Here is a 57547-nt window from a genome sequence, read left to right on the forward strand (position 1 = left end):
TTTTGCCCAGGCGATTATAGGGCCGCGGCATGGCAGCCTTACGGTTGTGGCGGTGCTGGTGTGCCTGATTATGGGTGGCATGAGCGGTTCAGGGCCTGCAGATGCGGCGGCAGTGGCCATGGTTATGTTGCCCAGTATGCGCAAAGCAGGTTATCCACAGCCGTTTTCAGCAGCGCTTATTGCTGCCTCGTCATCTACAGCGATACTGATTCCGCCATCCATAGCCTTGATTCTGTATTCCATTGTAGTGCCAGGCGTGGATCTGCGTGCCTTGTTTGCAGCCGGGCTGTTCCCGGGCATTCTGGCGGGTTTGTCGCTACTGGTACCCGCACTCTACCTTGCCCGAAAATACGGTTGGGAGAACCCGGAGGAATCTGAGCGCCCGCCTTTTTGGCCCAGCTTCAAAGCGGCACTGCCGGCTCTTTTTGCCCCGGTTATCATTCTGGGCGGTTTGCGCTCAGGCTTGTTCACACCCACCGAAGCCGCTGTGGTGGCAGTAACCTATGGCGTGCTGGTAGGCACCCTTATTTACCGGAACCTGAGCTTACGTAGCTTGTTTGATTTAATGACCGATGCTGCGGTGACATCCGGTGTGGTTATGCTGATCATTGCGCTGGCGGGTATTTTTGCCTGGGCAGGGACAACCCTGGGTACCTTCCAGCATCTGGCCGATGCGCTTTTGTCGCTGTCTGAAAATGGCTGGGTATTGTTGGGGCTGGTTATGGTGCTGGTGCTAATTGCCGGTATGTTGCTGGATGCCATATCGATTTATCTGATTCTTATTCCCATCGTACTGCCTTTGATGAATCACTTTGGCTGGAACCCGGTCTGGTTTGGCATTCTGCTGGCCATGAACATTGCCATCGGCCAGTTTACGCCGCCAGTGGCGGTTAACCTGATGGTTACAACACGTATTGCTAATATTCGCCTGGAACATACCATTGGGTGGGCGTTGGTGTTTATCGCCGCCATGAGCGTTAGCCTTTTGCTGGTTATGCTCATGCCAGGCATAGCACTCTGGCTTCCTGAGCAGCTTGGCTATGTCGTGGGGCCTTGGTAATAGGCAGCAACACCAAGAAATCGATAGATATAGGTAAATGCTATCGATGGGTTGAATTTAATCAATTTCACTTAAGCTTCCACGTTGGTTAGTATTAATACCGTAGATTCATCAACATACAAACGAACCAAAGGAGAGAATTCCATGGGCGTGATTAACAGCGAAATTAAACCGTTTAACGCAACCGCCTTTAAACAGGGCGAGTTTGTTGAAATTTCTGAAGCAGATGTGAAAGGCAAGTGGGCGATCTTTTTCTTCTACCCAGCCGACTTCACCTTCGTTTGCCCAACTGAACTGGGCGACGTGGCAGACCACTACGAAGAACTGCAGAAGATGGGCGTTGAAGTATTCTCCGTGTCCACCGACACGCACTTCACCCACAAAGCATGGCACGACAGCTCCGAGACCATTGGCAAGATCAATTACTTCATGGTTGGCGACCAGAACGGCAGCATCACCAACAACTTTGGTGTGATGCGTGAAGGTCAGGGCCTTGCAGACCGCGCTACCTTCCTGATCGATCCTGATGGAATCATTCAGGCGATGGAAATCACTGCAGAAGGTATTGGCCGTGATGCAGACGACCTGATGCGCAAAGTGAAAGCGGCTCAGTACGTTCGCAACAACCCAGGCGAAGTTTGCCCGGCCAAGTGGAAGGAAGGCGAAGCTACTCTGTCTCCTTCACTGGATCTGGTTGGTAAGATCTAAGCAGCCCTTTAACCGGGAAGCGATCAGTTCAGGCTCTATAAGGGCCTGTAACTAAAAGAAAACCCCGGATCTACCGGGGTTTTCTTTATCTGCAGCTGACGAAATTGATTCAGCTTTCTGCAGTAATAACGCCGTATTGCGATCCGCGGGCTTTCAGCCGATAGAATTCTTCAATAACACCCGCCATGGCGTCCGGGCAGTAGGGCCTGAGCCCGCCCAATAAAAGGCGCTTGGACACTTCACCCACAGGTTTGCCATTGGAGTTCAGCCGGTATTCCAGGGTGACATTCCCGCGCTTGCCATTCGCCACCAGGTCGGCATTGTGTAGTTCGAGATCGGGTGATGAAGCGTCGAGGCTTTCCAGGGTCAAGCTCATGCTCTCATACATGACCATGGGGCGGTCGGGGTTGAACATCACACCCTCTGATTCCATCAAAGGTTTGAGCGTATGCGGGAAGTTTTTACCTGAGGCTGACACGTAGCCACGGATGAACTCCTCAACAAATTGTTCATCATGGGTAATCTCGCCACTGCGAGTTATCTCTATGTACACCTTACCGGCCTGATCGCATACCAGGATGGTGTCATCTCCATCCTCCCGAAATTCCAGTGGTATACCGTCGCCCAGCAGGGCGCGGAAATGGAACGTCATATGCCGGGAAAGCCCGAAGCGTGAAACCACGACGGCAAAAAGCAGATCTCCGGGGACACAGAACCGGCGAGCATCGGGATCATGGATCGGGTTGAAATCTCCGGCTATCTCTTTAGCAAACTGGCTGGCCTGAGATGCGGAGATATGTACACGTCCGTCCTGAATTGAATGAAAACGGTCTGGAAACATGTGCTGTTTGTCCTGAGTGCAATGGGTAACGCCAAATCTATCTGACCATGGTACCGAGGTACGGCGTTCATGGGTATGCGCTATTTGTCCATTCGCATTGGCAGAAAGGTTTTCAGGCGCCTTTTAATACCCTGGCAGGTGCCTACTAATAGTATTCGGCTATCAATCAGTTTGTATCTATTGATTTGAGCATTCGATTGCCAAGCCGTATTGTTTATACATACCCCAAACAAAGATCACTTTGAATGCCGCATTCAAAGGATCAGCTTAAAGATTTCAAAAGGAGAACTCCTATTATGTTGGATGCAAACATCAAGCAGCAACTGAATGCCTACCTGGAAAAGCTGCAGCAGCCGATTGAGCTGGTGGCCGCTTACGATGATGGCCCCAAATCCCAGGAATTGCGGGAACTTCTGGAAGAAATCACGTCCATGTCTGAGAAAATCAGCCTGCGCACAGAAGAGTCAAACGACGTGCGACGTCCGTCTTTTGCCATCAACCGGGTGGGCACCGACGTGGGAGTTCGCTTTGCGGGCATTCCCATGGGCCATGAGTTTACCTCGCTGGTACTGGCTTTGTTACAGGTTGGTGGCCACCCATCCAAGGCTTCTCAGGATGTGATTGAGCAGGTTCAGCAGCTGGATGGCGAGTTTGAGTTTGAAACCTACTTCTCGCTGTCGTGCCAGAACTGTCCTGATGTGGTTCAGGCTCTGAACCTGATGAGCGTTCTCAACCCGAATATTCGCCACACGTCTATTGACGGCGCCCTGTTTCAGGACGAAGTGGAAAAGCGTGAGGTTATGTCGGTACCCAGCGTTTACCTGAACGGTGAGCCATGGGGCCAGGGGCGTATGACCCTGGAAGAGATTGTCGCAAAGCTGGATACCAAATCGGACGAGCGTGAAGCTGAGAAGATCAACGAGAAAGACACCTTTGAAGTACTGGTGATTGGTGGTGGCCCCGCTGGTTCAGCCGCTGCTATTTACGCCGCTCGTAAGGGTATCTCCACTGGCATCGCGGCGGAGCGCTTTGGTGGCCAGGTGGCAGACACCATGAGCATCGAAAACCTGATTTCTGTGCCTTACACCGAAGGCCCGAAGCTGGTTGCGGCCATGGAGCAGCACGTGAAAGAGTACGACGTGGATATCATGAACATGCAGGTGGCTGAGAAGCTGATTCCGGCAGCCAAGCGTGGTGAGCCCCACGAGGTTCGTCTGGCCAATGGCGCATCACTCAAGGCCCGCACAGTGGTGCTCTCTACCGGCGCTCGCTGGCGTCAGCTGGGCGTTCCCGGTGAGGACGAATACCGCAACAAGGGTGTGGCCTACTGCCCACACTGTGATGGCCCGCTGTTTAAGGGCAAGCATGTTGCAGTAATTGGCGGCGGTAACTCCGGCGTAGAAGCCGCTATCGACCTGGCAGGGCTTGTTGGCCATGTAACACTGATCGAGTTTGGCGATGAAATGCGCGCAGACGAAGTGTTGCAGAAGAAGCTGCGCAGCCTGAAGAACGTGGACATCATTACCTCTGGCCAGACTACTGAAGTGGTTGGTGAAAATGGCAGGGTAAGCGGCTTGAACTACACAGACCGCAAAACAGGTGAAAATCACCATGTAGCACTTGAAGGTGTGTTCGTTCAGATCGGCTTGGTACCCAACACCGAATGGTTGAAGGGCGACATTGAGCTGAGCCAGCACGGTGAGATCATCATCAACGACCGCAACGAAACCTCAATTCCGGGTGTGTTTGCGGCAGGTGATGCCACCACAGTGCCCTACAAGCAGATTGTGATATCCATGGGCGAAGGCTCAAAAGCAGCACTGAGTGCTTTTGATTTCCTGATCCGCAACTCTGTGGAATAAGAGGGGAGCTATAGCCGGGGTCTATGCCCTGGCTATAGGCTGAACAGCTTGGAAAACGGCATTCGCCTTGGTGGGCGAGTGCCGTTTTGCGTTTCAGTTGCCGGAAATATCCTGCACCAGGCTGCCTTCGATGGCGTCTGGCGCTTTTCCATCGGGAAACAGGTGCCCGTAAGCGGCTTTTATTCCAGACAGAACGAACTCGTGGGGAACATCGTCGAAAACGCCATGATCGTTCACGTATTCCATGTGGGCTTCGCCGGCTTCAGTGTATTCCTGGAAAATCGAGTCGTTAACACCATCAAATTCCAGAGGCTCAACCTTCATCAGCTCGCACAGGCGTTTATCGAAAGCCGGGGTGGCCTTTATCCATTTGCCGTTGAGGTACAGCTCGATAAATCCGTGCATGCGGAAAATATCCGAGCGCAGCCATTCAATGAGTTTTGGGCTTGATAGGTGATTACGCACATCGGCAAGGCCCAGGCGGCTTGGTATACCAACGGATCGCGCAGCGGCGCCTAGCAATACTGCTTTGGGAATGCAGTAGCTTTCAGCTGTTTTCAAAGCATGGCTGGCACTGAAGGTTTCGGGTTCCGGGCGAAAAACGTAAGGGTTGTAGCTTACGCTGTCCCGAACGGCGAGATACAGGGCTTTCGCCTGCTCTACCTTGCCGTCAGGTACGCCTTCCAATTGGGTGGCAATCCAGGCCTTCAGTTCGGGCTGGTTGTAATCGAAATACTCTGTGGGCTGGAGGTAGCGTTCCATTGTTGTTGTCTATCCATTTAGGGGAACAGGTCTCCGATCATCTCTGATTAGCTTGCTACACGCAATAACGATATCCATCACCCTGAGTGCCCAAATGGATCATTCGCTAGCCTTCGATGATTCACTCCTTTCTTGGCTTATTGGCCTCGCCTGAGTTCATAGACACACATGTTGACCGCAGAGGCCAGGTTCAGGGATTCGATCTCGCCATTGCCCGCAATGGTGTAGGGTTTTGCGGCCATCTGTGCCAGGGCTTCCTGCGGCACCCCCCGGGCTTCGTTGCCGAACAGGTAGCAGTCGTGCTGGCGGAATGATTCTGCCGTGAGCCCGTCACCGTTCAGGTCGAGGCAGGCGATAGAGCTATAGCGGCTGGACAGGCTTGCCAGCGGTACCTCGGTTTCCAGAGCTGTGTGGAAGATCGCACCCATGCTGGCGCGCACCACTTTCGGGTTGTAGGGGTCGACACTGCCGGGGCTGAGCAGGCAGCGAAACCCGCCAAACCAGGCCAGGGTGCGTAAGATTGTGCCCAGATTGCCGGGGTCCTGAACTTCGTGCAGGTATATGGCTTGTTCGCCAGGCTCCGGAGCGGGCTCAGCTGCGTTAGCCGGCATGGGCACGACCGCCAAAATCCCCTGGGGCGTGCGGGTGTCGGCAAGTTGGGCCATCTGGCGGTCGTTGATTAGATGGGTTTTAAACGGGCCAGACCAATGCTCATACGCGTCGGTCACATACAGCTCTGATGCCCTCAGCGCGGGCTGACTGGCGGCAGCCTTCTGCAGTTCCAGCACCAGATGTTCGCCTTCCACCAGATAATGACCCAGCGCCTGACGGTACTTTTTTTGGTGCAGTTTTTTAATGTCGTCCAGCTTCACGATGGGGTTCCCGATATGGCTCCGCCGTTGCTTTCCAGATCGTCCAGCATGGCCAGTGCCACCGCTTCGGCAACCTTGATGCCGTCCACTCCGGCCGAAAGAATGCCGCCGGCATAGCCTGCTCCTTCGCCAGCCGGGTACAGGCCACGAGTGTTCAGGCTCTGCAGGCTGGTGCGATCCCGGGTGATGCGTACCGGTGAGGAAGTGCGGGTTTCTATGCCAGTGAGAACGGCATCTTTTCGGTCAAAGCCCCGGATCTGCCTGCCAAAATTTGGCAGAGCCTCGCGGATGGCTTCGATGGCGTAGGGGGGCAGGGAAGGCGCCAGATCGCCCAGTTTGATGCCAGGTTTGTAGGAGGGCTCAACCTCGCCCAGCTCGGTAGAGGGTGTACGTTTGATGAAGTCCCCCACCAGCTGGGCGGGGGCGCAGTAATCACTGCCGCCGAGCGTATAGGCCTTGGATTCAAGGTTCTCCTGAAATTCCACGCCGGCCAGCGGGCCGCCGGGGAAGTCTTCTTCCGGGTGCACGGCCACTACTATACCGGCATTGGCGTTACGTTCGTTACGGGAATACTGGCTCATGCCATTGGTGACGACCCGCCCGGGTTCCGAGGTTGCCGCGACCACCGTGCCGCCCGGGCACATACAGAAGCTGTACACGGCGCGGCCGTTGCTGGCGTGGTACACCAGTTTGTAGTCTGCTGCGCCCAAGGCCGGATGACCGGCGTATTTGCCCAGGCGGGCATTATCAATAAGCGATTGTGGATGCTCGATGCGAAAGCCAATGGCAAAGGGTTTGGCTTCAAGAAACACATCGTTCTGCTGGAGCATGCGGAAGGTGTCTCGGGCGCTGTGACCAAGGGCCATAATCACGTATCGGCTGTTCAGCCGTTCACCGCTGGCCAGTTCCACACCTTCAACGCGGCCATTCTGTATGAGCAGGTCGGAGACTTTGCTTTCAAAGCGTATTTCGCCGCCAAGGCGGATGATTTCCTCACGCATTTTGGCCACTACGCCGGTCAGCCGGAAGGTGCCGATATGGGGCTTGCTCACATAGAGTATTTCTTCCGGTGCACCGGCCCGGATAAACTCATGCATTACCTTGCGGCCGTAGAACTTGGGATCTTTGATCTGGCTGTAGAGCTTGCCATCCGAGAACAACCCTGCGCCGCCTTCGCCAAACTGCACGTTGGATTCTGGCGACAGGGTTTTATTCCGCCAGAGGGCCCAGGTGTCCTTGGTGCGGCGGCGAACGTCTGGCCCGCGCTCTAGCACAATGGGGCGGAAGCCCATCTGCGCCAGAACCAGGGCGGCAAACAGGCCGCATGGGCCCAAGCCTATCACGATTGGGCGCTCGGTCAGGTCGGAGGGCGCCTGAGCGACTGGATAATAGGCGGTGTCGGGTGCTTGCCGCACGTGCTGGTCTTTGTCGAAGCTGGCCAGAATGGCGTCTTCGTTACGCGCGCTCAGATCAATAATGTAAACGAATTTGATCTCGGTATTCTTCTTGCGTGCGTCGTAGCTGCGCTTGAATACAGTGAAGTCCACCAAATCGGCGTCGCCGATGCCCAGCCGTTCAAGGATGGCGGCCCGCAAGGCACTTTCGGGATGGTCCAATGGCAGTGCCAGTTCGGTAAGGCGGATCATAGTCTGTCCTGCCCGGGTAGGCCGCGGTGGGCGGATCATTTGCCGGGTATAAAGGGATCGGAACGTGTTGCGGTAATTGTACGTGCGCCGGGCCCGGATGTCAGGGTTTTGCCGCCAGCGGGCCAGCCACGTAGAATGGGCGGTCGACTTCCTTTTTTTGATGAGTTCTTATGGCACGTTCCAAAAGCAGTGGCCGCTGGCTTGATGAGCACGTAAACGATCCCTTCGTGAAGCAGGCGCAGGTAGACGGCTATCGCTCACGGGCAAGCTACAAGCTTCTTGAAATCAACAAGAAGGACAAGCTGATTCACCCCAACATGGTGGTGATGGATCTGGGCTCTGCGCCGGGCGGCTGGTCACAAGTGGCGGCCAACCTGGTGGGCCACAAGGGCAGAGTTTTAGCTTCGGATATTCTGCCGATGGATAACATTGCCGGTGTGGAGTTTGTTCAGGGAGATTTCACCGAAGACTCGGTCTTTGAGGCCATTATGGAAGCGCTCGGCGACAGCCGGGTCGATGTGGTGATTTCCGATATGGCTCCGAACATTAGTGGCGTGACTGTGTCTGATCAGGCCTCTTCCATGTACCTGGTGGAGCTGGCACTGGATATGGCCAGCCAGGTGTTGAAACCCAAAGGCAGCTTTGTGGCCAAGGTGTTTCAGGGCGAAGGCTACGATGAGTATCTGAAAGCGGCCCGAGAGGTCTTTGACAAGGTGGTGGTGCGTAAGCCGGATTCTTCCCGCGCCCGTTCCCGGGAAGTGTACGTTGTGGGCAAGGGTTTCAAGGGCTGAGTCTGCCGACCTTATGATCAAAAAAAAGGGCACCTGAAGTTCAGGGCCCCGCAAAAGGAAACGGTCTTAGCTTACAGGCTTGCGTGAAGCACCCGGCGGCACACGTCGGGCGTGACATCACCGTGCTCACCAAGCGCCGTCATACCATGGCTTTCCAGGCTCTTGATCAGCGGTTCAATGTGCTCTTCGCCAAGGTCGTAGTCGCCAAGGCGGGTTTTAACGCCCAGTGATTCAAAGAAGTCCTGGGTTTTGGCAATCGCGGCTTCGGCTTTCTCTTCAGCGCTTCCCTCACGAATACCCCAAACCCGTTCGCCGTATTGAACCAGCTTGTCGAGCTTGGATGCCTTGCGTTCACGCAGCATGGACGGCAATACAATGGCCAGGGTCTGGGCGTGATCAAGGTTGTGCAGCGCAGTCAGTTCATGGCCCAACATGTGTGTGGCCCAATCCTGGGGTACGCCACTGCCAATCAGACCATTCAGGGCCAGTGTTGCGGTCCACATCAGGCTGGCTCTAACCTGATAGTTCTCGGGCTCAGCCAGAGCTTGCTCGCCGATTTCGGTCAATGTCAGTAACAAGCCTTCGGCAAAACGATCCTGTACCGGCGCCTGGGCCGGGTAGGTTAGATACTGCTCCACCACGTGAACGAAGGCATCGACCACGCCATTGCCCACCTGACGCAGAGGCAGGGTGAAGGTTTTCGTGGGATCAAGGATTGAAAACTGCGGGAACACAAGGTCGCTCTGGAACGGTAGTTTTGCTTTCAGGGAGCGGCGGGTGACAACACCGCCCTTGTTCATCTCGGAGCCAGTGGCAGGAAGAGTCAGTACCGAACCAAAGGGCAGGGCGCGCTTAATATTGCGGCCACCTTTGAGCAGGATATCCCACTCGTCACCTTCGAAAACAGCGGCTGCCGCGACAAACTTGGTGCCATCGATGACCGACCCACCGCCTACGGCGAGCAGAAAATCTATGTTCTGTTCGCGTACCTGTACAACCGCGTTCATCAAGGTTTCGAAGCTCGGGTTTGGCTCAATGCCGCCAAACTCTGTTACCGTCCGGTCGCCGAGTGCCTTGGTAACTTCATCCAGCGTACCTGTGCGGCGTGCACTTTCGCCACCAAACAGAACGAGTACCTTGGCGTCTTTGGGTACCAGTTTGTCGAGCTCGGCAATTTTACCTTCGCCAAAGGCGATACGGGTTGGGTTGTAAAAGTTGAAGTTATTCACATGGAATCCTTAATGTTGTATCTGTAAATTTTAAAAAAAAGCTCGGTGGGCTTGTGTTAAATGGCTCGCCCTTCGAAGCCCTGCATCACGTTCACCACGTTCACGCCAATGGCATCCACGTCGTAACCACCTTCCATAGTGAACACGGTGGGCAGTTTGAGTTGTTCTATACGTTGGCCAAGAGAAAAGTAGTCATTTGATTTCAATTTAAAGAACGAAATCGGATCTTCCTCGAAGGTATCCACACCCAACGCAATAATCAGAGCGCTTGGCTGGAAATCTGCAATGCGCTTGCAGGCGGTTTCCAGCCCCTTGCTCCACTCGCTGTAGGGCGTTCCGGGAGGATAAATAATGTTGAGGTTGTAGCCTTCTCCTTCAGCCTCTCCGGTTTCATCCTCAAAGCCCAGAAAGTGTGGGAACACCAGGTCTGGATCGCCATGCAGGCTGACGGTCAGTACGTCGCTGCGGTCATAAAAAATGGCCTGGGTGCCGTTGCCGTGGTGAAAATCAACATCGAGAATGGCAACACGCTCGTAGCCTTGATCGCGAAATGCCTGTGCTGCAATGGCGGCGTTATTGAAAAAGCAGTAGCCACCGAATAGATCTGCGTGGGCATGGTGGCCTGGGGGGCGGCACAGGGCAAAGGCGGCACGTTCGCCGTTTGCTACCAGCTTCTGGGCTGTTAATGCGACATTGGCAGAGGCGCAGGCTGCTTGCCAGGTGCCGTTCGAAATGGAGGTCTCGGCGGCAAAGCTGAAGTAACCCAGGCGCCCGTCTATGTCTTTGGGCATGCGGGGGCGCATACCGCGGCCACACCACACAGCAGGAATGGCTTCCCCTGGTTTGCCCTCAGCCACCCAGTCGGCCCAGCAGCGCTCAAGAAAAGCCACGTAATCTGCTGTGTGCACGCGCTTTACGGGTTCGAGGCCGAAATCCTCAGGCTCGATCACCTCGCCCAGGGTTTGTGATTTCACTCTGGCCAGAATGGTCTCTGCCCGTGATGGCTTTTCGTGGGGCGTAATCAGAATGCCACCGTCCAACTCGGTTTTGACAGAGCGGAGGCTGTGCAGGGGTGAGAAAACAGTCTTCATGGCGCACTACCCAGATTGGTTTATCACTCGACTGTGCCACAGGCGTTGCGGTGGCTCAAACGAACCCCGAGTGTTTGGATTGCATATTTTAGTCTATTGTCAAAGCGTGCCAACATGTAAAAAAGCACCTCACTGACAATCAGATAAAGGACTTTCTATATGGCGAACGACAGTTATCATGAACCGGTTGGCGAACTGACCGATGAAACCCGCGAAATGCATCGCGCAGTCAGCTCCTTGATGGAGGAGTTTGAAGCGGTAGATTGGTACAACCAGCGAGTGGATGCCTGCAAGGACCCTGAGCTGAAAGCGATTCTTGAGCATAACCGCGACGAGGAAAAGGAGCACGCAGCCATGGTGCTTGAGTGGATTCGCAGGAAAGATCCGGTGATGGACAAGCACCTGCGGGAATTCCTGTTTACGGAAGGCCCGATTGGCCACCATGACTGACCGAGCGTAAGCACTTATGTTGTACCCCTTATCTACGCTTGCACTGGCTCCGGTTCTTATCGGGCAGGGAAGCTATGTGCGCAAGGTTACCCCGCGCTTGCCGGAACCCGAGGGTGAGCGTTGCGGTACCCTGGGCTCCGGGCCGGAGCTGCGGCTGCTGATTCTTGGTGACTCTGCCGCCGCCGGCGTAGGTGTGAGCCATCAACAGAATGCACTGGCGGGCCAGTTGGTCAGGGAACTCGCCAGGGATCACTGCGTGAGCTGGAAGTTATTGGCAGAAACCGGACGCACGGTAGCCGGTGTTCTCGAGGCACTCAAAGCAGCACCGAAAGCCCAGTACGATGTTGTCCTCGTGTCTGTTGGCGTAAACGATGTGACGGGCCGCACCCGCAACGGGCAGTGGGTGTCGGCATTGAATGAGTTGTCGGACCGGTTGATCAACGACACGGGGGCAACACTCGTACTGTTCACCGCCATCCCGCCCATGCATCTCTTTCCCGCCTTGCCACAGCCTTTGCGCTGGTACCTGGGCCTGCGGGCCAAACAGTTGAACACATTGATGAAAGGCCTGTGCGATACCGGCTCTTTCGAGAAAGGGCGCCTTGAATATCTGTGTGTGTCCTTTCCTCTGGAGCATGGCTATATGGCCTCGGATGGCTTTCATCCCGGCTTGGACGCATACAGCGTTTGGGCTGAGCATTCCGCGGCCAGTATTCGCAAACTGGCCCAAAATCAGTAGTTTTAGACCCCGCTGGCTAACCACCCCGCATACCCGGCTGCGCTATCGTAACTCTCATAGATACCAGAAGAACGACAATGACTTTGAGAGGTCGGATATGAGCGAGCAGCATTTTGATGTGTTGATCATCGGTGCCGGGGTGTCGGGGATCGGTATGGCCTGCCATCTCCAGCGTGAGTGTCCGGGCAAGTCGTTCGCTATTCTGGAGCGGCGTCAATCACTCGGTGGCACCTGGGATCTGTTCCGCTACCCGGGCATTCGTTCCGATTCTGACATGTTTACCTTTGGTTATAATTTCCGCCCCTGGACTGGCGGAAAAGTGCTGGCAGACGGCGCTTCCATCAAGAACTATGTCAGCGAAACCGCAAAAGAACACAACGTTGAGCCGCATATTCGCTACGGTCTTGCTGTAAAAACCGCAGATTGGTCCAGTGCAGAAAAATGCTGGAAGCTGACTGCGGCGAATGAGGCTACGGGTAAAAGCGAAACCTATACGGCCAGTTTTCTGATTGGTTGCACTGGCTACTACAACTACGATCAGGGCTATAAGCCTGATTTCCCCGGCGAAGCGGATTTCAAAGGCCAGGTTGTCCATCCGCAGCACTGGCCAGAAGGCTTTGATTACACCGGCAAGAAAATTGTGGTGATCGGCAGTGGTGCCACGGCGGTCACACTGGTTCCCACGCTGGCGGAGAAAGCCGGGCATGTAATCATGCTGCAGCGCTCGCCCACGTACCTGATGCCCCTGCCGTCGACGGATAAGGTGACTATGGGCATTCAGAAAGTGCTACCTGCCAAGGCCGCATACCGGCTGACCCGGGCGCGCAATATTACGGTGTCCCGGTTTCTGTACCAGCGTTCCCGCAAGAACCCCAAGCTCATGCGCCGCCTGTTTCTGGGCATTATCAAGCATCAGGTGGGCGACCAAACCGACATGCGCCACTTTACCCCGAGCTACAACCCCTGGGATCAGCGCCTGTGTGTGGTGAAAGACGGTGACCTTTTCCGCGCCTTGAAGGCGGGCAAGGCATCCATGGCAACCGATCATATTGAGCGCTTCACAGAAACCGGTATTCGCCTGAAATCCGGTGAACATCTGGATGCAGACATTATTGTTCCCGCCACTGGCCTGGATATTCAGATGCTTGGGGGTATCAAGCCGAAGGTAGACGGCCAGGAAGTGGCTCTGAAAAACAAGGTGGTTTACAAGAATGTGATGGTTGAAGGCGTACCCAATGCGGGCATGATCTTTGGTTACACCAATATCTCCTGGACCCTGAAGGCCGATATTGCCAGTGAATATCTGTGCCGCCTGATCAATCACATGGATCAACGGAGGTTGCGCGTGGCGGTCGCCAGAGATAATGAAAACAGTCTGGGCGAGGATACCGTAATGGGCGCCCTGGATTCCGGTTACGTCAAGCGTGCTGCGGACCGCCTCCCGCGGCAAGGCACGCATGGCCCATGGCGAGCCTCACAGGATTATCAGGCGGATGTAAAAGTGCTGCGGTTTGACCCCATCGAGGATGGCTACATAGAGTTCGATGGCAAGAAAACCCATGCCAGTGAACGAAATCTCCGTGGTTTTTTGCAGCCTTTGCGCTCTGCGCTGTTTGGGGCCTGATTAAAATCGACGGTAATACCCCGTTCACCGGTTCCAATTCCTTATGGCTAATTCTTGTTGCCTCTGTTACTGTGCACGCATCCTGCCTCTAAGGATTCTGCAGTTTCCGGCTTTAAGCCGCGTTGCGAACCTCCATACGACCTGTCAGAGGACGTCACCCCGATTACCGGCGCGTGACTGTAGTCGTCTTTTATTCCATGAATCTTCATGGCATCTGCCCGCATTCGCCGAGAACGGTGTTCGTGGAGGCAGAACAATCAAGAGTTAATCATATATGAGTTTTTCTTCACTCGGTTTGTCCGAGCAGCTTGTCCGTGCAACCGCCGATCAAGGTTACGATACCCCTTCACCCATTCAGCTTCAGGCCATTCCTGCCGTACTTTCAGGTAAGGATGTTATGGCTGCAGCTCAAACGGGCACCGGGAAAACCGCCGGTTTCACACTGCCATTGCTGCAGCGCCTGGCTGAGAAGCCTCGCACGGGCAAAGGTCCCCGTGTACTTATTTTGGCCCCCACACGGGAACTGGCCGCACAGGTTCACGATAGCGTAAACCTTTACAGCAAATATGTTCCTACCAAAGCCGCAGTGGTTTTCGGTGGTGTAAAAATCAACCCGCAGATGATGAAGCTGCGTAAAGGTCTGGATGTACTGGTTGCCACACCTGGCCGCTTGATGGATTTGTATCAGCAGAACGCTGTGAAATTCAACGAAGTGGAAATCCTGGTGCTGGATGAAGCCGACCGTATGTTGGATATGGGCTTTATTCGTGACATCAAAAAGATCCTTGCGCTGTTGCCAGCCAAGCGTCAGAACCTGCTGTTTTCAGCGACCTTCTCTGGTGAAATTCGCGCTCTGGCTCAAGGCCTTCTGAACAACCCGGTTCAGATTGATGTGGCGGTCAGAAACACCACCGCTGAGTCAGTAAAACAATCGGTTTACACCGTTGACCAGAGCCAGAAAACCGCGCTGCTGAGCAAGCTGGTGCGTGATAACAGCTGGGAGCAGGTGCTGGTGTTTACCCGCACCAAGCACGGTGCAAACCGTTTGACCCAGAAACTGGAAAATGACGGTATTACGGCAGCCGCTATCCATGGCAACAAGTCTCAGGGTGCTCGTACCCGTGCGTTGGCTGATTTTAAAGCAGGGGAAGTGCGTGTGTTGGTAGCAACCGACATCGCAGCCCGCGGTCTGGATATCAAGCAGCTGCCGCAAGTGGTGAACTTTGAGCTGCCCAACGTGCCAGAAGATTATGTTCACCGTATCGGCCGCACCGGTCGTGCGGGTGAAAGTGGGCATGCACTGTCATTGGTAAGTGCGGATGAGCTCAAGATGCTGGTTGGCATCGAGAAGTTGATCAAGAAGCAGTTGCCGCGCAAGGAAGTGGAAGGTTTTGAGCCAAAAAACCACGTAGCTATGAAGCCCAAGGCAAAGGCAGACCCAAGCCGCGCACGCAACCGCAGTGGTGGAAATGGCGCAGGAAATGGCCGGCCCGGTGGTAAGCCCCGCAGCTTTGGTGACCAGCCCGGTGGGCGCAGTGGTGGTCGCAGTCAAGGTGGTCAAGGCCAGCGCGGACGTTCCGGGCAACGCCAAAGCCAGAGCTAAGCCGAAAACTTAAGCGGGTGCTCTATAGCCATACGCTAAACCAGAAACGGAGCCTCGATGGCTCCGTTTTTGGTTTTAGATTACAGAATCCAACATCAGAACTTGTAGGTGAAACCTACCATGTAAACCATGGGGTCGATTTCGACTTCGAACTTGTCGGTCTGGGCGGCATAGTTGCCGCTGGCATCGTAGACCTTAATGGTGGCGTCTGTGTTGATATCTGCCCACCAGACGGCAGCGTTCAATCCGAAGTTCTCGCTCAGCATGTAGTCAATGCCTGCTTCAAAAGCGATGCCGACGCTGTCATCCAGGTTTAGTTTGGTGGTGGCACCGGGCAGGCTGACTGTGCCCGCAACGGCACTGTTGAGAGTGTCAGTGGTCTTTTCTTCAAAGAACGTCGTGTAGTTGATGCCCACGCCAACAAAAGGCTGTAATGCGGAGCTGCTGCTCATTGGATAGTACTGAAGTGTGATTGTTGGTGGCAGGTGTTTGGTTTCGGCCAACTTTCCTGCACCTGCCAAGTCTCCGGCACCATTGATATCGTGCTTGAACGGAGTGGCACCCAGTACGCCCAGACCCAGATTGCTCGTAAACATGTAGGTTGCGCGAATTCCGAGTTGCGAGTCGGAATCTACGGAAACACGAGCGTCAGATCCGAAAATCGGTGCGCCACCCACTTTAATGACATCACTGGAATCATCTGGCGCCACATGCACAACACCGGCACGCAGAATGAAATCACCAGCTTCAAAAGCCTGAGCAGCGGGTGCAACGGCCATAATGGCAGCAGCCATAACACTGAGTTTGAACGTACGGGACATAAACATCTCCTGATAACCTGAATCGTTGATGCGTTCAGATTAAAGATCATGGAGATAGGGAACTTGATATAGCGCAATAATTGCGGGCGAGTGATCGGCGTTGCAGTGCCAGATTGACGCAACTCAAGAAAAGGTTCAGGAGTGTAGTTTTGCGGATTGTCAGGCGGAATCTTTTTTGCTGGCAGGTATGCCGTCACCGGAAACAAATACATCTCGCACGGTTATTGGATCACCTTCTGCGTTTTGCACCTGAACGGGTTGTATCGGCTGCCCTGTGGCTTTGTCACGCAGATCCAGGGGGGGGGCGTCGGGTGCCGGATTCCACTTGTCTCCCCACTGACGCAGAGCAATAACAACAGGGAACAGATCCCGGCCTTTCTCGGTCAACCGGTACTCAAAGCGGGAACCGTGCTCACCCACATCCACTTTTTTCAGAACGCCGTTATCCACCAATCGGGCCAGGCGATCGCACAAGATGTTTTTGGCAATGCCCAGCTCTTGCTGAAAATCCACAAAGCGGCGGGTACCGTACATAGCGTGCAGTACGATAAGCAGGGACCACCAGTCACCCACCTGGTTCAGGGCGCGGGCGACGGAGCAGTTGGAGTCATCAAAACGTTTTCTGGCCATGTGAGGAAGTGTACATAATAAGGTTGCATCTTAAAACCAGATTAAATAAAGTTGCGTTAAGAGACCGAATTAGTAAGGTAGCTACCAAGCAGCCATACCACGCTAATTACTTGTTATCGCCAACATCGAATTTTACGGAGTAGCCACTGATGACTACGAACCTGGGCCCCATGTTTCAACCCTTTGATATCCACAACCTCACGCTGCGCAATCGGGTCGCCATGGCACCGATGACCCGCAACTTTTCGCCCAAAGGCGTGCCCGGTGAGAACGTGGTGGCCTATTACCAGCGCCGTGCGGAGGCGGGTGTTGGCTTGATCATCACTGAAGGCACGACGGTGAATCATGCCGGCGCCAATGGCTACCCTAACGTGCCCCAGTTTCATGGTGATGAAGCACTGGCAGGCTGGAAAAATGTGGTAGATGCGGTGCATGAGGCCGGTGGTGTTATATTCCCGCAACTTTGGCACGTGGGTGCCGTGCGCAAGGAAGGTACAGCTCCAGATCCTTCGGTTCCTGGTTATAGCCCTTCTGGCTTGTTTGCGCCAGGCAAGCCCAATGGCAAGACCATGAGCAAGGGCGATATCGCAGATGTCGTCACAGCCTTTGCTGATGCAGCACATGACGCCAAAGCACTGGGCTTTGATGGTGTAGAGATTCACGGTGCTCATGGATATCTGCTTGACCAGTTCCTGTGGGAAGGCACCAACCAGCGGGATGATGAATACGGCGGCAGCATGGAAAATCGCCTGCGCTTCGTTGTAGAAATAGTAGAAGCGGTTCGCCACCGTGTAGGCCCGGAGTTCCCCATCATGCTGCGTTTCTCGCAGTGGAAACAGCAGGATTACGAAGCAAAACTGGTTAACAGCCCGGAAGAGTTGGAACAGTTCCTGAAGCCGCTGGTTGAAGCCGGTGTGGATATTTTCCACGCATCAACCCGTCGTTTCTGGGAGCCGGAGTTTGAAGGTTCCAACCTTAACCTGGCAGGCTGGACGCAGAAGCTGTCTGGCAAGCCCACCATGTCGGTTGGCAGCGTTGGCCTGACGGAAGATTTCATCAGCGGCACCATGGCCAGCAAGCAAGAGTCGGTAGAGCAGTCGGGTATCGATGAACTGGTAGAGCGCATGAACAACCACGAATTTGAACTGATTGCTGTGGGCCGCGCACTTCTGCAAGACCCTGAATGGCTGACCAAAGTGCAGGAAGGGCGGCTTGGCGAAGTGGACGATTTCGCCCGTAAATCACTCACCAGACTGTACTGAGACTGGACTGAATATTTCCTCTCTGTAACAGCACACCCCCATTGCCTGAGCGTATGATGGGGGTGTTTTTTTATGGGAAGAATTTCACAGGAGAGGCGGCAATGTTTTTAAAGAATAGTCTGTCAGTGTTGATGCTTGCGAGCCTGCTGGCGTTTGCGGGTTGTGCGACGGTGGGGAAGGATTTTTCTACACACAATGTTGACCAGATCACCCAGGGTGAAACCACCCGGGCCGAGATTCAGAAAATGTTTGGTGAACCTTGGCGCACGGGTGTTGAAGACGGAAAGCGCACCTGGACCTACGGTAAATATCGTTGGTCAGCCTTTGGCGATGCGGAAACCACCGATCTGGTCGTACGTTTCAACCCCGACGGCACGGTTTCTTCCTACGTTTACAACACCACTGAGTAAGCGGGTTTATTCCCTCAGCCCGATGACCAGTTTGTCGATGCTGTCTTTGGCATCACCAAACAGCATGCGGGCGTTGTCCTTGAAGAACAGCGGGTTTTCCACCCCGGAATAACCCGTTGCCATACCCCGTTTTAAAATCACCACTTGCCGTGCCTTCCACACCTCCAGCACTGGCATGCCGGCAATCGGGCTGCCAGGGTCTTCTGCTGCGGCAGGGTTTACCGTGTCGTTTGCGCCGATAACCAGCACCACATCTGTTGTCGGAAAATCCCCGTTGATCTCGTCCATCTCCAGCACTATGTCGTAGGGCACATGGGCTTCCGCCAGCAGTACGTTCATGTGGCCGGGGAGTCGACCAGCGACGGGGTGGATACCAAAGCGTACATTTACGCCACGCTCCCGCAGCAGCTTGGTCATGTCGCTGACCCCACTCTGAGCCTGCGCCACCGCCATGCCGTAACCCGGGACGATTATGACAGAGTCAGCATTGCGTAATTCCTCGCATACTTCATCTGCACTGGTCTCTATAGCCACTTGGTCGCCAGAGCCAGCTGCTGCTGAGCTGCCGCTGGTTTGGCCAAAACCACCAAGGATCACGCTGATAAACGACCGGTTCATGGCTTTGCACATGATGTAACTGAGTATTGCACCGCTGCTGCCCACCAATGCGCCGGTCACGATCAACAGGTCGTTGCCCAGCATGAAACCGATGGAGGCTGCAGCCCAGCCCGAATAACTGTTGAGCATCGACACCACCACCGGCATATCGGCACCGCCAATGGCCATGATGAGGTGAATGCCCAACACTGCCGCCACGACAGTCATCAGCACTAAAGCAAGTATACCCAGCCCCATGCTTTCGGTGCCCAGGAACCAGGCGCCGAGCAGCACGGATACGGCAATGGCAGCCAGGTTCATGAAGTGTCGGCCGGGCAGGGTGAGGGCTTTGCTGTCGATACGGCCATCCAGCTTGCCACAGGCAACGAGTGAGCCTGTGAAAGTGACGGCGCCAATAAAGATACCCACAAATACTTCCACCAGTTTGATGGTGTGTTCGGCACCTGTGGTGTGAACCAGCGGTTCAACGTAACCGGTGAAACCCACCAGCACAGCGGCCAAACCAACAAAGCTGTGCAGCAGTGCCACCAGCTGTGGCATCTGTGTCATTTCTACCTTGTTGGCGATGGCGATGCCAATGGTGGCACCAGCCAGCACTGCAATCACGATTGCAACGAGCCCGCTATCATTCACACTGGCCATGGTCGCGATCAGTGCAATGAGAATCCCGGCAACTCCATAAAGGTTGCCGCGGCGGGCAGATTCCTGATTGCTCAGGCCACCCAGGCTGAGAATAAACAATACGCTGGCGACCACATAGGCCACACTAACGAGTCCTGTACTCATAGTGGTCGCCTCCTATTTGCGGAACATTTTGAGCATGCGATGGGTAACCCGGAAGCCACCCCCAACGTTGATGCTGGCAATCAGCACCGCCACAAACGCCAGAACTCCGACCACGGCATTCTCTGCCTGGGCCAGGTGCAACATGGCACCAATCACGATAATGCCACTGATGGCGTTGGTGACACTCATCAGAGGTGTGTGCAGGGAAGCGGTGACGTTCCAGACCACCTGCCAGCCTATAAAACAGGCCAGCACGAACACGGTGAAGTGGCGCAGGAAGCTCTCCGGAGCATAGGCGCCAACGCCATAAAGTGCCGCAAGGGTGACCACTAACACGGCTCCCTTGCCGATCAGGCTGCGGCGTTGGGATTCCTTGTGAGCAGCCGCTTTTTGTTCTGCCGAAGGTTCTTCTGTGCCCGGTGCAGGCTTGGGGCTGGTGGGTGTTTGCGGCTGCGGTGGCGGCCAGGTTACGTCCTTGCCCAGCACGACGGTGAGGCCGCGAATCACGTCGTCCTCCATGTTCACTTTTGGTTGGCCGTCTTTCTCTGGTGTCAGTTCAGTCACCAGATGAAACAGGTTGGTGGCATAGAGATCGCTGGCCACCTTGGCCATGCGGCTGGGAAGATCCGTGTAGCCGATCAGCGTAACGTCGTGGTGCTCGACAATTTTTCCGGGCTCGGTAAGCTCGCAATTGCCACCGCGCTCTGAGGCCAGATCCACAATCACGCTGCCGGGCTTCATGGATTTCACCATCTCCGCCGTGATCAGTTTCGGCGCCGGCTTACCGGGAATCAGGGCGGTGGTGATGATGATATCCACCTCTTTGGCCTGCTCTGCAAACAGCGCCATTTCTGCCTTGATGAACTCATCGCTCATCTGTTTGGCATAACCGCCGGTGCCGCTGCCTTCTTCCTCGCCAAAATCCAGCTGCAGAAATTCGGCGCCCATGCTTTCAATCTGTTCCTTCACTTCCAACCGGGTATCAAAGGCCCGAACAATAGCGCCCAGGCTATTGGCGGCCCCCACTGCTGCGAGCCCGGCCACGCCGGCGCCGATTACCATTACCTTGGCTGGCGGCACCTTGCCTGCTGCCGTTATCTGGCCTGTGAAAAAACGCCCGAAGTGATTGGCGGCTTCCACCACCGCACGATACCCGGCGATGTTCGCCATGGCGCTCAGGGCGTCCATTTTCTGGGCACGGCTTATGCGGGGCAGGCTGTCGATGGCAAAGCTGGTGATGTTCCGGCCAGCCAATTGGTTCAGAAGCTCGGCGTTCTGAGCGGGCCAGATGTAGCTGATGAGAAAGCCGCCTTCCTTCATCAGGTCGGCCTCGTGCTTGCCCAGCGCCGGGTTCAGCATGGGTGCGCGAACTTTCAGAATGATATCTGCCTCGCGCCAAAGGGATTGAGCGTCCGCCGCAATGGAAGCGCCAACAGTCTCATAGGCTTCATCGCGATAGTGGGCGGCTTCGCCTGCACCGGATTCAACCGTAACCTCATAGCCCAGGCTGATGAGTTTGTGTACCGAAGGTGGTGTAGCGGCAACTCGCCGCTCGTCTGTGAATATCTCTTTTGGAATGCCGATCTTCATGATGCAAACGCCCTTTGTTTGAACCGATGAACGGAAGGAGAACTACCTTCATCCTAGTGTAAGCTCAGGACTTTGCCTGCCATACGTTCTGTTGCGTACGGCAGAAATCCGGATAAGGCGCTATGCTTTGCGCTTTTGCACATACCGGAATTTTTTCGATGATTGAGATGTTTTTCAGCACCTATATCAGCAGTACCATCCGCTTCCTGTTTCTGCTGGCGCCTTTCTTTGCGGTGTCCATGTTTATCGCCTTGACCCGCGGTTTGCCCGCAGCTGAAAAAGCCTCGATCATTCGCCGGGCGTGCATTGCAGCATCTATCATGGGTGTCTTGTTGTTCTTCGGCGGCCCGGTTCTGTTCAGCGCCATTGGTATTACTCTGAACTCCTTCCGTATTGGTGCCGGCACACTGCTGTTCCTCACTGCCATCAGCCTGGTCACCAGCGGCACCCGCAATCATGCCACCGGCTTGCCAGAGGAGGAACGCGACGACATCGCTGTTGTGCCCCTGGCCGTTCCGGTGATGATTGGCCCTGCCACCATTGGTGCTATTCTGGTTTACGGTGCCGAGCTCAAGAACGCCCCGGAAGTTGCAGGAGGCCTGCTGGGCTTGCTTTCTGGCCTATTGATACTGGGTATATTGCTGCACCTGTCCGGGTATCTGGAAAAAGCCTTGGGCAAAACCGGCCTAAACATTCTCTCCAAAATCAGCGGTCTGGTACTCTCAGCCATGGCTGCTGAAATTGTACTGACAGGCATTACGGGTTTTATCGCCAGTTCGGGATTGATGGGGGCCTAAAGAACCGAGATGTCTGCAGACACCACAGAGCACAACCGCAACCGACAGGATTTCTCCGGTATCGACTCGATCTGGTTGTTTGGTTATGGCTCGTTGATTTACAAAGTGGATTTCCCGTACCTGGAAAAACGCCCCGCCTCTATTCAGGGTTGGGCTCGCCGGTTCTGGCAGGGTTCTCACGATCATCGGGGTACGCCGGAAGCACCGGGCAGGGTGGTGACACTGATTGAGACGCCCGGAGCTACCTGCAAAGGCATGGCGTTCCGGGTATCACCGAAAGTGTTCGAGCATTTGGATGTGCGGGAAAAGAATGGCTACCTGCGTTTCACCACAACGTTGACGTTCGATAACGGCAGTCATGGTGAGGGGCTGGTTTACATTGCCACTGAGGACAACGAAGCCTTCCTTGGCGAGGCGCCGGATGCGGATATAGCCCGCCAGATTGCTTCTGCGGTTGGTCCGAGTGGCCCAAACTCCGAATACCTGCTCAGGCTCGCTGAGTCATTGCGCGCACTGGGTGATGAGTGTACTCATACTTTCGCAATTGAGTCGTGCCTCAAGAAAGCTCCTGAGGAAGACCTGTAATTCCGAGTAAGCAACCGAGGGCGGGGCACCTTCCGAAACACGCTGTGAATACGTCCGTGTACGCTTGGCTCCGCCATCCCTGGCTCCGCACAGTTTCGGAAGGTGCCCCGCCCTCAGTTGCGTCAGGCTTTGGCGGTGGCCGCTTGTTGATCATCTCGGGTAGCAGGATTAAAACCTCTGGGAGGTGATTTACGGCGCTGGTTCAGGCCGATCATCACCAGCGGCACAACAACCATCAAGCTGCCCACCAGGAACCACCAGTCGGGCACCTCGTTAAACCAGATCCAGCCAATAGCTACTGCCCAAATCAACCCTGTGTATTCGGCGCTGGTCACCAGATTGGCGTCTACCTGTCGGTAGGCCAATAGAACGGTGATGTTGTAGCCCAGAATAAAAAATGCTGAAGCCGCCGCGGTAAACAAAATCTCTGGATGCCAGGTAGCACCTTGTTGCCATTCCCATATAGCGAGCAGACCGGCCGCGGGAATCACCAGTAAATAGTTTAGAAACAGCTTGTGCACAGTGCTCTGGCCCTTGGGTAACTTGCGCACCATCACCGCGTTGATTGCCAGTGTGAGGGCAGATCCCAGCGCCGCCACAACCGCCCAGTTGAACTCCACCGGGCGCAGGATAACGATGATGCCTGCAAAACCGCTGAAGACTGCAAGCACACTCAGTGGCGACAGTGACTCCCGGAAGATAACCACTGAAAACACCATCACCAGAATCGGCGCTGCGTAAAATACGGCGTTGGCCGTGGCCAGTGGCAGGTTGCTTAAGGCAACGATCATGCACAGCAAGCCTACCAGATGAACGTGCGCCCTGATGGCGTGTACTTTTATGCCGGAAAACAGGTTGTTCCGGTCGATCTTGCGGGCCAGCGGAACCAGGAAGACAAGGGTGATGAGGCAGCGTAAGAATGCGAACTGCAGAATCGGTGCGCCCGGCTCCATGAGCTTGATAAATACGTCAGATATCAGCGCCATGGCGTTGCCAAGCACAAGCAGAAGAATTGCGCTGTTTACAGTTTTACCTGACATCGTTTTATTACCTGATACACGGGTGATGGATAAAGCGCGCACATGGAAAGTGGCAGTTACAGTCTACTTGCGTTTTAATATCCGATAAAATGATGTTTATTGACGAGGTATTAGATAAATAGATAATGAAGCTGCCACCATTAAGAGCGCTGCCCGTATTTGAGGCTGTAGCCCGACTCAATAGTTTTTCACTGGCCGCTGAAGAGTTGTCGGTAAGCCAGAGCGCCGTAAGCCATCAAATCAAACAGCTTGAAACCTATCTTGGCGAGCAGCTGTTCTGGCGAGGTGGGCGCACGCTCTCGTTAACCGACGAGGGGCGGCAGTATCTCGATGCCGTCAGTACGGCGTTGCTGCAAATCGAACGGGCCAGTGAAAAACTGCTGGGGCATGAAGAATCCAGGTTGCGGCTTGCGCTCTTCAGTTCCTTTGCTGTTCGTTGGCTGGTGCCGCGGCTGCCAAATTTACAGCGACAACATCCGCAAGTAGAGCTGGCGTTGGAGATGACCAGCCAAAACCCAGTGCTGTCTGATCGAGTGGCAGACTGTTTTATCACGATTAATCGGGGCTCTCCGGCCTACAGCTACGAGCTTTTGTACGTTGAGCAGCTCTTTCCCGTATGCAGCCAGGATTATTGGCAGCGCATTTGCAGAGAGTTGGGTCGGGAAGCGAATGCGGCAGGGCGCGATGAGCCGGCCATGACCACGGCGGAAGTGGCCCGCTTTCCGCTGCTATCCACTCACAGCATTTACGACAAGGCCGCTGGAGACTGGGAAGCCTGGTATCAAACTGTGGATGAGTCCATACCTTCCGGCACGCGCGTTCAGCACTTTAGTCACATGCTGCTGGCGTTGGAGGCGGCGCGCCACCATCAGGGTATCGCTCTGACCAACGATTACATGTTGAGTACCCGCAAGGATTCCGAAGAATTTGTGCGCTTGCCGTGCCACCCGTTGGCGACCGGCGACCGGTTCTATTTTGCCTGGAAAACCAGCCGAAGAAGAGAGCGAAGCATACAGTTGCTGAGAGGTTGGCTGGTGGATGAGGCCATCAGAGGGGGACTCAGGTCACAATGATATGAAATTGACCCTTTGTGTTGGCCTTTCCGGCGCTAATGCTATCGGAGAATAATCTTGCAGCGGGTATCCTTGCCTTAACAGAAATAAAACTGCGCTTCACGCAGCCGTTGTAAACAGGAACCCAACATGTCATTAAATCGTCGCCAGTTTCTCCAATACGCTGGCGCCCTCGGAGCTTTGGGTGCGCTTGGCAGCCAGGCCGCACTTGCACAAGTTTTAAACCCTCAACGCATGCAGCCCTGGCGCAATTGGTCGGGGGTGCAGACCTGCTTGCCAGCACATCAGATAACTCCCAAATCACTCGACGAGTTGGTCAGTGTTATTGCCCAAAGTACGGGAACCATTCGCCCGGTTGGAGCTGGGCACTCGTTCAGCCCTCTGGTGCCCACTGACGACACCCTGCTTTCCCTGGGCTATTTCGGCGGCATGTTAAGCCATGATTCGGAAACCCATCAGGCGGAGTTTGGCGCGGGTACCTCCATGGCCCTTATGGGCATGGCGCTGAACGATGTAGGCCAGGGCTTTATCAATATGGCCGATATTGATCACCAGACCCTGGGCGGTGCCGTTGCAACATCTACCCACGGTACAGGCATTAACTATGGTTCTTATTCCAGCTACGTAACAGGTTTGCAATTGGTGACTGCAGGCGGTGAAGTTCTGGACTGCGATGCCACCCGTAACCCGGAAGTTTTCAACGCCGCGCGCGTGTCTATGGGCGCGCTCGGGGTAATCACTAAACTCTCCATGCAGAACCGGCCAGGCTACCGTCTGCGGGAAACCATGCGGGTGGCCAAAACAGAAGACTTGTTGGCGGATATCGATAAGCATGTTTCCGAAAACCAGCACTGGGAAATGCTGGTGATTACCCATTCAGACTATGCCCTGGCGATTGCCCTGAATGAAACCGAAGAGCCGGCTACACCAGCGGTTAACAAGGCAGAAAGCGGCGGCAATGAATTTGTCACACTGCTGGAAAAGCTGGATAAATACGGCAGTGACTTCCCATCAGCCCGCAGGTTCCTGCTGAATAACCTGCGGCACTTTGCCACCTTTGATGAGCGTATTGGAGAGTCCTACGAGATCTATTCCAACATACGCTCGGTGCGCTTTAATGAAATGGAATATTCAGTGCCTGCGGAGCATGGCCCAGCCTGTCTGCGCGAGATTCTGCAGCTTATCGAGCGTAATGACTTGCCCACCTGGTTTCCTCTGGAATACCGCTATGTGCAGGCCGATGACGTGCCATTGAGCATGTTCCAGGGGCGCGATAGCTGTGCCATATCTGTGCACCAGCATTACAGCATGGATTATCACAACCTGTTTGCGGCCATAGAGCCGATCTTCTGGAAGTACGACGGCAGACCCCACTGGGGCAAACTGCATACGCTGAATGCCCGCCATCTTGAGAAGCTATATCCTCAGTGGCGTGAGTTTACGAGGGTGCGCGAGAGCCTCGACCCTCAGGGCAGGTTCCTGAATGCCCACTTGCGCTCAATACTGAGTGCTTAAAGGAGACAGTATTGTGAATCGTCGTGGTTTTCTGTTCACCGGCCTGCTGGGTGGTGCGGCCATACTGACCGGCGCTGCCTTGCTGCGTCCTGCTGACAAGGGCAAACCTTACACGGCTTACTTTGAGGCGCTGAACGAGGAGCTGAAACGTGCCGGGCCCATGCGGCCTGTATTGCTGGTGGATCTGGACCGCCTGGATCACAACATTGATGTGGTTAAAGCCTCCCTGCAGCGCAGCGGCAAGTCGTTACGCCTGGTTGAAAAGTCGCTGCCGGCGCGTGGTTTGTTGGAGTACATTGCCAACCGTACTGGCACAGACAAGCTGATGTCGTTTCACCAACCCTTCCTGAATCAGACCGCCGAGTACTTTCCACAAGCAGATTTATTGCTGGGTAAGCCGCTGCCAGCCCGATCCGTTGAGGTGTTCTACCAGCAGCATCAAGGGCGTGCTGACCCCACAGCGCGAATCCAGTGGCTGATTGATGCGCCTGAGCGCTTGCAGGAGTACCTGCAGATAGCACAAGCACGCAACAGCAAGTTCCGGATCAACATTGAGCTGGACGTAGGCCTGCACCGCGGCGGTGTGGCAGATATGGATGCCTTGAATGCGTTACTTGGTTTGATTGCCGATAACCCGGAGCATCTCGAGTTCTCCGGGTTTATGGGTTACGACCCGTTTGTGGGTATGGAGTTGCCCTCGGTTCTTGGTTCTCCAGATACGCTGCTAGGCAAGGTGATGACCCGCTATCAGGGCTTTGTTGATTTTACCAAAAACCACTACCCGGCATTATGGAAGGATGGGCTAGCACTCAATACGGCTGGCAGCCCCAGCTATCGGCTGCATGAAACTGAAACCCTGAGTACAGAACTGGCGGTGGGCTCTGCCATGGTAATGCCCACCCACTTTGATTTGCCTTCATTGAGCGATCATATTCCCGCGGCCTTTATTGCCAGCCCGGTGCTGAAATCCACTGGGCCGGTGAATATCCCAGCGCTTGATGGGAAATCCAGAATCTTCTCATGGTGGGATGTTAACCAGCGCGCCAGCTACTTTATGTATGGCGGCAACTGGCTAGCGGACTTTGTTGCGCCAGAGGGGCTTCAGAGCAATAGCCTGTATGGCAGGAGCTCGAACCAGGAGCTGGTGACGGCCTCGCCGGGAGTGGGGCTAGATGTGAACGACCAGGTATTTTTGCGCCCGCAACAGAGTGAGGCGGTATTGCTGCAGTTTGGCGACATACTGGCGGTGCGCAATGGAAAGATTGTTGATCACTGGCCGGTATACCAGGACGGTTCCCGGGCATAGTCGCTAAGGCATAAGGGCAGTGGTCAGCGTTTTCAAATGCTGGCCACTGCCCTTGAGATTACTTGACTCCAGGGCGCTCAACCACTTTTCGCTTGCCCTTGGCGCACCGAGACAGTGCCTTTAGACCTTCTTCATCGAAGGCATCTACCCGTATAACGTCGTACAGGGCGGTCAGAGCTTCCTCAAGCTTTTCACACTCCTCTGCCTTCACCGAGCCTTCGGAACAGGCCCAGTCCACCAGTTTTTTGCGCTCATGGCCCATCAGTAGCGTAATTTCGTCCAGATCATCTTTATCACGATTGCGAATGGCTTCGTGAAGGCGCCCGCGTACATCGGCGGTTTCGTTTGCCAGCTTGTAGGCATTCAGAACCCGACCAAGTGGGTCCTTCGGATCCATTGTGGTGTAAGCGCCGCGGCTGATGCGCTGGCGCAGCGGTGTGTCTTTAACGATGCTGGCAGCCACTTGGGCGCCAAGCTTGTCATCCGGCCCGTTCAGACCGGTCGCACCCAGCGGGAACACCAGCAGACGCATTGGCCAACGTAGAACAGGTACCGGGAATTTGGTGATGGCTTCACGCATCGAGTGCTGCAAGTCCTGCAGGCAGGTTTGCAGGCACCATTCCACCAGCGGGCGCTGGTCGGCAGGGTAGCCTTCCTCGTGCCACTGCTTGATTACGGCCGTCGCGTAATACAGCTGCACCAGGCAGTCTGCCATGCGCCCGGAGAGGCGCTGTCGGGCTTTCAGACCACCGCCCACGGAGAGCAGGGTTACATCTGTCATCAGTGCAAACGCCGCCGAGAAGCGGGCAAGCTGGCGGTAATATGAGCGAATGTTTCCTTGCCGTGGCACGGTTTCAAACAATCCGCCGGAGAGGGCAAGAACAAAAGCCCTTAAAGCGTTCCGCGTGGTGTGAGCCAGATGTTTGTAGAAGATGCCGTCGAACTTCTTCGCCGCCTGATCTTCGTCTTCCATGTCGGCCGCTGCGATTTCATCAACAATAAACGGGTGGCAGCGAATCGCACCCTGGCCAAACACCATCAGGCTGCGGGTCAGAATGTTTGCGCCTTCCACAGTAATCCCAATGGGTACAGCGTTATAGGCGCGGGCCATGAAGTTGCGGGGGCCGGTAATAACGCCGCGACCGGCGACTACATCCATGGCGTGGTTGATCACTATCCGCATCAGGTCTGTGTTGCGGTATTTCAGCAGGGCAGACGGCACCGCCGGCCGCACGCCTCTGTCCAGCATGCCGGAGGTCAGCAAGCGCGCTGCATCCATCATGTAGGTGTAGCCGGCAATGGGTTCCAGAGCCTCCTGAACACCTTCAAACTGGCTGATGGAACGGCCGAATTGCTCGCGGGTATAGGCGTAGGAGCCGGTTGCCAGGCTGGCAACCTTGCCGGCACCGGTGCCCAGCGCGGGCAGGGAAATGGAGCGTCCGATAGACAGACATTCCAGCAGCATGGTCCAGCCTTTGCCGAGCATGTCCTGACCACCGATGACCTGATCCATGGGAATAAACACCTCGGTGCCCCACGTCGGCCCATTCATGAACACGGTATTCATTGGCAGGTGTCGAGCGCCTGCGTGTACGCCTTCGGTTTCCCGGGGCACCAGAACACAGGTCACGCCTATGTCTTCGTTATCGCCCAGCAGATTTTCCGGGTCGTACACCTTGATGGCCAGGCCAATCAGCGTCGCCACCGGTGCCAGAGTGATATAGCGTTTGTTCCAGGTAACTTTCAGCCCCAGAACTTCTTCGCCGTTCCATTGGCCTTTGCACACTATGCCTTTGTCGGGAATAGCGCCCGCATCGGAACCTGCAATGGGCGATGTGAGTGCAAAGCAGGGAATCTCTTCGCCACCGGAGAGCCTTGGCAGGTAGTGCTTTTTCTGTTCGTCGGTGCCGTAATGCATAAGCAACTCACCCGGGCCGAGGGAGTTGGGAACCATCACGGTGACCGCAGCGGATACGCTGCGGGTAGAAATCTTCATGACGATTTCAGAGTGGGCCGTGTTGGAGAAGCCCATGCCGCCGTCTTCTTTCGGAATCACCAGGCCGAAAAAGCCGTTCTCACGGATAAACTTCCAGACCTTGTCCGGCAGGTCGTACTCTTCGTGGGTTATCTTCCAGTCATCGAGCATGCCGCAGAGTTTTTCTACCGGGCCATCAAGAAACGCCTGTTCTTCGCTGGTCAGGTGTGCAGGTTTTGCATCCAGCAGTTTTGACCATTCAGGCTTGCCAGAGAACAGTTCGCCATCCCAATCCACAGAGCCGGATTTCAGAGCTTCTTCTTCCGTTGAAGACAGCTTGGGAAGGCGGCTGCGAACCCATCCGAGGAGTGGTCGGCTAAATTTATTGAGACGTATCTCGCTGGGAATAACCAGAATCAGGGCCAGGGCGAGAAACAGACCACCAAAGAGAATGCTGGCGATATGCCAGTCATCCTGAAACAGGCCAACCAGGGTTGCGATAGACATCACCACAGCGGCTGTAGTGCCGCCAACTCCCACATAGATCAGAATCAGGGCACTGATGAGCAGAAAAAGTACACTCACGGGCAGACCTCCATATCGTGGATAAGATTCGGCGAATTTCAGTTTAACCTTCGGTCAAAGTTTCCCCACATGCAAGGGCACCGTTGCTAATCACAGTATAGACGGTAATGGTTTCAGGCATTCACTATGTCCTCAGATGTATCCCGCGGCAAAAACCAGCCCTAGCACAATGGGCATAACAATAAGGCTGCCGAGGTTACTTATTAGTACGAGAGAAGCCACTTTATGGGGCTCTTGCTGATACTGCTCAGCCACCATGTAGTTGAGCACCGCAGGAGGCAGCGCGGCGAATACCCAAAGTGAGGCGATTTGAAGGCCGGGGAGATCCAGCAGTGCAATCATCGGCCAGGCCAGCAATAGCCCACTGACCGGGCAGGCGATGGCGCCCAGCATGCCTAGTTTCCAATCGCTGAAGTCGATATCCAGCATGCGCACCCCGAGGGTAAACAACATCAGCGGAATACAGATTTCCCCGAGCATGTTCAGGGAATGCAATAGCCAGCCTGGCAGAGTAACGCCTCCAAGGTTAACCGCCAGCCCCGCGATACTGGCAAATACGATGGGCAGTCTCAGGCGCTGCAAAATGGAGGTGTGTGGGTCGAGCATGTACAGCCCCACAGAAAAATGCAGCAGCATCTCCACAATGAATAGCACGATGGCTGCGGGCAGCGCCGCTTCACCAAAGGCTAGAACCAGCAGCGGAATGCCCATGTTGCCGGAGTTGTTGAACATCATGGGGGGTAAAAAGGTTTTCAGATTCAGGTTGAGCACCCGGGCCAGCGGATACAGAACAATGCCGGAACCGAGCACCACAACCGTCGCGGCGAGGGCAAGCCCGGCATAATCCTGCAGAGGCGCTTGCTGGTCGGCTAGTACTGCAAACACCAGCATGGGCACAAACAGTTCCATGTTCAGGACGTTTAATCCACGAATATCCGGGGTGCGAAACCGGCCGTAAAGGGCACCGCAGCCAGCAATAAGGAATACCGGCAGCAGGGTTGAAAGAATCTGGCCAATCATCAAAAGCTCCAATAGGCGCCGCAGGTTGGTTGCGGTGGTAGTGTTACCCGACCACAATAGCCCGGATACCTGGATTGCTAATCGGTTATGGAGTTTACCAGTGACAAGCCCGTTTGATCAGCCTCTTAATCGCCAACATACTTGCTCGGTAAAACTCGATGTTCGCAAGGCGGTATTTGGTCGTGAGGATGTGATTCCAGTGTGGGTGGCAGACATGGATTTCGCCGCGCCAGAGGCCGTTACTCGTGCGCTTTCAGAGCGCGCTGCGCATCCGGTTTATGGTTATACGCTTTTCCCCGATAGTCTGTACCAGTCAGTGATGGACTGGTTTCGTGAACGGCACGGTTGGGAAATCAAACGCCACTGGATATTAATGGCCCCGGGGGTTGTACCGTCCTTGCATGCAGCCTGTATGGCGTATGCCGGACCGGGGGAAGGCGTGATTGTTCAGCCGCCAGTGTACCCGCCGTTTTTCAGCTCGGTTCGCTTGAGCGGACGCGAGATTATTGAAAATCCGTTGGTTTGCGATGAAACCGGTTACTACCGGATGGATCTGGAGCATCTGGAAGCTTGCGCTGCGCGCCCGGATGCCCGCCTGCTGATGCTGTGCTCACCCCATAATCCTGTTGGGCGCATTTGGTCGGAGCAAGAACTGGAAGCTGTTCTGGATATTGCCCGGCGCCATGATCTGGTGGTCATTTCAGATGAAATCCACTGCGACCTTACCTTTGCCGATATGCCCAGGCACCGGATGCTGGCCACACTTGCGCAACCGAACGATAGGCTGATTACGGCTATCGCGCCCAGCAAAAGCTTCAACATACCAGGGCTTGGGCTGTCTGCGCTTATCATTCCGGACAGAGAAAAGCGCAGTGCCATGCAGGCGGTGTTCGATTCCCTGCACCTGCCCCAGTGCAATCCATTCAGCATTGCAGGATTTGAAGCGGGTTACCGTTCTGGTGGGCCTTGGCTGAACGATCTGATGTCATATTTGCAGAAGAACCGGGATTTTGTGGTCGACACGGTGAATGCACGCTTGCCCGGTATAACAACTCGTGCGCCAGAAGGAACCTATCTGGTGTGGCTGGATTGCAGAGGAATGGGGTTGGACGATGCGGCATTGAAGCGGTTTTTCGTGCAGGAAGCCGGAGTGGGGATGAACCCTGGCGTCTCATTTGGTGAACAGGGCAGCGGTTACATGCGGCTCAATATTGGCTGTCCCAGGGCTGTGCTGGCCGACGTGTTGCAGCGCATTGAGTCGGCTTTAGAAGGCGGCCAGCTTTAGCCCTGATTATTACTCTCCTGGCACCTTGGCTTCTGTACCTATGTGGTAGGCGGCAAAGCCGGCCATGACCACCTGATCTACCGCCATGCCAATTATTCGGCCATCACTGTTGGAATGAATGGGGTACTGGGCATTGGTGATCGGGTCGGCGACATAGCCAAGAATCTGCCCCTTGGACACTTTCGCGCCCAATTTAACCTTGCTGAACAGAATGCCGCCGTCGTTTGCCCGCACCCACGCAGAGTTGTAATACACGGGTTGTGGGTCGCCCCATACGAACATCCGCGAGATCATGCCCTGCTTTTCCATCAGGCTGGTGAGGCTGTTCACGCCTGCCTTGATCTGATGCTCCTGGATACGATGGGATTCGCCAGCTTCCAGGGTTACTGAACGAATGCCCACATCAACCGCAGCAGTGCGAAGCATTCCGGGCGATCCACTGCTGTGCACCACCGCCATGCGGTCAAACCCGCGGGTAAATTCTGCCACCGTGGGGTTGTTCATATCAGCACGAAGCTGCGGCAGATTGGTTCGCTTCAGTGAACCGGTATGTATATCCACCAGCATGTCGCAGTGCCGGATAATATTTTCGAAAAGCGAGTAGGCAATCCGGTCTGCCAGACTGCCATTCGGCCGGCCGGGGAAGTGCCGGTTCAGGTCGCGGCGATCCGGCAGATAGCGGCTACCCTGCTGGAATCCGGGCAGGTTCACAATAGGGATGCCCACCACGCTGCCACTGAGCTTTTCCGGATCAAGGTCGTACATCGTTTGGCGGATAATTTCGATGCCGTTCAGCTCGTCGCCATGGATGGTGCCTGTCAGGCACAGGGTTGGGCCGGCGTTGACACCGTTAACCACCAATACCGGTGTGGGCTGCGACAGGCCGGCAATCTGAATGCCCGACGACCAGGCCAGGCGCGTTGATGTACCCGGTAACACTTCGCTGCCAAGCAGAGCCAGATTTTTTGCGGGCTGTGGACCTTTAATTTCCGGTTCGGGTGCTGTGTCTTCTGGAGCGTCGGCGTCGGCGACGGCTACTGGCTCTTCGGTGCTTGGGCTTTCCTGGATGGCAGGGTCTTTCGGCGGTTCAGGAGTAGGTGCAGGCGCAACTTCCTTCAGATCAATATTGGGCGCTACTTTTTTCGGCTTTGGTGAACGCTTTGGTTTGGGTGCCTGTGCGGCTTCTTCAGCTTTAGGGAGCGCTTCCGCTGAGGGCGTATCGGGCGTTTCCCGTCGTGGCTCTGAGCGCTCTACATCCTCAACGTTTTCATCGTCCGCCAATTCTGCCAGCAGAATCTCCTGGATTGCCGGCTTCTGGCTGCTGCTTTTCGGTGGGTCTGCCAGTGAAACAGAAGGCATGGCCAAGATGAGCACGCAAAAAGGCGTTGTCAGAGCGGTCAGCATTTTCAGCCTGTAAAACAGCATGATTCCTCACGGGTCGTTCACGAAGGCCCAAGGATAAAGGTTGGCCGAGGGTCATGAAATGGCAATAACACAGGTTTAATGCCATCTTCATGGTGCAGACATGAACATTGTTGCCAATAATAGTTATGGTACGCAGGGTACATGCGAACCTGATCTATCCAGTTATATCCGACTGAGGGAGTTAACTATATGGACTTTTTGCGAATTATTATTGCCATTCTGTTACCGCCACTGGGTGTGTTTTTGCAGGTGGGTATCGGAAAACACTTCTGGATCAACATACTGCTGACTATTCTGGGCTACATTCCCGGTATCGTGCACGCGGTATACATTATTGCCAAAAAATAAGCATCGGCAGGCGCATTGCACGCCTGCCGGTGGGCTGGGCTCAGGTAGGCTTTATGGCCCGCCAGAGCCCGTCTTTCTGCAAGGCTCGTCCGTCGGACTCCAACTTCAACAAGTGCGCCAGCGCAGAGCGGGCTGCAATGCCATGAATGGCCGTTGGCACATCGCCATAGGCTTTGCTGGTAAGGTCTTTCAGGTTCACCGGTGACAGCTGGTCGAGTGCGCGCGCAATCTTATGCTCCCTCGCCAGCCGGTGAGTGATCAGGTAGTCGATGATCGCTTGCGGTTGCCCCATCACGAATCCGTGGGCAGGGGCAATGAAGCGGATTTTTTCGGCAAACAGGTCGTAGAGCGATTCCAGATAGGCCTTCATGTCGCCGTCCGGAGGGTTTATAACCACCGTTGAGCCCTGCATGATGTGATCCCCCGAAAACAGAAGCTGCTGTTCCTCCAACAAGAAGCACAGGTGGTTGGAGGCGTGCCCTGGTGTGTGCAGAACCTTGAGAGTGCCCGCATCGGTTTCGATCAAATCCCCGTGCTCGGGTTGTTGGTCGGGTGCAAATTTATGGTCCTGGCCCGGGCCATCTGGTGCAGATCGGCCGTAAACCCGACAGCCAGTTTTCTCCTTCAGCGCCCGGGTGCCCGGGGAGTGGTCCAGATGGGTATGGGTGACCACCACCGAATCAATTTTGCCTCCAGTGACCTCAAGAATACGTTCTATGTGCCCTGCATGGTTTGGGCCCGGGTCGAGCACGGTAAAGCGGTCGTGGCCCAGAATGTAGGTGTTGGTGCCTGGGCCGGTCATCACGCCGGGGTTAGGTGCTGTAAGGCGAATCACGCCTGCGGCGACTTCAACCGCCTCACCGGGAACAATGTCTGCTTTGGTACTGCCTTCCCCTTCCGGGTCCAGCTTGACGGCCTCCGCGTAAGCCGGCGAATCCGGCTCCAGAAGCACCGGCTTGCCACGGCGAATCGCCGGCCAGGGCTGGCTTGGGGAGGGTTCGGGCGGGTTGGCCCAGGCGTAGCGCATGAGGCTGTCTACAGAATCAAAGTCCCGTAGAACCCTGAGTGTTCCCAGGGTGGGTAGCGTCATCAGGCGCGTGCCGGCACGCTGTTCTTGCAGTGCTTGTTCCGGGCGTATCCATACGTGATCGATGGTTTCCTCGCCATCATGGCTCACGTACTGGTTTTCGGGGGCTTCGGTTACGAAGAACCGGGTATCAAAACGCCGGGGAGGGCCGGGAGGGGTAATCCAGTGGCTCAGGTAAGCCAGTCTATCCAGCGGGATTGTAAGCTGGTGACGCTGGCACAGTTCAGCCAGGGGTAACTCACCTTTGAATACCGCCTTGCGGTCATCGTGGGCCGGGTGGTCTCCGCCGATGAGCTGCCGGTCGGCATCCATTGCCACCAGTACGCCGGCTTCCTCAAAGCATTCGCGAACAGCCGCCAGCATATAATCCGCGCCGCCTTCACTCAGGCTCATGGTGTGGCTGATTTCCGTGTCTTTCACGCCCGCTGCGTGCAGGCGCCCTTGGGATTCCTGCTCATCTACCGCGCCGCCTGGGAACACATAAAAGCCGGGCAGAAAAACGGCGCTCCAGGTGCGTTGTAGCAGCAACACTTCGATACCTTCGGGGGTATCTCTTACCAGTGCCAGAGTGGCCGCAGGGCGAATATCCATAGAGTTTCCATTGTTCAAAGCCGTAACCTCCGCTTGCCTTTGCATCCAGCGCGAAAAAGCTGAATTCAGCGCTGAAAGATCAGTACTGACGATAACCGATTTGTGCAATAAGATCATTGAGATGAACGTCGCTGCACAAGAGAGTATCATTCAGTGCCGCACACGACCCTTTGCTATACAGGTACCTGAAGTGGCCCGAATCAAGCTTTCCTTCCCCGACGATGCGTTCTGTTTTGAAACTCTGTTGCAGGTTCGAACAACGGACATAAACGGTGCTAATCACCTGGGTAACGATGCGCTGGTTTCGATGCTCTCGGAAGCGCGAGCCCAGTTTTTGATCAGCTACGGTATTTCTGAAGGTAACAACAGCGGTCAGGGCATTATTGTGACGGACCTGGCGACCATGTATCAGTCGGAATCCTTTTTCCCGGAAATGCTGCGTTTTGAAGTGGGGGTGATGGATTTTAATAAATACGGTGGGGATTTCGTGTTCAGGGTAACCAAGGCCGAGACGGGGCAGGCTGTTGCTTTGGCAAAGTATGGATTTGTGTTTTTTGATTACCTCCAGAAGAAAGTAACCCCTGTGCCAGAAAGCTTCCGCTCACGCTTTGCCTGACGCACTTTCGCGAAGCTGCTTCATACCCGCGCGATAGAAGCTGTAAGCCATAATGCCGGCCAGCAGGTTGCCCACCAGGGCACCGCTCATCAAACCGTAAATGCCGTTGAGCTGGCTGCCCAGCCAAAGCAGGGGCAGGAAGCATAAAAACAGCCGCAGCATTGAAACCAGCAGCGCCCGCACGGCAAGGCCAAGGGCGTTGCAGATGGACACCATCAACATGCACACCCCCAGGCCGCTGTAACTGAGTGGCACCCGCACAAGATAGGCACCAAGAATCTCCTGCACCTGTTGGTCGCTGCTGAACAGGTCAGATACCAGGCCGGAGGCAATGAGCCATAGCAGGCCAATGGCCAGTTGCCAGCCCACCACGAAGCGCACCGCAATACGCACCAGTTTGCGGATCTGTTCTATATCCCCGGCACCCAGCAGGCGGCCAATCATCGGCGGCATGGACATAGTGAGTGCGAGTACCACCACAATGGAGAAGAATTCCAGGCGCGTGCCCAGGCCCCAGGCCGCAACGGCTGCTGAGCCGAAACCAGCAACCATGGCCGTTGCCAGCATGGCTGAAACGGGCGGCATTAACTGGCTGACCATGGCAGGTGCCATGATGCTGTTTAGTTGTTTCAGGGCGCTGCCCAGAGCCAGTTCGCGAAGATCAAAGCGAGCCCAGCCGCGTTTTAGCAATTTTGGATAGATGAACAGGCAGCCGATTCCGAAGGAGGTTATGGTGGCCCAGGCGGCACCGGGCAGGCCCCAGCCAAATACAAAGATATAGAGCGGGTCCAGAGCGATGTTGGCGAGGCTTGTAGCCACCATCATATAACCGGGTAGTTTGGTGTCGCCGTGGGAGCGGCAAATGCTGTAGCCAAAGTACAAAAAGGCGCCGATCCAGGCGGAGAATAGCCAGGGTAACCAGTAACTGCGCACCATAGGGAGCAGGGTGTCGTCTGCGCCGAGTGCGGTCATGATCGGGTTTTGGAAAAGCCACAAGGCGACACAGAGTACGAAGACCAGTGCGCTGCCAACGGTTATTACCAAACCGCCTAAGCGGAACGCCCTGAGTTCGTCCCCTACCCCAAGTGTTCGCGAAATGATGGCGGTGGTGGCAATGCCTAAGCCAACTTGTAGCCCGATGATGAGTTGGTGCATCGGCAAGGTGAAGCCCAAGGCGGCCAGGGGGTCGCGGCCAAGCTGGCCGATAAAAGCACTGTCGGCAAGCTGGAAAGTCATCAGTGAGAGCGCGCCAAACAGCATGGGCCAGGTCATGGTGTAAAGCTGTCGGGGTAGGCTTGCGGTATGGATGGTGTTGCTCACAGGGTTGAGGGGTGCTTTGGTGTTTGGCATTGCCATCCATGGCAATGCACAGTCTGAATTAAAGCGCTTTTAGTGCCGCGTCGTAATCTGGCTCGTCGTGGATTTCGCTCACAAGCTGGCTGTGGATAACCTTGTTGTCTTCATCCAGAACGACCACCGCCCGCGCGCAGAGTCCGGCCAGTGGGCCGCCCTGTAGGGCTACGCCGTAATCCTGCTGGAAGCTGTAGTTCCGGAAGGTGGAGAGGGTTTCTACGTTTTTCAGGCCTTCAGCACCGCAAAAGCGTGAAGCAGCGAAGGGCAGGTCGGCTGAGACAACCAGAACCACGGTGTTGTCCAGGGAGCCTGCTTTTTCGTTGAATTTACGGGTAGATGTGGCGCACACGCCTGTGTCGATACTGGGGATGATGTTCAGGATTTTGCGTTTGCCTGCCCAGTTGTCGAGGGTTACTTCTTCGAGGCCGCTGCTGGTGAGTGTGAAGGCGGGTGCTGTGTCGCCGTTCTTTGGAAATTCACCGCTCAGTTCGATGGGGTTGCCGTCAAAAGTGACTGTGCTCATGGAGTGCTCCTTGGGTGATACAGAAGGTGATACGGAAATAGCGAAACAGTAATAGTCTGGAACAACTTACCCTGTTTAGTCCATTTTGGATGAGATTGCATCCCTTTGGTCCGTTTGAAGCTGACTACTGACTGGATGCCGTCTGGGGTTCGAAGCCGGGAGCGGGGTGGCGTTGAACCAGTAGCAGGTAGCTTGCCAGTGCGGCAATGGCACTGATGGCGATGGCGGTTGCCATAACCAGTGAGGTGTCATCGTGCAGAATGCCTACGAGCATGCCCGCAAAGGCCGCGATACCCATTTGTGCAAACCCGAACAGCGCGGAAGCCGAGCCTGCCATGCGGGGGAAGTTGGCCATGGCACCTGCCATGGTTTGCGGCATAACCATTCCGGTGCCCGCCATAAATACGGCCTGGGGCAGGATGACCGCCCACACGCTAAACACGCCGGTCAGCGCCAAAGCCACCATTAAACTACCACCGGCAACGGCAATAATCAGCCCGCGAACCAGAATCTGATCCGGTGCCAAGCGGCTGCCGAGGCGGATTGCGGTGATGTTGCCGGTGACATAGCCGACGACAATACCGGCGAAATACAGGCCGAATTGCTGGGGCGGCACTTTAAGAAAATCGATCAGTACGAATGAGGAGCCGGAAAGAAACGCGAACAGGCCAGAGAATAGCAGTGCGTTAGTCAGGGTATAGCCTAAGAAGCTGATGTCTGTGCCTATGGCACGATAATTCCGCAGCAGGCTGCAGAGCTTCAGGGGCTGGCGGTACTCTGGTCGCATGGGCTCGGGGATGCCGAAGGCCACGACCGCGGCCATGATCAGGGCATAGCCGCCTAATACGACGAAAATAGAGTGCCAGCCGAATCCGGCGACCATGATGCCGCCCAGTGTCGGTGCGACAGCTGGTGCGAGAGCCATGATGCTGGCCAGCAGTGCCATAATTTTTGCGGCTTCGCGGGGGGTGTAAATATCCCGAATGGCTGCACGCCCAAGAACGGGCCCGGCTGATCCGCCCAGCGCCTGTAAAAAGCGGCAAAGAATCAGGGTTTCGATGTTGCTGGCCAGCGCACAGCCAATGCTGGCGAGGGCGAACACTACAAAACCGCCAATCATGATGGGCTTGCGGCCGAATCGGTCAGCCAGTGGGCCACACACCAGTTGTGCTATGGCAAAGCCAACCATGTAAAGGCTCAGGGTTAGCTGTACCTGGCTGGTGCCTGTGCCAAAGTCGCTGCCGATTTGCGGCAATGCCGGCAAATACATGTCGGTGGCAAGCGGCCCGAGAGCTACGGCGGCGGCGAGCAGTATGGTTGTCCATATACTGGTGAGTGCTAGCATCTACTATCCATACTTTAAGGGGGGGCGATTGAGGGGCGAGGCTTCCAAAACACGCTGTGAATACGTCGGTGTACGCTTGGCTACGCCATCCATGGCTCCGCACAGTTTTGGAAGCCTCGCCCCTCAATCGCTGTCAACTTTGGAGGGGATTCTAGGGGGTGCCTTGCGAAAAAATAACAGGGGCGCTGCTCATAGGATATATGAGCAAAACAGATGGGTTACTCGTTGAGGCCATTCATGGTGGCGGCGACAGCGTTCACCTGGTTTCTCAACCAGCGGTGCGCCGGGTCGTTCTGGTTGCGGCGGTGCCAGACCATCAGCAGGGTAAATGGCTTGAAATTGAAGGGTAAAGGCACCCAGGAAAAATCCCGGAGTAAGTGTTTGCTCATGCGCTCAGGTGCGGTAACCAGCATGTCTGTGCCCCGGAGGAATTCTGGTAGGCCGGAGAAGTTGGAGACGGTAATGACGTTACGGCGGGTTAGGCCGCGCGCAGATAACCCGGCTTCCAGGGCGGGTTTTTCGCCAGTGCCGAACACCAAAGCGATGTGGTCGGCTTTCAGGTAATCGGTAACCGTCTCTGGTGCTTCGCGCTGGCTTGGATCGTAAAAAACCACCATGCGGTCGCCCATCAGCCCTCTTTGCATAATGTCGGTGGCTTCCGGGGCGTGGGGGGAGACGATCAGGTCGCAGATGTTCTTGCGCAGTATGTCTGCGGTGGGAATGCCGGAGGCAATGACCTGCAGCGTAACGCCAGGTGCTTGTACGCGCAGGCGCTGCATCAGTTGCGGAAGAAGCAAATCCCGCTCGTAATCGTTGGCTGCAATGGTGAACGAGATTTCGGTGGTTTCTGGCGTGAAGGGTGGGCCGGAGGCCAGAGAATGCAGGTCATCCAGGATCTGGCGAATGTGGGAGCCGGCCTGCACTGCGTAGCGCGTGGGTGTGATGCCGCGCCCGGATTTGACGAACAGGGGGTCGCCGAGGGCTTTACGCAGGCGGTCGAGTGTGTGGCTTACGGCGGATTGGCTGACGCCAAGCTTGACGGCCGCGCGGGAAACACTGCCTTCGTCAAGGACAGCAACAAAGGTGTGGAGAGCGCGGATATCTAGGTTGAATGTATCAATAAGGTTCATGGGTAGCAGTGTAATCCACAACTGCCGATCCCGGAACCGGGCAGGCCATCAATCTGAACGCTGGGCCAGCCACTGTGCGATTTCCAGCCAGCTTTCCCGGGGCGCTTTGCTGCCGGCCAGAATGCCCATGTGCCCACCCGGGGCAATTCGGAATGTTTTGTCCGCAGAGCTGACATGATCCATCAGGGTCTTGGCCGCATCCGGCGTTACCATGGTGTCTTCGCTGCCTGCTACAGCAAAAAGGTTGGCGTTAATGTTGGCCAACTGGGCTTTATCGTCACCAATTTGCACGGTGCCTCGGGACAGTTGGTTGTCTATCCAGATGCGAACCACCGTGTCCTGAACAACACCGCCGGGGTAAGCCACCATGCGGTCAAGAAAGGCAGAGGTTGTGGCATGGCTGCTCACAAACTCCCGGTCGCCCAAGCGGATAAGTAGCTCCCAGTAACCCATGAAACTGCCAATGGGATTAGTCAGCTTGAAGCCAATGGTGTTGGCCCAACCCGGGCTGTGAAACCAGTGTGGTCGGAGATCGTGAATCTGAAGCCCGGTGCGCCGGTAAATGGCTCCGGCAACATCGGCCATACGCTGGTTCAACAAACCCAGAATGCCAGACGCGTGGCTGTCGATGGGTGAGCCCAGAATGATGACATTACGGATATGCTGGTCTTTGCTCAAAGCCGTATAAAACAGGGTGAACATGCCGCCCATGCTCCAGCCATGCAGCGACAATTCCTGCTGGCCGCTGTGCTGCCGAACTCTGTCGAGAGAGGCGGGTAGCAGCTCAGCCACATAGGTATGCAAGTTGTAATGACTGTGTGCCCGCGTGGGGATGCCCCAGTCTATGAGATACACCTCAAAGCCTTTCGCCCGCAGAAATCTAACGAGGCTACGCTGGGGAAAAAGGTCGTAGATCAACATGTTTACGGCCAGCGGTGGAACAATCACCACCGGTGTTCGATGCCTGTTTGGCTCAACTGGAATGGTTATGCCATCAAGGTCGATAAAGTCTTCTTTCAGCGGCGGGTAATAGCGCAAGCTGACCAGGCCATCGGTATGAAGGGTTTCAAAAGGTGTTTGCCCCGCTTGCACCAGACTGGCCGCACGGAATACACGGTCAAAGGCATTGCCGGCATAACGTGATGTTTGCCGTGCTAGCCCGGCAGCTTTTTTGGTTGCGGCGTTGATAATATTGGGCATCGGGAAGATCCGTGATAAAAGATGTGAGGCTAATGCCAAACCCTTGGCAGCGCCATGGCAATACTGTCACTTTTGGTTGGCAGAGAGGTCACAATCAGCCACTGCCCATAGCCGGTGCTGATTGGTATGATTGCTAACCACTGGCTAAACAATCACAACAGGAACCGTATGCTCAGTTTCCTACCTGCTCCCGTTATCGGCGTGCTCAACTCCATTTTGCTGGCAATCAACACACTGTTCTGGTGTGTGTTGCTCTATATCCCAGCCCTGCTGAAACTCATTATCCCACATAAGGGTTTCCGGGTTTTTTGTACCAAGATCATAATCTGGATTTCAGAGTCCTGGGTGGCCTGTAACACAGGCTGGATGAAGCTTACCCACGGCACGAAGTGGCACGTCACTGGTGCGGAAAACCTGCGGCGCGAAAGCTGGTACCTGGTACTCAGCAACCACCAAAGCTGGGTGGATATTTTTGCCATGCAGCGGGTGTTCAACCGCCGCGCACCTTTCTTGAAGTTCTTTCTGAAGCAGCAGCTGATTTGGGTGCCGGTTATCGGGCTTGCCTGGTGGGGGTTGGATTTCCCGTTCATGAAGCGATACACCCGGGAATATCTGATCAAGCACCCGGAGAAGCGCGGGGAGGATCTTAAAGCCACTCGTCGTGCCTGCGAGAAGTTTCGTTATACGCCAGTGAGCGTGATGAACTTTGTGGAAGGCACCCGGTTTACGCCGGCAAAGCACGCGAAGCAAAAATCACGCTACAAGCACCTGCTTACTCCAAAAGCGGGCGGTGCTGCCTTCGTGCTGGACACTATGGGCGATTCAATACAGACGCTGGTTGATGTCACCATTGCCTACCCCGGCGGTGCCCCGTCGTTCTGGGACTTTATTTGTGGCCGGGTGAAGGAAGTGAAAATGGAGATTCATACGGTGACGATTCCCGAACACCTGAAAGGTCGGGATTATGCGACCGATGCAGAACACCGGCGCAACGTGAAGAACTGGCTGGGCGAGCAGTGGCAGGCCAAGGATGCCCGCCTTGAGGAAATGCTCACCCGCTAGCACTTACGAGCGACGTCAGCTTTTGCTGTCGTCGCTCACCTTCACGGTATCCTGCTCACTTTCCTTTGCATTGGCCTTTACCACTTCAACCGCTTCTACCAATTTGAAGTTGATCTGCCGCCGCTCCTCTTCCACTCCGGAAAAAGTCACTTTCACAGCTTGATCCAGCTGGAATATGCGCCCGTTCTTGTTGTGAATCAGGCGCAGTGTTACCGGATCAAAGCTATATTTTCCGTTAAGATCCTTGCAGCTGACAAAGCCTTCCAGCCCGTTGGATTCCAGGCGCACAAAAAAGCCTGCAGGAATGGTTCGGCTGATCACGCCGTCCAGAGGGTCTTCGCCCAGCGTTTTGGCAAAATCGCTCTTGAGCCAGGTTTCCAGATTGTTGGCGGCCTGTCTTGCTTTGAACTGAGTGGTCTGGAGTGTCAGGAGTTCGTCGCTGCCCAAGGCTTTCATTGGGGTGCCCCAAAGCGCCGCTTTAATCATCCGGTGAACATACAGGTCAGAATACTTGCGCAGTGGAGAGGTAAACGTGGTGTAGGCGTTTAGCCCCATGCCCTGGTGGGGTGCTACAGTAAACGTCATCTCTGCCCGGGCCAACTGGCGCGAGAGGATGGATTTCACTGGCACTTCTGCCTCCAGAGTGGATGTTTCCTTCATCAGTGCTTTGAAGCCTTCCGGTGTGGTGGCATCTATATCCGCCAGGTGCGGCGCATAACCTTCAAGCAATGCTCGAACGTTGTCGGCGCGGTCATCCCTGAGCCCCGGATGCTGGATAAACAGGCCAGATGCCTGCTTGGACAGAAAATCCGCAGCGCAGCGGTTGGCCGCAACCATGCATTCTTCAACCAAGCGGTGCGCTTCGTTCTGCACCGATGGCTCGATACTGCGAATGCGCCGGTTTTCATCCAGCCTTAGCCGGAATTCCGGGCGGTCGCCGCTTAGCAAGGCATGTTCACTACGCCATTTGCGCAATGCGGTGGCGGCCTGATGAAGTTGATCCAGACTGTTGCACACGGAATCCGGCAAAGCCTTGATATCTTCGTCTTCGCGGCCTTCAATCAGGTTGGAGACCAGATCGTAACTGAGTTTGCCCTTGGAGCTGATGACCGCCTGGTGGAAGCTGTAATCGCCCAGGCTGCCGTCGTTATTGACCTGCAGGTCACACACCAGGGCCAACCGCTTCACATCAGGCATCAGTGAGCATAAACGAGTGCTGATGGTGTCTGGAAGCATGGGCAGGGGGTCGCCCGGGAAATAAATGGCGGTGGCGCGCTTGAAGGCTTCCAGTTCGGCCGCACTCTTTTGGTCAATAACTGCAGCCGGGTCGGCAATGGCAATGGATAAAGCCCAACCGGTGGCATTGGGTTCGGCCAGAAGTGCGTCGTCCATGTCCTGAGTGGCGGGGCTGTCGATGGTTACATAGTCCCGGGCGGTGCGGTCTTCCCGGCCGTCGCCAAGGGCTTCAATGGAGGCCTCGCTCAGGTTTTCCGCCTGCGCTACAACCGAGGCTGGCCAGGTGTCTGAAAGATCGAAGGTGGCGAGAGTCAGGGCGCGCTCAATGCCTGGTTCGCCGGCTTTGCCAATAACCCGCAGAACCTTTGCCTGGCCCTTACCATCCTTGATTGGGTGTTTGTGCATGCAGCAGTACAGGTAATCATCAGGCTGGGCGTTCATGCGCTCTTTTGGCGGAATAAAAATCCAGCGGTTGATGCCCGGGGTTTCCGGCACCACAAAATGCCCTTTGCCCTTTACCAGATAACGCCCAACAAACGTGCTGAGCCGGCTTTCAATAAGCTCGTCCACAACACCCTGGGTCTTGCCCTTTTCCACTTCCTGTTCGGTAACACTAACCCGGTCACCCGGGAGCACTTTTTGCATTTCCTCCGGTGGCAGGAATACATCCCGCCCTTCATCCAGTGCGACGAATCCGAAGCGGCCGTTGGTGGCTTTAACAGTTCCGGGGAAAACAACTTTGCTTTCCTCAATGTCAGACTTTAGCTGGCGCAACTGGCTGAGAGCGTCGGCGTTGAGCATGGGTTAACCTGGCTTAAAAAATGAATGATGGGGCGGAGTATAACGGTTATGGCGATGCGAGTCAGACCCGTTACGCTGGGTTAATTTCAGTATTTTCCCGAGTATTGATGCAAATGCGGTTGCGTCCTTCTTTCTTGGCGCGGTACAGAGCCTGGTCTGCATTTCGCAGAATCTTGTTGATGTTGTCCCCGGGTTTGGAGAAATACCCGCCCGCGCTGATAGTGACGGGTGTGCCGGTCTTACGGCTCTCAACCTCGACACTTTCACGAATGCGTTTAGCAATGTGTTCCAGAGTTGGCGGATCGCAGGGAGAAAGCAGGATGACGAACTCGTCACCGCCCCAGCGCCCCGGGTGGTCGTAGGGGCGAAGGCTGGCTTTCAGCCACAGCGCCACGCGGCATAGGATTTCGTCACCCGCCTGATGGCCAAGCTGATCATTTATGGCTTTGAAGTGATCTATGTCGAGCCAGATCAAGCCAAAGCCGTTGCCCGAACGGGCCGAGCGTTGAATTTCATCATCCATGACTTCGTCTATTCCGCGGCGGTTTTTCAAGCCCGTAAGAGGGTCAATCCGGGCGAGTTGATTCAACTCGTCGGTACGCTGGGCAACCTTGTTCTCCAGTTCCCTCGTGGAGTCACGCAAGCTTTCGGTCATTTTTTCGAAGTGGTCCACGAGACGGCCAATCTCGTTGTCCGGCTTGTCCAGGCGGGGCAGGATAAAACTGCCGCCGCGAACTTTTTCCACCGCCTTTTCGAGCCCCACGATGGGCTTTACGATGCGCGACTGGATAATGAGGTGAAAGACCATCAGCGTAATCAGGAGGCTAGCGATAAATACCGCCACCAGAGGCCAGAGATAGCTTTTGGGTAATAGCGTATTCAGATCCAACAGGGTGATTTCAAACCAGCCAATCGCGGGTAAAAAGGCCACTCCGGCGAGGTGTTGGCGACCCTCTACGGTGACAAACCCGCTTTCGACATGACCCGCTTTGCCCGAGTTCTTCTTGAGTAACTGCAGCATGCCAAGAATTTTCTGTTTGTCCTCGGGGGCTTCAAACAGCAGGTCGACGGTATTTTTCTGGCCTTCGGGTTTTATGACGCTGGCAAAATCAATGTAGTTTCGATCCCGATACAGCTGTATAGCGCCGTTGTAGTCGACAAACAGGGTGGTGATGCCTTCCTGGTTAATATCAACGATATCCTGCAGAAACGTGTCGAGATTCATACCTGTGCCAACCATGCCGACGATCTGCTTGTCAGTGTCGCGCATCAGTACGTCAATCCAGAGCTTGGTAACGCCCAGCTCGGTATCGGGATTAACGTTTAGATGGAAGTCTCGCCCTTCGTCTATCAGCTGGTAAAACCAGGCGTCATTGGGCTCTTCGGGGCTAAGGACATAGCGGAACTGCTTGCCGGCATACTCATTTTTTTCGTTATTGAAGTAGTAGTGGCCACTTTGTCTGAGTGCAACAAAATAGCTGTTGTCCCGGAAGTTACTACGAAAACTCTCCATTTCGTGGATGGCATTCGCTTTCAGGGCCTTGTTCTCCGGCTCCGCTGCCCAGTTTATCAGTGCGGTAGAGTTGGCCATCTGCCGGGCCAGGCCAATTTCGCGCTCCAGCGACTGCAACAGACGGGCGCTGTCATAGCGCACCTGTATTTCGGCCACCTGTCGCCCCCAGCGCTCAATGAGGTCAGCGGAGAGTTCCCGGTAGGCTAACCAGGAAGCGCATGCAGCAATAATGATCAGGCCGGCAGCGATGCTGAGGAACCGGGTTTTAAGGCGCAAGCAATTCCGTCTCCGTTGAAGGGGGGATCGGAAATAATCATAGTGCACTGGCTGGCAAGATTGTAGGAAATATTACGAGGTTAGGCGTAAGGAAGTCACGGGAACTGGCAGCAGGCCCGTATCGGTGCCTGTACGACACCGATACGGTTTACCTGGCGCTTAGGGGGCGTTGCGTTGCTTCAGCGCCCGGCAGAAGGCTAGTTGTGCTCGGCAAACACTTTGGTCTGGCCCTTATCGTTAAACATCAGCACCTGATAGTGATCTTTGCGGTCGCCCATTTCCATACCCGGTGAACCGGCTGGCATGCCGGGAACGGCCAAGCCTCTGGCTTTCGGAGCGTCGGCGATCAGCTGGCGAATATCGGCGGCGGGCACGTGGCCTTCGATTACATAGTCACCCACAAAAGCCGTGTGGCAACTGGCCAGATTGCGGCTGATTCCGGCTTCCAATTTGATGCGGTTCATGTCGTGGGTATCGGTGGTTTCCACGTCAAAGCCATTGCTTTTCATGTGGTCAACCCAGGCGGTGCAGCAGCCGCAGGTGGGTGATTTGTAAACATGGATGCTCTGTGCGGCGCCGGCGGCTAATACAGGTGTGCTGAAGCCAAGTGTGGCGGTCAGGGCCATTCCGAGAATCTGCTTTTTCATGGTGTTTCTCTCTTTAATGTGGTGTTCAGTGATGGCTGTGATCTTGTGCAGGTGCGTCGCTACTGGATGACGAAAGCCAGAACCACCAAACGATGGCGGCCATCAGAAAAAGCCCTCCGGCATTGACCAATAAAGTTTCCATCAGTTCCGCTCCTCTTTCTGTTGCTGGTGCTGGCTCTGTTCCCGCGTTTGAGCTGGCTTATGACTGGTTTTGAACAGGCGCAACCGGTTGGCGTTGGTCACTACGGTAACCGAAGACAGCGACATGGCAGCACCTGCAAGAATCGGGCTCATTAATATGCCCCAAATCGGGTACAACAGGCCTGCTGCGACAGGAATGCCCAGCACGTTGTAAATAAAGGCGCCAAAAAGGTTCTGGTGAATGTTACTCACCGTCGCCCGGGAGACCTCAATGGCATCCGGAACACCGTGCAGGGAACCCCGCATCAGGGTAATGGCGGCGCTTTCAATCGCAACATCGGTGCCTGTTCCTATGGCGAAGCCCACATCGGATGCGGCCAGTGCTGGTGCATCGTTGATGCCGTCACCCACCATGGCCACCGTGTAACCCTTCGCGCGCATTTCGTTGACTATGTCGGCTTTGTCTTCCGGAAGAACTTCCGCGCGGTATTCATCAATGCCGGTTTTTGCGGAAATGGCCTTGGCAGTGGCATCGATGTCGCCGGTAACCATCATGACTTTGATTCCTGCATCATGCATGCGCTGGATGGCAGCCTCTGAATCGGCCTTGATAGCATCGGCAACGCCCATCACGCCCACTAATTCGGTGCCCCTTGCGAGGAACAGCGGCGTGCCAGCCTGTTCGGTGATGGCTTTCTCGGCATCGGCCAGCCCGTCAAGCGCAATGCCCTCGGATTCCAGCCAACGACGGTTGCCCAGACGAATCGCATCACCCTCAAAGTCGCCGACGACGCCCTTGCCGTTCAGCGCTTCAAACCCGGTGACGTTCAGAGGCTGCGCGTTCTGTTCTTTTGCTTTATTCACAATAGCTTCTGCGAGCGGGTGCTCGGAATGCATCTCCAGGCCTGAGGCCAAGGCCAGCAGTTGGGCTTCATCACCGTTCACCGCGTGCACGCTGGTCACAGCAGGGTGGCCTTCGGTAATGGTGCCGGTTTTATCAAGAATTACCAGGTCGATTTTCCCCGCAGTTTGAAGGGCATCGCCTTGGCGAATCAGGGCGCCGTATTCTGCTGCTTTACCAACGCCTACCATTACCGACATAGGCGTGGCCAAGCCAAGCGCACAGGGGCAGGCAATGATCAGAACGGTCGTAGCCGCGATGATCATGTGCACTACCGCGGGCTCAGGCCCGACGTTGTACCAAACCAGCGCCGCAGCCACGGCAATGAGCATCACACTGGGCACAAACACCGACGATATCTTGTCCGCCAGCCGCCCAATGGCGGGCTTCGAGCCCTGGGCCTTCTTCACCAGATGAATAATCTGGGCCAATGCTGTTTCGCTGCCCACCCGCGTTGCCTTGTACACAATCGCACCATGAGTATTCATAGTACCGGCAGACACCTCGTCACCCTCTGCTTTGGTAACCGGCATGGGCTCGCCGGTGAGCATGCTTTCATCTACACGGGTGCTGCCTTCAACAACAACTCCGTCCACCGGCAAGTTCTCGCCTGGGCGAACCCGAATGTGATCGCCTTTGCGTACATCTTCTACCGGAATGTCCTGTTCGTGCCCGTCACGAATCACCCGTGCCGTTTTTGCCCGTAAATCCAGCAGCCGACGAACCGCCTCGGAGGTTTTACCTTTGGCCCGGAGTTCCAGCGCCTGACCCAGATTGATCAGGCCGATGATCATGGCGGAGGCTTCAAAATACACATGCCGCGCCATTTCCGGTAAAACTTCGGGAATACTGACAACCGTGATGGAATACAGCCATGCAGTACCTGTGCCCAGCGCAATCAGCGTATCCATATTGGCATTATGGTGCCGAAACGCCTTCCAGGCCCCGGTAAAAAAGTGCCCGCCAGTACCAGCCATAACCAATAAAGTTAAAACACCCAGGCCAAACCAAACGCCCTGGTTTGCGCCGGTTATATTCATCGAGCCAAAGGTCATGCCATACACCATCATGGCAACACCCAGGCCCAGGCTGATCGCCATTTTCACCAGCAGGGTTTTGTACTGCTTCTTGTCCTCTTCCTGCTTTTGATCGTCTGCAGCATCGGCATCTTCAATCACGCTGGCGCCGTAACCGGAGCTTTCCACCGCCTTGATCAGAGCCTGCGAGTCAGACACACCGGTTGCTGTAGCGGTATTGTCCGCCAGGTTCATATGGGCATGGGTAACGCCGGGCACCGACTTCAGCGCCTTCTCAATGGTATTCACACAGGAGGCACAGGTGGCGCCGGTTACCGCCAGTAGCACCGGATCGTCACCATGCGCAGGCGCTGCCGGTTTTTCAGGCTTGCTCTCTGGCGCTTTGGCCTGTTTTCCGGCGTTTGGATCAGGCTCTGAGTCCTGCTTTTTCGCTTTGGACGCGCAACAGCTGGCGGTTTTTTCAGCTGCGCCCACGAGCTCTGCCGGGAAACCCGCTTCCGACACAATCCTGGCAGCTTCGGTGGAATCAATGCCTTCCGGCAAGGCGACCGTTTGATCTTCCAGATTAACCTCAACCAGACTCGCATCACCGATCAACGGCTCCAGGGCATTGCGAATCTTCTTCACGCAGCCCTGACAGGTGGCGCCAGAAATGCTCAGAGTGGTCTTTAGCTCAGCTGCTTCACTCATAACGATCTACTCCTCAACATGCTTTGCGGGAGCGTTGTCATCCCAATGTTCAATCAAGCGGCAGATAGTTTGACCATCCGGTGTGCCGTCCGGCATATCCTGCCAGGCGCCCAGCGCTGTTTTCATCCGTTTGCGTAGCTGCTGCAACTCCTTAATCTCACGCTCAACATCTGCCAACCTCTGCTGAAACACATCCCGAACCATAGGGCAGGGCGAGTGATGGTCATCCGCTTGATCGAGAATCTGCCGAACCTCGACCAGCGAAAACCCCAGCTGCCGCGCCTTGCGGGCAAAACGCAGCCGCCGAAGGTCCTCGGCATCGTAATGCTGATAATTGTTATCCGGGTTCCGGGTGGGTTTAAGCAGCCCCTCGCGGGTGTAAAAACGAACCGTGTCCGGATTAACTCCCGCAGCGTTAGCAAGTTCTTTAACTTTCATAGGCAGCAGCCCCACCAAATGATTAAGAGCGTGGGTGTGGAAGGTGTGTCCGAAAATGCTCGGAGCCATGGATGGCGCAGAGCAAGCGTACAGGGACGTATTCACAGCGGTTTTCGGACACACCTTCCACACTCATGCGGCCTACTGAGATGCTTGATAGTAAAGCCGAGAGTGTTGGAAGCTTAAGGATAGCCTAAAACCTATGACCTACTCACAGGTCAATGGTTTTCAGGAAGAGGGGCTTTTCGCCCGAAGGAAGGTACCGCAGCTTTTGCACTGATCAGGCGCCATCAACTTGGCCTGCCAGCCAATCTTTACGCCACACGCCGGGCAAGCCAGGCGCAACTGCAAAATAATAATGGGAGTAACCAAAGCCACAAGTAAAAGCCCCAAAGGCCCCCACTCATCACCACTGGAAAGCCCAAGCTGACTGCTGAACACCAGCACAATCACCAACGCCAAAAACGCGAAAATGAAATAATTCCGATTCCAGCGCTCCCAGCGCCGAAGCTTCGCATCCTGTTCCGGTGTCAGATACCCCGTGGTCATAAAACCCTACCTGGACAATTCAAATTTCAAGCCCCCGCTCAGTCGCCGCAAACTTGTCTAGCGTGCCACCGACTAAAGCCTGCTCCAGTTCAGCAGCTGGAACCGGGCGACTGATTAAATACCCCTGAGCCATATTACAACCCTGGCCCTTGAGAAGATCCAACTGTGCCTGGGTCTCCACGCCCTCGGCAACTACCCGTAACCCAAGGTTATGGGCAAGATTGATCACAGCCCGGGTGATTACAGCATCATCATGGCGTTCGGTCACCTCCGTAATGAACGAACGATCGATTTTCAGAAGATCAACCGGGAAATCCCTCAAATATGCCAAAGAAGAATAACCCACGCCGAAATCATCAATCGCCAGATGTACGCCAAGATCGTGCAGGCGGGACAGCTGATCCCGGTTGCGTTCAATATTCTGAATGAAAATTTCTTCCGTAAGTTCCACCTCAAGCCGCTCAGGTGGAATACCTTCAGCGTTCAGAGCATCGCGTATATGATCCACCAGATGCTCGTTGTCCAGCTCGCGCCCGGACAGATTCACGGCAACTCTGAGGTGTTCAAAACGGGTGTCTTTCCAGGCAGCCAGCTGGCGGCAGGCTGCCATCACTACCCAGTGGCCGATATCCGTAATTCGGCCACTCTCCTCCGCCAGAGGAATAAATTCACCCGGGGCCAGAAGGCCACGACGGGGATGCTGCCAGCGAATCAGCGCCTCAACGCTGGTGATCTCGCCGTTGTTCAGATTTAACTGTGGTTGGTAGTGCAGCACAAATTCATTATTGGCCAGAGCCTGACTGAGATCCTTTTCCAGCTCCAGACGCATCACTTCGCGCTCCTGCATACCCTCTGTGTAAAACTGATAGGTATTACGCCCCTGGTCCTTGGCTCGGTATAGAGCGATATCAGCATTGCGCAACAGAGTATCTGCATCCGTGCCACTCTGCGGGTACACGGCCACACCCAGGGTTGCGGTAATGCTGTGAACTTCGCCCTGAACGTCGAAAGGCGCTTCAAAACACTGCTTGATAAGCCCCAGCAGGTGAATAACGTCGTCAATATCTTCCACATACTGTTGGCAGATCATGAACTCGTCACCACCAGAGTAGGCCGCAGAAACACGCTCATCACTGAGTTGGTTCAGACGCTTGGCAACCTGAGCCAATAACTCATCGCCAAACTGGTGGCCCAGAGAGTCATTCAGCATCTGAAAACGGTCGAGATCCAGCATAACAAGCGCTACTTGTCGCATCTGGCGATCGGCAAGTGTTAGCGCATGAGCCAGATCTTCCATAAAGAAGCGGCGGTTCGCCAAGCCGGTGAGAACATCGGTAGACTCCAACCGCATCAGGTCTTGCTGTATGGTTTTGCGTTGTGCAATTTCCACATCCAGCTCCCTGCGTGTTGCCAGAAAATCCTGATTGCGTTTTAGCATTAGCTGCAGCAGAAGCGTAGCGATACTGGTCACCAACCCCATGAAAAGAAGCGCGACAAAGGTCCACCGGGGCCAGGGGCTGCGCTGTTTATCAATCCAGGCCTGAGACGGCTCTAGGGTTAGTTGCCAGTCTAGTGTTGGCAAGTTGATTGGTAGGGTATAAGACATGGAATTGTCAGCATTCTGATGCGAGTCCTGTGTGTAGACAGGGCCACCATTGCTGCTTAGCACGATGCGGAACGCAGCTTGTTCCCGTGTGGCCAACAATTCACGGGCCAGTATTTCCATTCTGAAAACCCCGGCGATAAATCCGTTGTTATCGGGACCTGTACCTACGGGTGCGTAAATAACAATGCCTTTGCCGCCCTGGCGAAGTTCCAATACATCAGAAATGTCATAGTGGCCCGAAGTCCGGGCTGCCTCCAGAGCCTGTTGTCGGTGCTCATTAAAGGCTACGTTGAAGCCGAGAACGGCCTCATTTAATGAAAATGGTTCCAGCCAGCGAATAAAATAGTCTCGGTCTATCCATTCAATGACGGTATAGATGCGAAAGTCATCGAGATAATTGCGGGCATCTCGGCGCCATTCACTTTCTGGCGTATTTGGGTCTGCTGCCAAGCGCATGGCCATTCTCTGGATAGCGCTGGCATGGGCCTTGAACTCCCATTCGAGGTTGTGAGCCATGCTTTGGGCTTCATTCTCGAGGTTTGCCTGGATTTGCTCGGTGTACTGGTGGGTCAGGCCGTAACGAAGCCCTGAGGCAGTAATGAGAAAAACAAGGAAGATAACCACTGGAAAGGCAGGGTGTAATATGCGCTTTAAAAAAAGCCTGCCTTTTACAGGTGAATGTTCCAATAGCTACTCCGTTGATCAGAAAACCGGCCAGAAAAGTTAACGGCTGATGGCCGAAAATCATTAGCCGCTTTTGCACGGCTGCGACAGGCTCGGATTCAGGAGCTGACTGTCGGGATACCCAGCCGTGGGATTTCCTGCTTTGGGCACTTGTCCATCACAAATGTCAGCCCTGCGGCTTCGGCTCTGGCGGCACCTGCCTCGTTAATCACCCCAATCTGCAGCCAGATTACCGGGATCTTCAATGCAATAGCTTGGTCAATTACCGCATCCGTGCGCTCCGGAGCCAGGAACAGCTCCACCATATCCACCGGCTCAGGCAGTGACGCTATATCAGCGTAAACCGTCTCGCCCAGTACTTTCTGGCCGGCAAGGCGTGGGTTAACCGGAATCATCCGGTAGCCCTGTTGTTGCATGAACGCCATGACTTCGTGGGAAGGCCGATGTGTTTTCTCACTGGCGCCAACGAGGGCTATAGTGCGGACCCTTTCAAGGATCGCGCGCATCTGATCAGGCTGATTGCTTGGCATGGTAACGAGCCCCTGTGTGGCATTAACGGAAAGGAATCAACGGTGCGCTTCAAGGCAGACAGACACAGATTCGGTATAGCGTAGCGCGTGGGGCTTATCGATTTCTACCTGCGCCCACTGTACGGCAGAGTGCTCCATAACGATGTTGAGCACTTCGTGAGTCAGACGCTCCAACAAAGCGAAGCGATTGCCATTCACGTGGCCGATAATCTGCTTGGTGATGGTGCGGTAATTGAGTGCCGCTGCAATTTCGTTGCGACTGATTGCTTCCGTCGCATCGTAGGTCAGGCATACATTGATGATCACATCCTGCTGGTTGTTGATTTCCTCTTCCTTGATGCCGATATAGGCTCGCAGCAGTAGGTTCTTGATCTGTATTCTTGCCTGGTGGTTGCAGGAAACCTCTGTCATACCGCCTCCATCCGACCTTTGTGATCAGCGATTGCCACTGATCAGATTAAAAAATTCTGTGCGTGTTGCCTGGGATTTGCGGAACTGGCCCAGCATCATGGATGTTTTCATCTTCGAGTTCTGTTTTTCCACGCCACGCATCATCATGCACATGTGCTGCGCTTCGATAACCACAGCAACGCCTTTGGCATTGGTTACACTTTCTACCGCTTCTGCAATTTGCCGGGTCAGGTTTTCCTGGATTTGCAGGCGACGCGCATACATATCCACAATGCGTGCAAACTTGGACAGTCCCAGAACACGACCCTGTGGCAGATAGGCGATGTGACACTTGCCAATAAAGGGCAGCACATGATGTTCGCACATGCTGTAGAGTTCGATGTCCTGGATCACGACCATCTCATCCATTGCAGATTCGAAAACAGCGTTGTTGACGAGATCGCCGAGGTCCTGCTCGTAGCCGCGAGTAAGGAATTGCATGGCTTTGGCCGCACGCATGGGGGTGTCCTGCAGACCTTCACGGTTGGTGTCTTCACCCAGCCCGTTGATGATGGCGCGGTAGTGGCCCGCGAGGTCGTCAAGGAGTTTGGTCATAGTCTTTTCCGGTTCTCTTGAAAATGCTGAGGTAGATACAAGGGACAAAGCTTAAGTGAATTTGCCCTGTATCTCTACGATTTACGACGCCGGGCACGGAAAAGACCAAACGCTGATAGTAGTTTACGGGCGGCAGTGGTGTGGTTCTGGCCGAAGGGTCGGGTTTATTCTAAAGTCGCAGGCTGTGAAGAATACATCGGGGACATCGCATGGATCAGCATACATCGGGTACATGGAAGGGAATGCCCGTTGGTAGTGAGGTGGCTGCGCAAGAGGCGTGGCAACAGAGCGGCAAGTGGTTTACCTATGAAGGTCATGCGATATTCAGCCGCATGGCGGGGCAGGGGGAGCCGTTGTTACTGATTCACGGATTTCCTACCGCAAGCTGGGACTGGCATCGCCTATGGCCCATGCTGATTCAGGGTAATCATTTGCTTGCACCGGACCTGCTGGGATTCGGCTTCTCCGACAAACCCCGACATTATTCCTATAGCATCGAAGATCAATCAGATCTCATCCAGGGCATGCTGGAGGGCCTTGGTCTCACATCGGTTCATCTTCTGGCCCATGATTATGGCTGCAGTGTTGCTCAGGAGCTTCTGGCCCGAGAGCAGGAAGGCGCGCTACCTTTCGAGATTCCCAGCGTGTGTTTTCTGAACGGCGCATTATTCCCCGAAGTGCACAGCCCGTTGTTGATTCAGAACTTGTTGCGTAGCCCGCTGGGAGGGTTGATCAGTCGGGCACTGACCCGACGTAGTTTTGAGCGCAGCTTCATGAAGTTGTTTGGCAGTAAATGCCTCCCGGATCAGCAGGATCTGGATGATTTCTGGCATCTGATCACCTACAACAACGGCCGCGGGATTCTGCACCAGTTGATCCATTTCATGGAAGAACGCCGGTGCCATCGGCATCGCTGGGTCTCTGCCCTGCAAAACGCCAGACAACCCATGCGTCTTATCTCAGGTGTTGCGGATCCTGTATCGGGCGCGGCCACGGCGCAGCGTTATCAGGAGATGATTCCGGAGGCCGATGTGGTGCAGCTCAAGAATGTGGGACATTACCCCCACTTCGAGAGCCCGTGGGAAGTATTTTGCGCTTACAGAGAGTTTCGCAAGCGACGGTGACCGGGTTGAAAATAGCCGCTAGCTGGAAGCGGGTGTTGGAGGGGCGTCCGTATTCTGGTCGCCAGCTGCCAGGCTGGTTGCACTCACGACCTGGTTGCGCCCTCTTGATTTGGCATCGTAGAGCGCCTGGTCGGCACGGTTCAGCCAGACAGACCAGGTTTCACCCTTGCTGACCTCGGCAATGCTGGCGCTTGCTGTTACCTTGATATCTTCAAGAAACGGCCGAGCGCTGATGCTCGTGAGCAATTGATGGGCAAGAAGATTGCCCTCATGCTGATTGGTTTCGGGCAGAACGATCATGAACTCTTCACCACCGATCCGGAAAATCTGGTCGCTTTCCCTGAGGCGCTTACGCAGTCGCAACGCCATTTCTTTTAGCACTCTGTCCCCCGCCAAGTGGCCCCACTGATCGTTGATCAGTTTGAAGTAATCCAGATCCAGAAGAACCATGCTGGATACTCGCCCGTAGCGCTCACGCATCTGGATTTGGCCGTTCAGGATGTCAGCCAGCTGTGATCGGTTGAGGCAGCCGGTAAGGGGGTCGGTGGTTGCCAGCCGGGTGAGTTCCATTTGTAGCTTGCCCACCAGCCAGGCGAAAATCATGGAGAACAGACAGGTAAGCCCCAGCGAGAAGGTAATGCGCCAGAAATCTGCTTCGGGAAACTTCATGAAAGAAACCACTGCCATGACGGTCACAAAAATGGTGTTGCTGGCAATGGCTTCCCGGATTGGAAGCAGGAAAAACAGCGCTGAAGCAGCAGGGTATGCCCAGTACAACCCTGCATGCCCGTTAATGGCCGTTGAATAGGCCGCGCACACCACTGCAAGCAATGGAAACAACCGGCCTTTCAGGAAATAGGTGGAACGAAACCGCAACAGGGCCATGACAGCAAGAGCATTGATACAGAATAGAATCAGCATTCCGGAGAGCAGAAAGTGGTGATGCTGCCACTGCACGACAACAAGCGGCGCGACTGCAATGAAAGCCCAAAAATGCAGGTGATAGACCAGTTGCCGCTTGAAACCAAGCACCGCGAGGGTCGGGTTGGTTGAGGTGGAATCCGTCGAGATAAACGCGCTCACAGCAAGCTCCGGCTGTTTTTGTGATATCGC

Annotated in this window: 51 protein-coding genes (1 of these 51 only partly in view); 20 read left to right on the forward strand and 31 right to left on the reverse strand. The window is 55.1% G+C overall.

All coding sequences use genetic code 11. The features are described 5' to 3' along the window. Both AADB16_RS03035 and ahpC read left to right on the forward strand, forming a co-directional pair. Nucleotides 1–1060, forward strand: partial view of a TRAP transporter large permease gene (locus AADB16_RS03035; protein WP_410801300.1) — the 3' portion only. It extends 245 nt beyond the left edge of the window; only the last 1060 of its 1305 coding nucleotides appear in the window; its start codon lies off the left edge, out of view; the stop codon is at nucleotides 1058–1060. A 144-nt stretch (nucleotides 1061–1204) separates the two neighbouring features. Then, entirely contained in the window at nucleotides 1205–1768 is a 564-nt protein-coding gene (gene ahpC / locus AADB16_RS03040; protein WP_298451808.1) for an alkyl hydroperoxide reductase subunit C, read from the forward strand. Between the two features lie 109 nt (nucleotides 1769–1877). On the opposite strand, the gene AADB16_RS03045 is transcribed toward ahpC, so the two are convergent. Continuing rightward, entirely contained in the window at nucleotides 1878–2609 is a 732-nt protein-coding gene (locus AADB16_RS03045; protein ID WP_410801302.1) for a DUF3581 domain-containing protein, read from the reverse strand. A gap of 296 nt (nucleotides 2610–2905) precedes the next feature. Here AADB16_RS03045 and ahpF point away from each other — a divergent pair, with 296 nt between their 5' ends. After that, nucleotides 2906–4471: an alkyl hydroperoxide reductase subunit F gene (ahpF, locus tag AADB16_RS03050; protein WP_410801304.1), complete on the forward strand. Its 1566-nt coding sequence runs from the start codon at nucleotides 2906–2908 to the stop codon at nucleotides 4469–4471. Nucleotides 4472–4564: 93 nt separating this feature from the next. Here ahpF and AADB16_RS03055 read toward each other — a convergent pair whose 3' ends face one another. The 3 genes from AADB16_RS03055 to AADB16_RS03065 form a co-directional block, all read right to left on the reverse strand. Further along, nucleotides 4565–5233, reverse strand: coding sequence for a transglutaminase-like domain-containing protein (locus AADB16_RS03055; RefSeq protein ID WP_410801305.1), 669 nt, complete (start codon nucleotides 5231–5233; stop codon nucleotides 4565–4567). Between the two features lie 137 nt (nucleotides 5234–5370). After that, a complete protein-coding gene (locus AADB16_RS03060; RefSeq protein ID WP_410801307.1) occupies nucleotides 5371–6105 on the reverse strand; it encodes a TrmH family RNA methyltransferase in 735 nt (244 codons plus the stop codon). After that, nucleotides 6102–7751, reverse strand: a complete 1650-nt coding sequence (locus AADB16_RS03065; RefSeq protein ID WP_410801309.1) for an NAD(P)/FAD-dependent oxidoreductase — start codon at nucleotides 7749–7751, stop codon at nucleotides 6102–6104. Before AADB16_RS03065 ends, AADB16_RS03060 begins: the two co-directional genes overlap by 4 nt. Nucleotides 7752–7921: 170 nt before the next feature. On the opposite strand from AADB16_RS03065, the gene rlmE reads away from it, so the two are divergent. Next, nucleotides 7922–8542 (forward strand): 23S rRNA (uridine(2552)-2'-O)-methyltransferase RlmE, encoded by a 621-nt coding sequence (gene rlmE / locus AADB16_RS03070; protein ID WP_410801311.1) that lies wholly within the window; start codon nucleotides 7922–7924, stop codon nucleotides 8540–8542. Nucleotides 8543–8613: 71 nt separating this feature from the next. Here rlmE and AADB16_RS03075 read toward each other — a convergent pair whose 3' ends face one another. Together AADB16_RS03075 and AADB16_RS03080 are read right to left on the reverse strand one after the other, a co-directional pair. Next, nucleotides 8614–9771 (reverse strand): iron-containing alcohol dehydrogenase, encoded by a 1158-nt coding sequence (locus AADB16_RS03075; RefSeq protein ID WP_410801313.1) that lies wholly within the window; start codon nucleotides 9769–9771, stop codon nucleotides 8614–8616. Between the two features lie 56 nt (nucleotides 9772–9827). Continuing rightward, nucleotides 9828–10862 (reverse strand): histone deacetylase family protein, encoded by a 1035-nt coding sequence (locus AADB16_RS03080; RefSeq protein WP_410801315.1) that lies wholly within the window; start codon nucleotides 10860–10862, stop codon nucleotides 9828–9830. Between the two features lie 159 nt (nucleotides 10863–11021). On the opposite strand from AADB16_RS03080, the gene AADB16_RS03085 reads away from it, so the two are divergent. The 4 genes from AADB16_RS03085 (at nucleotide 11022) to AADB16_RS03100 (ending at nucleotide 15278) form a co-directional block, all read left to right on the forward strand. Further along, complete coding sequence (locus AADB16_RS03085; RefSeq protein WP_144777435.1) at nucleotides 11022–11312, forward strand: encapsulin-associated ferritin-like protein; 291 nt, start codon at nucleotides 11022–11024, stop codon at nucleotides 11310–11312. Nucleotides 11313–11328: 16 nt separating this feature from the next. Next, a complete protein-coding gene (locus AADB16_RS03090) occupies nucleotides 11329–12051 on the forward strand; it encodes an SGNH/GDSL hydrolase family protein (protein ID WP_410801317.1) in 723 nt (240 codons plus the stop codon). A gap of 97 nt (nucleotides 12052–12148) precedes the next feature. Further along, nucleotides 12149–13675, forward strand: a complete 1527-nt coding sequence (locus AADB16_RS03095) for a flavin-containing monooxygenase (RefSeq protein WP_410801319.1) — start codon at nucleotides 12149–12151, stop codon at nucleotides 13673–13675. 274 nt (nucleotides 13676–13949) lie between these two features. Continuing rightward, nucleotides 13950–15278, forward strand: coding sequence for a DEAD/DEAH box helicase (locus AADB16_RS03100; RefSeq protein ID WP_410801321.1), 1329 nt, complete (start codon nucleotides 13950–13952; stop codon nucleotides 15276–15278). 95 nt (nucleotides 15279–15373) lie between these two features. Here AADB16_RS03100 and AADB16_RS03105 read toward each other — a convergent pair whose 3' ends face one another. Together AADB16_RS03105 and AADB16_RS03110 are read right to left on the reverse strand one after the other, a co-directional pair. Beyond that, nucleotides 15374–16099: an OmpW/AlkL family protein gene (locus tag AADB16_RS03105; protein WP_309045524.1), complete on the reverse strand. Its 726-nt coding sequence runs from the start codon at nucleotides 16097–16099 to the stop codon at nucleotides 15374–15376. 159 nt (nucleotides 16100–16258) lie between these two features. Next, on the reverse strand, nucleotides 16259–16729 hold the full coding sequence (locus AADB16_RS03110) for a winged helix-turn-helix transcriptional regulator (RefSeq protein ID WP_410801323.1): 471 nt from the start codon (nucleotides 16727–16729) through the stop codon (nucleotides 16259–16261). A 149-nt stretch (nucleotides 16730–16878) separates the two neighbouring features. Here AADB16_RS03110 and AADB16_RS03115 point away from each other — a divergent pair, with 149 nt between their 5' ends. Next, nucleotides 16879–17991, forward strand: coding sequence for an NADH:flavin oxidoreductase (locus AADB16_RS03115; protein WP_410801324.1), 1113 nt, complete (start codon nucleotides 16879–16881; stop codon nucleotides 17989–17991). 101 nt (nucleotides 17992–18092) lie between these two features. Further along, a complete protein-coding gene (gene bamE / locus AADB16_RS03120) occupies nucleotides 18093–18401 on the forward strand; it encodes an outer membrane protein assembly factor BamE (protein WP_410801326.1) in 309 nt (102 codons plus the stop codon). Nucleotides 18402–18407: 6 nt separating this feature from the next. Here bamE and pntB read toward each other — a convergent pair whose 3' ends face one another. Next, on the reverse strand, nucleotides 18408–19805 hold the full coding sequence (pntB, locus tag AADB16_RS03125; RefSeq protein ID WP_410801328.1) for a Re/Si-specific NAD(P)(+) transhydrogenase subunit beta: 1398 nt from the start codon (nucleotides 19803–19805) through the stop codon (nucleotides 18408–18410). A 12-nt stretch (nucleotides 19806–19817) separates the two neighbouring features. Continuing rightward, on the reverse strand, nucleotides 19818–21395 hold the full coding sequence (locus tag AADB16_RS03130) for a Re/Si-specific NAD(P)(+) transhydrogenase subunit alpha (RefSeq protein WP_410801330.1): 1578 nt from the start codon (nucleotides 21393–21395) through the stop codon (nucleotides 19818–19820). A 158-nt stretch (nucleotides 21396–21553) separates the two neighbouring features. On the opposite strand from AADB16_RS03130, the gene AADB16_RS03135 reads away from it, so the two are divergent. After that, nucleotides 21554–22192, forward strand: coding sequence for a MarC family protein (locus AADB16_RS03135; RefSeq protein WP_410801332.1), 639 nt, complete (start codon nucleotides 21554–21556; stop codon nucleotides 22190–22192). A 9-nt stretch (nucleotides 22193–22201) separates the two neighbouring features. Then, nucleotides 22202–22777 carry a gamma-glutamylcyclotransferase gene (locus AADB16_RS03140; protein WP_410801333.1) on the forward strand — a complete coding sequence of 192 codons (576 nt, stop codon included), beginning with the start codon at nucleotides 22202–22204 and terminating at the stop codon, nucleotides 22775–22777. Between the two features lie 122 nt (nucleotides 22778–22899). On the opposite strand, the gene AADB16_RS03145 is transcribed toward AADB16_RS03140, so the two are convergent. After that, a complete protein-coding gene (locus AADB16_RS03145) occupies nucleotides 22900–23817 on the reverse strand; it encodes a DMT family transporter (protein WP_410801335.1) in 918 nt (305 codons plus the stop codon). A gap of 125 nt (nucleotides 23818–23942) precedes the next feature. Here AADB16_RS03145 and AADB16_RS03150 point away from each other — a divergent pair, with 125 nt between their 5' ends. The 3 genes from AADB16_RS03150 to AADB16_RS03160 all read left to right on the forward strand — a co-directional run bounded on the left by AADB16_RS03150 (nucleotide 23943) and on the right by AADB16_RS03160 (nucleotide 27711). Beyond that, nucleotides 23943–24890 carry a LysR family transcriptional regulator gene (locus AADB16_RS03150; RefSeq protein ID WP_309045517.1) on the forward strand — a complete coding sequence of 316 codons (948 nt, stop codon included), beginning with the start codon at nucleotides 23943–23945 and terminating at the stop codon, nucleotides 24888–24890. 129 nt (nucleotides 24891–25019) lie between these two features. Then, a complete protein-coding gene (locus AADB16_RS03155; protein ID WP_410801337.1) occupies nucleotides 25020–26405 on the forward strand; it encodes a D-arabinono-1,4-lactone oxidase in 1386 nt (461 codons plus the stop codon). Between the two features lie 13 nt (nucleotides 26406–26418). Beyond that, nucleotides 26419–27711, forward strand: coding sequence for a DSD1 family PLP-dependent enzyme (locus AADB16_RS03160; RefSeq protein WP_410801339.1), 1293 nt, complete (start codon nucleotides 26419–26421; stop codon nucleotides 27709–27711). 58 nt (nucleotides 27712–27769) lie between these two features. Here the strand turns inward: AADB16_RS03160 and AADB16_RS03165 are convergent, their stop codons facing one another. Both AADB16_RS03165 and AADB16_RS03170 read right to left on the reverse strand, forming a co-directional pair. Next, nucleotides 27770–30271, reverse strand: coding sequence for an acyl-CoA dehydrogenase (locus tag AADB16_RS03165; RefSeq protein WP_410801340.1), 2502 nt, complete (start codon nucleotides 30269–30271; stop codon nucleotides 27770–27772). Nucleotides 30272–30403: 132 nt separating this feature from the next. Continuing rightward, entirely contained in the window at nucleotides 30404–31291 is an 888-nt protein-coding gene (locus AADB16_RS03170) for an AEC family transporter (protein WP_410801342.1), read from the reverse strand. Between the two features lie 100 nt (nucleotides 31292–31391). On the opposite strand from AADB16_RS03170, the gene AADB16_RS03175 reads away from it, so the two are divergent. Next, a complete protein-coding gene (locus AADB16_RS03175; RefSeq protein WP_410801344.1) occupies nucleotides 31392–32576 on the forward strand; it encodes a MalY/PatB family protein in 1185 nt (394 codons plus the stop codon). 9 nt (nucleotides 32577–32585) lie between these two features. Here AADB16_RS03175 and AADB16_RS03180 read toward each other — a convergent pair whose 3' ends face one another. After that, nucleotides 32586–34001 carry a succinylglutamate desuccinylase/aspartoacylase family protein gene (locus AADB16_RS03180; protein ID WP_410801345.1) on the reverse strand — a complete coding sequence of 472 codons (1416 nt, stop codon included), beginning with the start codon at nucleotides 33999–34001 and terminating at the stop codon, nucleotides 32586–32588. Nucleotides 34002–34190: 189 nt separating this feature from the next. Here AADB16_RS03180 and AADB16_RS03185 point away from each other — a divergent pair, with 189 nt between their 5' ends. Next, on the forward strand, nucleotides 34191–34349 hold the full coding sequence (locus tag AADB16_RS03185; RefSeq protein ID WP_100638698.1) for a YqaE/Pmp3 family membrane protein: 159 nt from the start codon (nucleotides 34191–34193) through the stop codon (nucleotides 34347–34349). Between the two features lie 40 nt (nucleotides 34350–34389). On the opposite strand, the gene AADB16_RS03190 is transcribed toward AADB16_RS03185, so the two are convergent. Continuing rightward, a complete protein-coding gene (locus tag AADB16_RS03190; RefSeq protein ID WP_410801347.1) occupies nucleotides 34390–36027 on the reverse strand; it encodes an MBL fold metallo-hydrolase in 1638 nt (545 codons plus the stop codon). A 190-nt stretch (nucleotides 36028–36217) separates the two neighbouring features. Between AADB16_RS03190 and AADB16_RS03195 the strand changes: the two genes are divergently transcribed. Beyond that, nucleotides 36218–36643 (forward strand): thioesterase family protein, encoded by a 426-nt coding sequence (locus tag AADB16_RS03195; RefSeq protein WP_309045556.1) that lies wholly within the window; start codon nucleotides 36218–36220, stop codon nucleotides 36641–36643. On the opposite strand, the gene AADB16_RS03200 is transcribed toward AADB16_RS03195, so the two are convergent. The 5 genes from AADB16_RS03200 to AADB16_RS03220 all read right to left on the reverse strand — a co-directional run bounded on the left by AADB16_RS03200 (nucleotide 36629) and on the right by AADB16_RS03220 (nucleotide 42194). Then, nucleotides 36629–37993: an MATE family efflux transporter gene (locus AADB16_RS03200; RefSeq protein WP_410801349.1), complete on the reverse strand. Its 1365-nt coding sequence runs from the start codon at nucleotides 37991–37993 to the stop codon at nucleotides 36629–36631. The two genes, AADB16_RS03195 and AADB16_RS03200, sit on opposite strands and share 15 nt — an antisense overlap. 28 nt (nucleotides 37994–38021) lie before the next feature. Beyond that, the gene (gene tpx, locus AADB16_RS03205; protein ID WP_309045508.1) at nucleotides 38022–38519 is read right to left on the reverse strand and encodes a thiol peroxidase; all 498 of its coding nucleotides are present in this window, start codon (nucleotides 38517–38519) and stop codon (nucleotides 38022–38024) included. Between the two features lie 124 nt (nucleotides 38520–38643). Next, nucleotides 38644–39864, reverse strand: a complete 1221-nt coding sequence (locus AADB16_RS03210; RefSeq protein WP_410801351.1) for a Bcr/CflA family multidrug efflux MFS transporter — start codon at nucleotides 39862–39864, stop codon at nucleotides 38644–38646. 218 nt (nucleotides 39865–40082) lie between these two features. Next, nucleotides 40083–40994 carry a LysR family transcriptional regulator gene (locus AADB16_RS03215; protein ID WP_410801352.1) on the reverse strand — a complete coding sequence of 304 codons (912 nt, stop codon included), beginning with the start codon at nucleotides 40992–40994 and terminating at the stop codon, nucleotides 40083–40085. 48 nt (nucleotides 40995–41042) lie between these two features. Beyond that, complete coding sequence (locus tag AADB16_RS03220) at nucleotides 41043–42194, reverse strand: alpha/beta fold hydrolase (RefSeq protein ID WP_410801354.1); 1152 nt, start codon at nucleotides 42192–42194, stop codon at nucleotides 41043–41045. Between the two features lie 168 nt (nucleotides 42195–42362). Between AADB16_RS03220 and AADB16_RS03225 the strand changes: the two genes are divergently transcribed. Further along, entirely contained in the window at nucleotides 42363–43256 is an 894-nt protein-coding gene (locus tag AADB16_RS03225; RefSeq protein ID WP_410801356.1) for an acyltransferase, read from the forward strand. 15 nt (nucleotides 43257–43271) lie between these two features. On the opposite strand, the gene AADB16_RS03230 is transcribed toward AADB16_RS03225, so the two are convergent. The 10 genes from AADB16_RS03230 to folE all read right to left on the reverse strand — a co-directional run bounded on the left by AADB16_RS03230 (nucleotide 43272) and on the right by folE (nucleotide 55310). Continuing rightward, entirely contained in the window at nucleotides 43272–45293 is a 2022-nt protein-coding gene (locus AADB16_RS03230) for a ribonuclease R family protein (protein ID WP_410801358.1), read from the reverse strand. Nucleotides 45294–45363: 70 nt separating this feature from the next. Further along, nucleotides 45364–47082: a diguanylate cyclase domain-containing protein gene (locus tag AADB16_RS03235; protein ID WP_410801360.1), complete on the reverse strand. Its 1719-nt coding sequence runs from the start codon at nucleotides 47080–47082 to the stop codon at nucleotides 45364–45366. Nucleotides 47083–47279: 197 nt separating this feature from the next. Next, a complete protein-coding gene (locus AADB16_RS03240) occupies nucleotides 47280–47729 on the reverse strand; it encodes a DUF411 domain-containing protein (RefSeq protein ID WP_410801361.1) in 450 nt (149 codons plus the stop codon). A gap of 141 nt (nucleotides 47730–47870) precedes the next feature. Beyond that, nucleotides 47871–50498: a heavy metal translocating P-type ATPase gene (locus AADB16_RS03245; protein ID WP_410801363.1), complete on the reverse strand. Its 2628-nt coding sequence runs from the start codon at nucleotides 50496–50498 to the stop codon at nucleotides 47871–47873. A 6-nt stretch (nucleotides 50499–50504) separates the two neighbouring features. After that, complete coding sequence (locus AADB16_RS03250; protein WP_309045499.1) at nucleotides 50505–50936, reverse strand: MerR family transcriptional regulator; 432 nt, start codon at nucleotides 50934–50936, stop codon at nucleotides 50505–50507. Between the two features lie 228 nt (nucleotides 50937–51164). Continuing rightward, a complete protein-coding gene (locus AADB16_RS03255) occupies nucleotides 51165–51485 on the reverse strand; it encodes a hypothetical protein (protein ID WP_309045498.1) in 321 nt (106 codons plus the stop codon). 19 nt (nucleotides 51486–51504) lie between these two features. Further along, nucleotides 51505–53778 carry a putative bifunctional diguanylate cyclase/phosphodiesterase gene (locus tag AADB16_RS03260; RefSeq protein ID WP_410801365.1) on the reverse strand — a complete coding sequence of 758 codons (2274 nt, stop codon included), beginning with the start codon at nucleotides 53776–53778 and terminating at the stop codon, nucleotides 51505–51507. 95 nt (nucleotides 53779–53873) lie between these two features. After that, a complete protein-coding gene (locus tag AADB16_RS03265; RefSeq protein ID WP_410801367.1) occupies nucleotides 53874–54305 on the reverse strand; it encodes a CoA-binding protein in 432 nt (143 codons plus the stop codon). 36 nt (nucleotides 54306–54341) lie between these two features. Then, on the reverse strand, nucleotides 54342–54716 hold the full coding sequence (folX, locus tag AADB16_RS03270) for a dihydroneopterin triphosphate 2'-epimerase (protein ID WP_200369875.1): 375 nt from the start codon (nucleotides 54714–54716) through the stop codon (nucleotides 54342–54344). Between the two features lie 24 nt (nucleotides 54717–54740). Next, nucleotides 54741–55310, reverse strand: a complete 570-nt coding sequence (gene folE / locus AADB16_RS03275; protein WP_309045495.1) for a GTP cyclohydrolase I FolE — start codon at nucleotides 55308–55310, stop codon at nucleotides 54741–54743. Nucleotides 55311–55552: 242 nt separating this feature from the next. Between folE and AADB16_RS03280 the strand changes: the two genes are divergently transcribed. Then, the gene (locus tag AADB16_RS03280) at nucleotides 55553–56434 is read left to right on the forward strand and encodes an alpha/beta fold hydrolase (protein WP_410803568.1); all 882 of its coding nucleotides are present in this window, start codon (nucleotides 55553–55555) and stop codon (nucleotides 56432–56434) included. A gap of 18 nt (nucleotides 56435–56452) precedes the next feature. Here the strand turns inward: AADB16_RS03280 and AADB16_RS03285 are convergent, their stop codons facing one another. Continuing rightward, a complete protein-coding gene (locus AADB16_RS03285) occupies nucleotides 56453–57517 on the reverse strand; it encodes a GGDEF domain-containing protein (protein ID WP_410801369.1) in 1065 nt (354 codons plus the stop codon). Nucleotides 57518–57547: the final 30 nt, after the last annotated feature.

Source organism: Marinobacter sp. KMM 10035 (genome assembly GCF_046537445.1).
GTDB lineage: Bacteria > Pseudomonadota > Gammaproteobacteria > Pseudomonadales > Oleiphilaceae > Marinobacter > Marinobacter sediminicola.

What these genes read in the sequence shown, in the direction of transcription:
- ahpC (WP_298451808.1), top strand. Translation starts at nt 1,205, where the DNA reads ATGGGCGTGATTAACAGCGAAATTAAACCGTTTAACGCAACCGCCTTT.
- AADB16_RS03045 (WP_410801302.1), bottom strand. Translation starts at nt 2,609, where the DNA reads ATGTTTCCAGACCGTTTTCATTCAATTCAGGACGGACGTGTACATATC.
- ahpF (WP_410801304.1), top strand. Translation starts at nt 2,906, where the DNA reads ATGTTGGATGCAAACATCAAGCAGCAACTGAATGCCTACCTGGAAAAG.
- AADB16_RS03055 (WP_410801305.1), bottom strand. Translation starts at nt 5,233, where the DNA reads ATGGAACGCTACCTCCAGCCCACAGAGTATTTCGATTACAACCAGCCC.
- AADB16_RS03065 (WP_410801309.1), bottom strand. Translation starts at nt 7,751, where the DNA reads ATGATCCGCCTTACCGAACTGGCACTGCCATTGGACCATCCCGAAAGT.
- rlmE (WP_410801311.1), top strand. Translation starts at nt 7,922, where the DNA reads ATGGCACGTTCCAAAAGCAGTGGCCGCTGGCTTGATGAGCACGTAAAC.
- AADB16_RS03080 (WP_410801315.1), bottom strand. Translation starts at nt 10,862, where the DNA reads ATGAAGACTGTTTTCTCACCCCTGCACAGCCTCCGCTCTGTCAAAACC.
- AADB16_RS03085 (WP_144777435.1), top strand. Translation starts at nt 11,022, where the DNA reads ATGGCGAACGACAGTTATCATGAACCGGTTGGCGAACTGACCGATGAA.
- AADB16_RS03090 (WP_410801317.1), top strand. Translation starts at nt 11,329, where the DNA reads ATGTTGTACCCCTTATCTACGCTTGCACTGGCTCCGGTTCTTATCGGG.
- AADB16_RS03095 (WP_410801319.1), top strand. Translation starts at nt 12,149, where the DNA reads ATGAGCGAGCAGCATTTTGATGTGTTGATCATCGGTGCCGGGGTGTCG.
- AADB16_RS03100 (WP_410801321.1), top strand. Translation starts at nt 13,950, where the DNA reads ATGAGTTTTTCTTCACTCGGTTTGTCCGAGCAGCTTGTCCGTGCAACC.
- AADB16_RS03105 (WP_309045524.1), bottom strand. Translation starts at nt 16,099, where the DNA reads ATGTCCCGTACGTTCAAACTCAGTGTTATGGCTGCTGCCATTATGGCC.
- AADB16_RS03110 (WP_410801323.1), bottom strand. Translation starts at nt 16,729, where the DNA reads ATGGCCAGAAAACGTTTTGATGACTCCAACTGCTCCGTCGCCCGCGCC.
- AADB16_RS03115 (WP_410801324.1), top strand. Translation starts at nt 16,879, where the DNA reads ATGACTACGAACCTGGGCCCCATGTTTCAACCCTTTGATATCCACAAC.
- bamE (WP_410801326.1), top strand. Translation starts at nt 18,093, where the DNA reads ATGTTTTTAAAGAATAGTCTGTCAGTGTTGATGCTTGCGAGCCTGCTG.
- pntB (WP_410801328.1), bottom strand. Translation starts at nt 19,805, where the DNA reads ATGAGTACAGGACTCGTTAGTGTGGCCTATGTGGTCGCCAGCGTATTG.
- AADB16_RS03130 (WP_410801330.1), bottom strand. Translation starts at nt 21,395, where the DNA reads ATGAAGATCGGCATTCCAAAAGAGATATTCACAGACGAGCGGCGAGTT.
- AADB16_RS03135 (WP_410801332.1), top strand. Translation starts at nt 21,554, where the DNA reads ATGATTGAGATGTTTTTCAGCACCTATATCAGCAGTACCATCCGCTTC.
- AADB16_RS03140 (WP_410801333.1), top strand. Translation starts at nt 22,202, where the DNA reads ATGTCTGCAGACACCACAGAGCACAACCGCAACCGACAGGATTTCTCC.
- AADB16_RS03145 (WP_410801335.1), bottom strand. Translation starts at nt 23,817, where the DNA reads ATGTCAGGTAAAACTGTAAACAGCGCAATTCTTCTGCTTGTGCTTGGC.
- AADB16_RS03150 (WP_309045517.1), top strand. Translation starts at nt 23,943, where the DNA reads ATGAAGCTGCCACCATTAAGAGCGCTGCCCGTATTTGAGGCTGTAGCC.
- AADB16_RS03155 (WP_410801337.1), top strand. Translation starts at nt 25,020, where the DNA reads ATGTCATTAAATCGTCGCCAGTTTCTCCAATACGCTGGCGCCCTCGGA.
- AADB16_RS03170 (WP_410801342.1), bottom strand. Translation starts at nt 31,291, where the DNA reads ATGATTGGCCAGATTCTTTCAACCCTGCTGCCGGTATTCCTTATTGCT.
- AADB16_RS03180 (WP_410801345.1), bottom strand. Translation starts at nt 34,001, where the DNA reads ATGCTGTTTTACAGGCTGAAAATGCTGACCGCTCTGACAACGCCTTTT.
- AADB16_RS03185 (WP_100638698.1), top strand. Translation starts at nt 34,191, where the DNA reads ATGGACTTTTTGCGAATTATTATTGCCATTCTGTTACCGCCACTGGGT.
- AADB16_RS03190 (WP_410801347.1), bottom strand. Translation starts at nt 36,027, where the DNA reads ATGGATATTCGCCCTGCGGCCACTCTGGCACTGGTAAGAGATACCCCC.
- AADB16_RS03200 (WP_410801349.1), bottom strand. Translation starts at nt 37,993, where the DNA reads ATGCCAAACACCAAAGCACCCCTCAACCCTGTGAGCAACACCATCCAT.
- tpx (WP_309045508.1), bottom strand. Translation starts at nt 38,519, where the DNA reads ATGAGCACAGTCACTTTTGACGGCAACCCCATCGAACTGAGCGGTGAA.
- AADB16_RS03210 (WP_410801351.1), bottom strand. Translation starts at nt 39,864, where the DNA reads ATGCTAGCACTCACCAGTATATGGACAACCATACTGCTCGCCGCCGCC.
- AADB16_RS03215 (WP_410801352.1), bottom strand. Translation starts at nt 40,994, where the DNA reads ATGAACCTTATTGATACATTCAACCTAGATATCCGCGCTCTCCACACC.
- AADB16_RS03220 (WP_410801354.1), bottom strand. Translation starts at nt 42,194, where the DNA reads ATGCCCAATATTATCAACGCCGCAACCAAAAAAGCTGCCGGGCTAGCA.
- AADB16_RS03225 (WP_410801356.1), top strand. Translation starts at nt 42,363, where the DNA reads ATGCTCAGTTTCCTACCTGCTCCCGTTATCGGCGTGCTCAACTCCATT.
- AADB16_RS03230 (WP_410801358.1), bottom strand. Translation starts at nt 45,293, where the DNA reads ATGCTCAACGCCGACGCTCTCAGCCAGTTGCGCCAGCTAAAGTCTGAC.
- AADB16_RS03240 (WP_410801361.1), bottom strand. Translation starts at nt 47,729, where the DNA reads ATGAAAAAGCAGATTCTCGGAATGGCCCTGACCGCCACACTTGGCTTC.
- AADB16_RS03245 (WP_410801363.1), bottom strand. Translation starts at nt 50,498, where the DNA reads ATGAGTGAAGCAGCTGAGCTAAAGACCACTCTGAGCATTTCTGGCGCC.
- AADB16_RS03250 (WP_309045499.1), bottom strand. Translation starts at nt 50,936, where the DNA reads ATGAAAGTTAAAGAACTTGCTAACGCTGCGGGAGTTAATCCGGACACG.
- AADB16_RS03255 (WP_309045498.1), bottom strand. Translation starts at nt 51,485, where the DNA reads ATGACCACGGGGTATCTGACACCGGAACAGGATGCGAAGCTTCGGCGC.
- AADB16_RS03265 (WP_410801367.1), bottom strand. Translation starts at nt 54,305, where the DNA reads ATGCCAAGCAATCAGCCTGATCAGATGCGCGCGATCCTTGAAAGGGTC.
- folX (WP_200369875.1), bottom strand. Translation starts at nt 54,716, where the DNA reads ATGACAGAGGTTTCCTGCAACCACCAGGCAAGAATACAGATCAAGAAC.
- folE (WP_309045495.1), bottom strand. Translation starts at nt 55,310, where the DNA reads ATGACCAAACTCCTTGACGACCTCGCGGGCCACTACCGCGCCATCATC.
- AADB16_RS03280 (WP_410803568.1), top strand. Translation starts at nt 55,553, where the DNA reads ATGCCCGTTGGTAGTGAGGTGGCTGCGCAAGAGGCGTGGCAACAGAGC.